This window comes from Clostridium acidisoli DSM 12555, from assembly GCF_900176305.1.
Taxonomy (GTDB): domain Bacteria; phylum Bacillota; class Clostridia; order Clostridiales; family Clostridiaceae; genus Clostridium_I; species Clostridium_I acidisoli.
This window is the reverse complement of record NZ_FWXH01000003.1, coordinates 519041-574415: the sequence shown is the minus strand read 5'-3', so window position 1 is coordinate 574415 and position 55375 is coordinate 519041. Positions and strand designations below refer to the sequence as shown.

Here is a 55375-nt window from a genome sequence, read left to right as displayed (position 1 = left end):
ATTCACTTCTGTTAAATTCGAACACTTTTGTAAGGTACACAGTATTTATCATGAGCTCATTCCAACAAATTCACCAAACTATAATGCTCATATTGAGTCTTTTCATTCACTTCTCTCCAAAGAATGTATAGCTTGGAATGAGATTAGAAATTTTACTCATGGATACTTGCTTATTGATGAATATATAAAATTCTATAATGAGGAAAGAATACATGGAAGCTTAAACTATACGAGTCCAAATGAGTTTATAAGAAAATCTATGAATTAATTAGCATTCGTAAGAAATTGTTGAAAATAAGGGGAGCAATCCGATACTATTAACGATGTAAATAGCAGAATTAAAGCTCCGCAAAAACAAAGTTTAAATATTGATGATACACTGCAAATTCCTGTAATAGATTTATATGCTAAAAAGGATTTTTCTGAATTTGAAAACAGGAGATTATTAAATAGTGGTTTTGAACAGTATGAAATTGCTAAGGCAGTTCAAGATATAAATTTTAATCTTGATAACAGTGGCGCTAAATTGAAATCTGAAGCTGAAATTACTGTGAAGATCACTGCCCGAAATCCAAATATGAATCCTAAAAAACATCTTATATTTAACAAACCATTTTTACTAATGTTAAAACAGCAGGGTAAAACTTATCCTTATTTTGCAATGTGGATTGATAATTCTAATATGTTAAAGTGAATAAAAAGCCTATACTCTAAAATTTTAATACTTCAGTTTTTTTATCATATTTTATCCCTTCCTCAACTTGTACTATAGAATTTAATTGCCTCCTTCAAATGTTCATAATTAAAATCAGGCCAAAAATCTTTAGTAATCCACAACTTTGCATTTGCGGATTGCCACAATAAAAAGTTGCTTATTCTCATTTCCCCACTTGTCCTAATGATTAAATCAACATCTGGTAGTCCTTTAGTAAACATATAGCTACTTATCAAATCTTCTGTTATTTTATTCTCATGTAAAATTCCCGCATCTCTATCACATATTATATTTTTTATAGCATTTATTATTTCATAACGACTGCCATAATTTAATGCAATGTTTAATACCATATCAGAATTATTTTCAGTTAATCTCTCGGTTTTCTTAATTTCATCTATCAATTTATGAGAAAGATTATCTGTAGTGCCTATATGTTTTACTTTTATATTTTTTCCAGCCTTATTCCGTAATTTTACAAAAAATCGAGTGAAAAGTTTCATTAGAAAATCTACTTCTTCATTGTCACGATTCCAGTTTTCAGTTGAAAAAACATAAAAAGTTAGTACCTTAACACCTAACTCCAAACAGCTTTTAGTTATATCTTCTATTGGCCTTGTACCCGCCTTATGTCCAAAAGTTCTAGGAAAGCCTCTCCTTTTAGCCCATCTACCATTTCCGTCACAAATTATAGCGATATGTTTTGGTATTTTAATATTATCGCCTTCTACTATTTTAAAATCAACTTTATCACTCATGTTTATTCTCCATCACTAAATCATAAATTTATTACAGCTTCAAATAATTTTCAATAATACTTTCAACATGGATTTTTGTAGTATTAAGAAAAGGGATACTAAATTCATCCTTTGTGAGAATTAATGGCAACTCTGTGCAGCCAAGAATTACTCCTTCTATTGAATCTTCATCCAGCATTCTTTTAACTATGTTTAGCAGTTCATTTCTTGTTTCATCAAGGAATTGCCCAAGTTCAATTTCAGTCATTAGTTTATTGTGAATATATTCCTGTTCCTCTTCCTTTGGAACAACAATGGTTATGTTACTTTTATCAAACACTTTTTGAAAAAAATTGTTCTTCATTGTAAATTTAGTTCCAAGCAAACCAATCTTTTTCATTCCTAACTTATTAGCACTTTTGCATGTTTCCTCAACTATACTTATTAATGGAATAGGAGATTTTTTGTTAATTCTTTCAAAAACTATATGTGGTGTATTTGATGAAATAAATGCGAAATCAGCACCTGCTTTATATAATGCATCAATACCATTAATTAAACATGCTACAACGTTATCCCATTCACCATTATCCATCATATCTAAGAGTTCCTTCATATTCATACTATTAATTATTATTTCTGGATAGCTGCCATCATTTACTGCTTTACGATATCCTTCAACAATTAATTTGTAATAATCTAAAGTTGATTCCGGACCCAATCCACCAATCATCCCTATTTTTCTCATCTATATATTGGCCTCCTTTTGTCTAGTTTTAATGCTTTAAAACAATATTATTTGAATTTTCATAGTACTTTTTCATATAATTTAAACCAATTCAGCCCGTAATTTCCAAGTCCCAAATCAACTGTATCAATATATTCAAAGCCACATTTTTCATAAAGCTTAATTGCAGGTATATTTTTTTCATAAACATCAAGTCTCACTGATTTAGCATGTGACTTAATGCTATGTTCAAAAGAAAATTCTATTAATGTTTTGCCTACGCCACATTTCAAAAAATTTGGATGAACTACAAATGTATATATAACAAAAACATCTGAATAATCAGAGTCAAATTTCCATTTAGCTTTATAATATGCAGGCTCTGGTTCATGATTTAAAATAAGTGCACCTACAATTTTTCCATTATGTGTTGCTACATGGAGATTACCATGTTTAACTCCGTCAATTGCATTTTGCCTAACAGGATATATACCCTTTATCCATCCAGGATAGTTTACTCCTTTTGCTAAATAATCATTTAAATCATTATACAGCTTTTCTAATTCATCAATATCATTTTCTTCGCCTAATCTAACAACAATATCCATTTACACATCCTCATTCCATATGCTTAAATTACAAAAAATGCTTTAATTAATTGTAATTATATCACATATATAATGTAATACATGATTATTTTCGTAATAAATGCAAACTAAAAAGATATAGGTGGCAAATTCCACCTATATCTCTTTTTCATAATTAAGCACAATATTATAAATCATAATCTAATTTTTTTAACATTTGTTAGCTTTATACACTAGCTCCACTTGAAACATTTGTTACCATATCTAAAACAGCTGGTTTTGGTAATTCTATACCAATTGTTTCTTTTATAACATCTTCAACAGTTTCAACAAGTATAAATTGTAATTCGTCTCTTACATCCTTTGGAATATCCATTAAATCTCTTTCATTGTCCTTAGGTAAAATTATACGTTTTATTCCTGATCGATGTGCTGCAAGTACTTTTTCTTTAATTCCACCTACAGGAAGTACTGCACCTCTTAATGAAATTTCACCAGTCATCGCCATCTTAGGATCTACTCTATGTCCTGTTACTAAAGAAGCAATAGTTGTAAATAATGCTACTCCTGCTGATGGACCATCTTTTGGAATGGCACCTGCTGGCACGTGAATGTGTAGGTCATTTTTATTAAATTCAATGTTTTTTAAGCTTAAAGCTAGCCTTGAACGAATCAAACTTTGAGAAATTCTAGCTGATTCCTTCATTACATCCCCAAGTTGCCCTGTAAGTATTAGTTGTCCACTTCCTGGCATAAGTGCGCCTTCAATAAACAATATGTCTCCACCTACAGGTGTCCATGCAAGTCCTGTAACAACTCCGGGTGCATTACTTTTAGCTGCCATATCATACTCCATAAATTGATTTCCTAAAATGTCAATTAACATATCTTCTTTAACAACGTAAGGTAATTTTACTTCATTAAGCACAATTTTTTCAGCCGCTACTCTTGCTACTTCTGACAATTTACGTTTAACACCTCTAACACCAGCTTCTCTAGTATACTTCTCAATTATTGTTTTTAAAGCTTCATCTTGAATTTGAAGTTGATTACTATTTAATCCGTGCTCTTCCAAAACTAAAGGCAATAAATGTTCTTTTGTAATATGGAATTTTTCATACGTAGTATAGCTGCTAATGTCTATAATTTCCATACGATCTCTTAATGGTCCCGGAATATCTCTTAGTGAATTCGCAGTTGCAATAAATAAAACATCAGATAAATCATAAGGAACCTCTAAGTAGTGATCTGAGAAAGTATTGTTTTGTTCAGGATCTAAAACTTCTAGTAAAGCACTAGCTGGATCCCCATTTCCAGATTCTATTAGCTTATCAATTTCATCTAAAATAAATACTGGATTTTTTTCCCCTGCTCGTTTCATTCCTTGAATAATTCTTCCTGGAAGTGCCCCAATATAAGTTCTCCTATGCCCCCTAATTTCAGCTTCATCTCTAACTCCGCCGAGACTAATTCTAACATATTTACGTTGAAGCGCTTTAGCAATACTTTTACCAAGGCTTGTCTTACCAGTTCCTGGAGGTCCTACTAATAACAAAATTGAACCTTGCTTATTTTGTTTTAATTTCATTACTGTTAAATGTTGAATAATACGATCTTTAACTTTTTCAAGACCATAATGTTCATCATCTAAAATTTTTCTTGCAGCTTTTATGTCTATATCTCTAATTTCACTTTTTCCCCAAGGTAAACTTGTTAACAGATTTAAATAGTTTTCGATAACATTTCCTTCTGAACTATTTGCTCCTTGTCTTTCTAATTTATTCACTTCATCCATTGCAATTTCTTTAACATCTTCAGGCATATTTGCTGCTTCAATTAGTTCTCTGTAGTCTTTTTTCTTTTTTGAAGGAGTACCTTCTACTTCATTTAATTCTTCTTGTATAGATTTAAGCTGCTGTCTTAATATATTTTCTCTATAACTTTTATTAATTTTTTCATTGAATTTTGCTGTCATTTCCATTTGGAATTTTATTGATTCCTTTTGTTCTATTAAAATGTCTAAAAATCTCAAGCTTTTTCTTCTTAATGAACGAATTTCTAGAAATTCTTGTCGTTCCCTAAAAGATAGATTCATAAATGGAAACAAATATGAAATTATATCACTAATGTCGTCTAATCCATTTACATACTCAACATAAACCTCTGCTCCTCTAAAATTTTGGCTGATTTCAGAAACTAAAGTTTTAATGTAGCTAATCATTTCCTTTTGATTTTTAGAGTCCAAATCTATAATATCAGATATAAAATCATACTTTATTTTGTAATCTGTACCATCCTTAATAAACTCTTTTGCCTCAACTCTATCAATTACATCTATAACAAATTGATAATCATTTTTTAGTATTTTTGTATCTTCAATTTTTATTAATGTTCCAACATGATATAAGTCATCTTCTCCATATAAGTCTCCACTAACTCCTTCTTTAAGAGCCAATGCTACTCCATAAAAATCGTCTTGTACTATTTTTTTATAGAATCTGTTTCCAATTTCTTTACTTATTTTTATAGTTACACTTTTTCCAGGTAGCAAAACTGTATCCGGTATAGCTACCAATGACAATTCTCTATTGATATTTAATTTATTCATACAATCATCTCCTAATAAATTGAATTCACATATAAAACATATTAATATTTCAATATAGTTAGTTTTTGTTAACCTAACTATATTTTTAAAAAATTTTGTTTTTATTTTTTTATTTAATTTTAGACAATAGGCTTATGAGTGTCTTAATCTCGTCCTCTTCAAGACTGTCAAGTATCCTATCTACTAACTTTCTAACAGTTAATTCTTCAAATCGTGCAATACATCTGCCTTTTTCTGTTAAATGTAAGTAATACACTCTACCATCTTCATTACATTTTTGCTTATAGATACATTCTAATTTTATAAATTTTTTTATCATTTCTGTAACAGATGGTTTAGATAACTCTAAAATTTTAGCTAATTCACTTGTAGTAACATAATCACATCTGTCAAATTTTTTTATATATTCAATTTGACGGAGAGTTAATTCTGACATGTTAAGCTCATCAATCAACTTACATGAACATTCACCTTTTATTTTTATTAACTCACTATAAGTTTCATATAATTCATCACTTATTTCCAAAAGATCACCTCATTAGTTTGTTAGGTTTTCCCTAACTACATATTAAATCACATTTTATCTGTTGTCAACAAAAATGTAAAATAATTTTATTTATTTCTCTGGTCTGTATCTAACCCCTTAACTTTTATAATATTTTGATAAGATGATATTGATGGTATTCCAAAACCATATGCTGTAACTTCATATTTCCTATTAATTCTCAATGCCCAATATACATCTTCAGAATTAAATTTAAGTTCTACGAAACTATTAGCATCTCTAAATACCTTAACATTACCGTCTTCCATCTGTGTGTAAACTACATACTCATCAATATTATCCATTTTTATTATTCTTTTATTAGCAATAGTCACTACATAGGTATTTCTAAAAAAATGAGGAAAAACTGCAATTATTCCTATTATTACAATGATACCAATCACCACAATTTTAAATTTGAACTTTAAAAATTTGTTATTTCTAAATTTATAAAAACCATATTTTATCATAAAATCTCCTTAATATGCTAAATCTGTCCTATTTAATTCTTATTCCTTTTTATGGAGATTAGTATATAATTTATGTAAATGTTTTTTTAATTTATTTTATGAAAAAAACTTAAGAATTTTACTTCCTAAGCTTTTTTCATAATTCATTAAACATATTTAAATATATAACTACATTGATCTACTTGGCATTATTGCATCTATTACTCCAATAACTAAAGCTGCTATGATTGAGCCTAATATAGACGCATGCATGTTTGGAACTAGAAATTGTGTACAATATATTATTATAACCGCAATTACAAATCCTTTAAAGCCTTTTCCAAAAGGCGATGCATCTACTTTCATTAATGACTCAACTAGATAATCTATAACAGTTATTACTACTGCTGCCAATAAAAATGTCCAGAATCCCCTAATAGAAAAACCTGGTGTCAAATACGAAGTTATTGCTAAAATAATTGCAAAGATCACTAGCCTTCCTATCCAACCAAGTAAACTGTTGTTATTTGAATGTTGTTCTCTATCTGACATTTTCTCATACCTCCTTTTAAACAAACAAATTTTTGTAAACAAATTTAGTATGTTCTATTTCAAAGAAAATATGAGTTAATTATTTTATATTTTAAATTTATTTGTAATCATTTCTATAAATCTTAAAATTGACCACAAACACTTTTAATCATAACAATATAACTATATAATATAAACAGCATGTAATTTAATTTCTTTAGGAGGATTTCTTTTTATGAATGAAGCAATTAAAAATCGTAGAAGTATAAGAAAATACAACAATAAGCCTGTTGAAGATGAAAAAATCATAGATATTATTGAAAGTGCTAGACTCGCTCCATCTGGAGATAACACCCAACCTTGGCACTTCATTGTTGTAAAATGCGATGAAACTAGGCAGAAGTTGGCTACTGTTTCTCACAATCAAAAATGGATGCTTTCAGCTCCGGTTTTTATTGTGTGTATTGCAGATGCACGTTCAAGATTTGATGGCAATGTAGATATAGTTGTGAATGAATATAGTCCAGAACAAGAAATCAAACAAATAATAAGAGACACATCTATTGGAATAGAACATCTTGTTCTTGAAGCAACTAGATTAGGTCTTGGTACTTGCTGGGTTGCTTGGTTTACTCAAGAAGACATAAGACCAGTTTTAAATATTCCATCTGATAAATACGTAGTAAGTATCATTACACTTGGATATACTGATGAGAATCCAAAAGCACGTCCACGAAAAAACTTTGATGAAATCGCACATTTTGAAAAATGGTAATATAAGGAGTACACTAATGGCTAAACAAAATGAATTCAAAACAACTAAACAAATCTCATCTGCTGAATTATATGATTTTACAATTACCCGGTTATTCCTTACGTGGTTAAAAATTGGCTTTACATCATTTGGTGGTGGTGCTACTACTCAATATCTTATTCAAGAAAATTTTATTTATAAATATAAATGGATAACTTCTGAAGAGTATGCTAGCATCATAGGTATGTGTCAGATTACACCAGGTATGAACATTATTGCATACACCATACTTATAGGGAAAAGACTTGCCAGCTTCTTAGGTATATTTGTCTCCTTACTTGGACTTATTCTGCCTAGTGCCACCATTACAGTTATAATATCTTCCGTTTACATTAATATTAGTAAATCGTCAATTGTTCATTCTGCACTCCATACAGTATTTGCCGCTATTTTTGGCATTGCTTTAGCTACTAATTGGCGAAATGTACAGCCTATCCTTGTAAAGAATCACAAACGTGGACTATTACCTTTTGTTATAACAGTTGGGATAATGATAGGCAGTGCAATTATTTACATATTTCTTAATCCGCCTGTAATTGTGCTATATCTTTTAGGTGGATTATGCGGTGCAGTTACCTATTTCTATATATCCACCAAAAAACAGGAGGTTTAGCGCATGTATTGGATTGTATTCTTTTGGGTTGTACTTAAATCAATTTTGTTCTCCACAGGAGGCTTTGGGCCTTTACCTAGTTTGCACACTGATTTTATACATAACGGCTGGGCAACTGGAAAACAATTTACTGAATCCCTGTCAATCGGACAAATTACTCCTGGTCCTAATGGACTTTGGATTGTTAGTCTATGCTATTTAGTTGCTGGATTAAAAGGTGCATTACTTTCATGTATTGCACTGCTTTTACCACCACTATTAATTTTGATTGTTCAACGCTGTTATACCCGCATTGCAAATCACCCTGCAACACAAGGTTTGCTTGATGGTGTTGTCCTTGTCATAGCTAGCTTTAGTGTAATAGTTTTAGCGACAATGTTTCGAAGTAATGGTATAAATATAGTTATGATTGTAATTGCCTTAGCAAGCACTTTGCTAGCAATATCAAGACGTGTATCTACCAATGTTATATTAATATTTGCTGCTTTAATCGGTGTAATATTAAATAGATTAGGAGTGTTAATTTGAAAAATAAAATAGCTTTTTTTGATATAGACGGAACACTTATTGGCTTTAATGGAATTGATTTAATTATGCCTGAAAGCACTAAAATGTCTATTAAAAAATTTAGAGAAGCCGGGAATCTTGCTTTTATTTGTAGTGGCAGACAAATAAGATTTATTCTTGAAAGATTTGGCCAAGATATGTTTGATGGCTACATCTCTTGTAATGGGACTCATATAATGTTTCAAGGAAAAACTATTTATGAAAAATTTATTTCTAAGGACATGCTCCTTTTATTAAAAAACTCTTTTGATAAATTTGGTGTGTCTTGTTGTTTCAACAATGGCTATAAAGGTTATTCTCATAATATGGACAGCGATAGAATAAAAAAATATAACGCTCAATTCAAAGGTGAACCCTACTTAATAGCGGACTGGAGTATAGATGAAATAATCGTGAATTCATTAGACATTTTTTATAAAAATGAAGCTGTTTTAGCTAAATGTATAGAACATTTTAAAGAAAGTTTAATTTTTAATTTCCATAATGATGATCTGTCTGCAGATGTTTCTCTTAAGAGTTTTGGAAAAGCTGATGCCATTGAATATATTGTTGATTATTTAAATATTCCTATCCAAAACACATATGCTTTTGGAGATGGTTATAATGATATTGAGATGATAAAAAGAGTAAATACTGGCATAGCAATGGGTAATGCCGTTGAGAATTTAAAAAAAGTAGCTGATTATATAACCTCAAATATATTTGAAGATGGCATAGAAAAAGCAATGAAAGCCTATAATTTGATATAATATTATAGGTGTTTTTTGTCACCAACTCCTATATACAATGATGATGTTTTGGGTTCAATTGAAACACCCTTCCATCTGTTACCCATACCAATATCTTTTGGAGTTACATTTTGATAATGCCCTTTCATACCATCAATTTGAACATTCATATTCTCATCAATTTTAACTATAACATGCAATGGCTCCTCATAAAGAATCAAATCCTTCAGATAAGGGTATTTTTTATGTATTTCATTGCTGTAATTAAATGTATCCTTTATTCCATGCCAAATATAAGACATAGAATTTAATGTATAATAATGAATTCCATTAATAATTTTCACATCGTCTCCATGATCATGACCATTCATGCAAAACAATACTTTCTTTCCATTGCTATTTCTTTGTTCCAGAATTGCTCTAACTTCTTTACGATTAAATATTCCTCTCTTCATAAAATCATTTGAAAGACTTTGATGTGAAAAAATTACATAATACATTTGTTCGTCCTTTATTTCATTTCTTAGCCACACTATTTCTTCCCGTGGAACATACGGATAGTCATTCATTGTTTTATCATAGTTACGTCTACAATATGGCTCACTTCCATTTGAAGTTTTTATATAATTTCCATCAAGCACGATAAATTTGACATTTCCAAATACAAATGAATAAATAACTATTTTCCATGCCAAGAAATTTAAGCACAATATCCACTGGATAGCCATCTGAATTGTGATTTCCCACATTAAAGAAACATGGAATACCCAATTCTTTCAATTGAGTGATTATATGCTTATTGCCATCTGTTGGATAACATAAATCTCCCAATTCAATAACAAAATCTACTTTCTCTTTTTTTACTGACTTAATAAATTCACGTATTCGTCTATCCCCATCATGAATGGCATCATAATGTAAATCTGTAAAAATTGCAAATTTCAATTTGTAATCCCCCATTCATACGTAAATAACTTTTACCATTACGATTTGTATTACATTATTATACTAAATAAGTAAATATGATACAATGAATTTTACTCAATGCCTTTAATTTCTAATGTTAATCTATCGAAATATTCTTTCATAAATTCAATTCGCTTTTTACCGATTTCTCTTGCCTTTTCTGTATATAATTTGTCAGGAATTTTTTTAAACTTTACCTCATATTCAATAAAAGGTGTATGTTTTGAAACATCCTTAAGCCTTCCATTTTGAACAGTATTATTATCTAAATAGTCATTAAGTGATTCATTTACTGTTAATCTTTGCCCAAATTGTCCTGCTAGCATAAAAGTTCGAGCAATTCCACTTGCTCCAATAACATCAAGTTTGTCAGCATCAAAAAGTATCTTTGCTTCTATTGTATTTGGCTGATGTCCAGTTCTAAATCTATGCGCTATAATACAGTGTTTTATTTTTTCAATTTTTTCTTCTTCATATTCTAACTTTCTAAGTATTTCACCTGCAATTTCACTACCTAAAACGGCATGATCAATTTCCCCTGTATTATCTTCACTTTCTTCCACTCTTGCAATGTCATGTAACAATGCTGCTGGCGTCAATATCTCTAAATCAACATCTTTCTCATATTTGGAAATTAGTAAGCATAGGTTATACACTCTAAAGACATGATCTAAATTATGAGCTGAACAAGTTAATTTATTTTTAACAATTTCTATGATTTTTTTATGTTTTATCTCTGTGTCCACTATAATATTCACCATCCCTATTATTCAATTACCTTTATAAAAACAATATCAAACATACGTTCTTTTGTCAAATTATTCTTATTTTACTTTATATGTACAACAAAAAAAGATCAGCTCACAAAATTTATCTATGAACCGATCCCTGATTTATGTTTTTCTAAAATTACTTCATTGATTCAATAATACTGTCAGCAATGGCATCTATAGAATCTTTATCATCCTCTTTCATGGCAGAGTTAACTGTCATGCCATTGTCTAAAATAGTCATTTCTTTCATTTCATTTAAAAGTTCACGCATCAATTTATCAGCTTGAGGAGCCCAAGATCCATTCTCTATAAGCGCAAAAGTACGTTTTTGAAGATTTAATGCCTTCATATCCATTATATAATTTAGCATTGGTGGATAAATTTTTAAGTTATATGTTACAGATGCAAGAACCACATGACTATATTTAAATGTCTCAGAAATCAAATAAGACACATGAGTTTTTGAAACATCATACATAACAACATTTGTAATTCCTTTTTCCACTAACTTAGTTGCCAAATTGTTTGCAGCAGCCTCCGTATTACCATACATTGTTCCATAAACAATCATTACTCCATTTTCTTCAGGTTCATATCGACTCCACTTGTCATACTTGTCTAATAAATATCCGAAATCATTACGCCATACAGGTCCATGTAGTGGACAGATAAGTTTGATGTCTATACTACTTGCCTTCTTCAATAGAGCCTGGACATGAGGACCATACTTGCCTACAATATTTGTATAGTATCTTCTAGCTTCATCAATCCAATCACGATCAAAATTCATTTCATCATTAAACAATTTACCATTCAAAGCTCCGAAAGAACCAAATGCATCAGCTGAAAATAGTACACCATTAGTGGTGTCATATGTGACCATAGCCTCTGGCCAATGTACCATTGGTGCAGATACAAATACAACGTTATGTTTTCCAAAGGATAGAGTGTCGCCTTCTTTAACTTCTGTTACTTTTCCATCAATGCGAAAACCAAACTGATACATAAACATAGAAGCTTTACTAGTACATATGATTTTTACATTTGGATATCGAAGAATAATTTCTTCAATACAAGCTCCATGATCAGGCTCCATATGATTAATTACCATATAATCTAAAGTTCTGCCTCCTAAAACCTCTTGAATATTTTCAAGGAACTGTCTACAAATTGACCAATCCACTGTATCAAAGAGTACCGTCTTCTCATCTAAAAGTAGATAAGAATTATAAGAAACACCTTGCATGATGGGATGAATGTTTTCAAACAAAGCAAGTCGTCGGTCATTTCCACCAACCCAATAAAGATCCTCAGTTACTTTTCTAACACAATACATAGTTATAATCCCCCTCTTTACATTAAAAACATATTATTATTTTTATAGTAATTAGACTTCTATAAACATATCTTTTTCTTCACCACAAGAAGGACAAGTCCACTCTTCAGGTATATTTTCAAATAAAGTTCCCGGAAGTACTTCGCCTTCTGGATCACCTATACCAGGATCATATTCATAACCACATCCATTACATACATAATGTTTCCAAGTTGGAGTAACCTTCTTTTGAGCAGCTCTCTTCATTTTTTTCATTGGTGGAGCTTCCTTCTTTGGTTCTCCGTTATCTAACGCGGAAGTAAGTAATGGTAAAATTTCCATTAAATCTCCAACAATACCGTAATCTGCATTCTTAAAAATTTTTGCATTAGGATCGATATTTATAGCAACAATTGTAGTAGCATCCTTTATACCTTTCAAATGCTGCCCTGCACCCGAAATACCACAGGCAATATATAGGTTACCCTTGAATTTTTGACCAGACATGCCTACATAACGATTTAGCGGTACGTATTTTAGAGTTTCAGCCACAGGCCTTGAAGACCCTATAGCTGCACCAGCTTGAACTGCTAAGTCTTCTATAAGCTTCATATTTTCTTTTTTTCCTATGCCTTGACCTACGCTAACTACTCTTTCAGCTTTAGTAATAGGAGTGTCCAAAGGGATTCCAACTTTAAAATCATATCCATCTGCTTCAAGAGCTTTTACAAGTTCATTCACTTTTTCCTCATCAGTTCCTTTGTTAAAGATCACTTTTTTACGATAACCTGTTGCTGGTCCATGCCCTAAAGCTTTACCTACATGTTCAGTTTTTGGCATCTTACCTATGATGTTTGCTGCAATAACTATACGTTGAATTTCATTAGTTCCTTCATATATTGTACAAATCTTAGCATCCCTGTAAGCACGCTCAACTTCCATACCTTTCAAATATCCATTTCCTCCAAATATTTGAAGCGCATCATTTACAATTTCAAGACAAACATCTGAAGCATATTGTTTTGCCATAGCAGCTTCCATATTGTAGTGCTCATGATTTTCCTTAAGCTCTGCTGCACTATAAATAAGTAGTCTAGCTGCTCTAAGTTTTGTTGCCATATCAGCTAACTTAAAGGCTATAATCTGTTGCTGGCATATAGGCTTCCCAAATTGAACTCTTTCTTTTGAGTACTCTAGAGCATGTTCATAAGCACCCTGAGCAATTCCAAGTGCCTGCGCTGCAATACCAATACGGCCACCATCCAAAGTTGCCATAGCAATCTTGAAACCATCGCCTTCTTTACCTAATAGGTTTTCCTTAGGAACTTTTACGTCGTTAAAAATGAGCTGTGCAGTGGCAGATGACCTAATACCCATCTTGTCATAATGGTCGCTGAAGCTAAAACCTTCCATGCCCTTCTCCACAATAAATGCACTGATTCCATGAGTACCTATATCTGGTGTAGTTACTGCAAAAACAACGTAAATATCAGCCTTACCAGCATTAGTAATAAATATTTTTTCACCATTTAAGATGTAATGATCACCTTCAAGTACTGCAGTTGTCTCTGTACCACTGGCATCACTACCTGCATTTTCTTCAGTAAGACCGAAGGCTCCAAGTTTCTCTCCCTTTGCCAGTGGAATCAAATATTTTTGTTTTTGCTCCTCTGTTCCATAGGCAGCAATTGGGTATGTCCCCAAAGAAGTATGCGCTGAGAGAATTACGCCTGTCCCACCATCAACTCTTGACAATTCTTCAACGGCAATTGCATAGCTGATTACGTCTAGACCTGCTCCACCATACTCTTTTGGATACGGTATTCCCATAATACCCATATCAGCCAATTTCTTAATTGCTTCTGAAGGGAATTTGTTTTCCTGATCCAACATAAATGCAATAGGCTTAACTTCCTCTTCAGAAAACTCTCTAATTTTTGTTCTCAAATTTTCATGCTGCTCTGTAGTTTTAAAAAACATAAATACACCTCCATCTTAATTATCACGGTTTCATAAATGCCGTTATGCGAAATCTACAATACCATAGCTTAAATATATACGGAAACCGTATACATTTATAGTATACCTTTTAAGTATACATTTCAAGCCCAACTTTAACCTTTTTTTCGACATAATGTCTTATATAAGTCCTTTACGCCTAACCATTAAAAATAAACTAGGAAAAAGCCATCTCTCTTTAGCTCCTTCCTAGTTATTGCTTATGCAGCTTTCTTAAAGTTATGAAATTTGTTACTGTTGATCGTAAGATACCCAATCGTAATACGCGTTAATTGGTGTTACACCATTATAAGAACCTAACCAAGAGTCTACACCTATTCCAGGCCATAAATTCATCATAATTTTACCAGGATGTGATGGTATATTATTGGTTGCCCTGTACACTTCCTTTCCATCTACCTTCCATGCAATATAAGTTGGCTCCCAGTCATAAGCATAGGTATGATAGCTTTGTGAAGCATCAAAGCCTAAATTGTAAAGGTACTCATGATTGCCTACACCATTTGTATAATAATTGAATTGTACCTTTGTAGTGTCCTTACCTAAAAACTCTATATCTATTTCATCCCAAGGAGTATTATCTGACGGTCCTGTATAGGTAAAAAACGAAGAATCCACACCAGTGTTTTTTGCTGGTTTCATACTTACTTGATAGAGTCCATACCCGTAAGTATTATTTGAGCGATATTCTCCACCAGCATATGGAGTAGATCCTCCTTGCGTATCTTTAGTAATACTAAGATCCATAACGCCATTGCTAAAATTAACATTACTAGCCCTCCAAGTACAATTAAACATGTCCCCATTGGACCATCCATCTGATTTTGACCAAGCTTGTGTATTAGCATAATCAAATCCGTCACTAAAGTGTGCTTTTGTTGCTGCAAAAGTTTGGGTAGGTATTAAAGCCACGGTAAAGAAAGTACCTACTAGCATTGCTAATGCAGCAACTTTAAATTTTATCTTTTTCATATAACCCATCTCCTTATGTAAACGTTTATATTGTTATTATATCACAATTTTATGCTTTGTAAATAATATTTTCAACATTTGTTGCGTTATATTGTTGCTTTAAAGAGACGAATATATTATTATCCTTAATTATCAACTAACTAAGTTCTTTTTTATTACTTCAAATGTCTTTTCAATATATTCTTTAACAAAATCATTTTTTAATGTTAAGTTCAACTTTAACATTATCTGATTTAACCTAGGCAATTCAACTGTAGATATAAATTGAAGATCTTTGTATATCAAAAAACTTTTTTGATTCACATCAAATTCTTTAATAAGTAATTCTTCTCCAATCTGTGAAATGTATAAAAAAAGTGAATTTTTTAATTTAGATTTTTCCTTATATATTAAATTTTTTTCATAAAGCTTTTTTACAACAATATTAGCTGTAGAAGGTGCTAAATATGCAAGCTTACTGAGCTTTACTGAAGTAACCCCAGGAAAAGCATCTACTATCCATAAAATTCTAAGTTGAGGATATGTAAGTTTAAGCGGTACAAGCAAATTTCTGTGATTATTTGCAAGATTTAATACAAAAGTTCTTAAAAGATTATAAAAAAGAATAAGTTTTTTAAGCTTATATTTTTCTTCAAAATTAAAGTCATCAAAATCAACTTTTAATCCCAATTCGTTTAGTTTTTTTATATATTCAAATAAAAATACATTGTTAGAATATAAAGTTATTGATTTTAAAATTTCTATAATAAAATCCAAATCTTCATCATTAATAACTGAAAGCAACCGAATCAATGCAGCTTTGTCCTGCTTTTTCATTTTATTTACTTCGATTAAATTATGACCAGCTCCAGTGAGATTTAAAGTATATAATTTTTTATTTTCAGTTTCTTCACGAACAACTAAATTTTTATCCATTAAAAGTTTGAGTATTTTTGTTACTGTAGGTGGCGACCAACAACCTATTTTAGCAATTTCACCAAGAGATATACCCTCAAAAATTTTTATAATCCATAGAACTCTTAGTTGAGGTAAAGTAATTCCCGTTTTCTTAACAAAATTGTTATAATCCCATTCTATATTTAAAAATAAGTACCTTGATAAGTTATAAAATTCATGAATATCAAATAATTTATTTTTTAAATCCATATATCTGTGTCCTTTCCTAATAAGGAATATTTAAATCATTACCTATTTATAATTTTATCATACCATCAGTTATCAAATCAAATTTTGCATTTAATAGTCGAATTTTGTTGTTTATGTGTATAAAATAATGTATGATTGTAAATGCACTACATTTTAACATTCGAATACTAACTAAATATAAAACATTATAGGAGTGATAACTTGTTAATTCCAAAATCTATTACATGTTTAAAAAATTACACTAAGGAACAATTTATAAAGGACTTTATTTCTGGTATCATAGTCGCAATTATTGCACTGCCACTTTCCATTGCTTTAGCTATCGCATCTGGAGTTTCACCTGAAAAAGGATTGTACACTGCAATCGTTGGTGGATTTATCGTTTCATTGCTTGGTGGAAGCAAAGTACAAATTGGTGGTCCTACAGCCGCTTTTGTAGTTATTGTATACGGAATAATACAAAAGTACGGAATAGAAGGTTTATTTATATCCACTATAATGGCCGGAATTTTTCTTATTATAATGGGATTATTAAAATTTGGCAGTCTAATAAAATACATACCGTCTTCAATAACCACTGGATTTACAAGTGGTATAGCCGTAGTTCTTTTTTCAACGGAAGTAAAAGATTTCTTTGGTCTAAAGATCAAATCTGTACCCTCGCAGTTTTTAGAAAAATTGATATCATATTTTAATAATTTTCATACAATAAATTTTGAAAGTTTGTTTATAGCACTTTTAACACTTGGAATAATCATATTGTGGCCACGGATAAATAAAAAAATACCAGGAACTTTTATAGCAATAATAATAGTAACTGTAATTACAATGATTTTTAAATTAGATATTCCAACTATAGGCAATCAATTCGGGCATATTTCTTCTTCACTGCCATATCCTAGCTTTCCAAAGGTTAGTTTTGCTATGGTAAATGAACTAATGCTTCCAGCACTGACAATTGCTATTCTTGGTTCAGTAGAATCATTGTTATCAGCAGTAGTATCTGATGGAATGATTGGTGGTAATCATCGTTCTAATATGGAGCTGATTGCTCAAGGTTTTGCTAATATCTTTTCAGCAGCTTTTGGAGGTATACCCGTTACAGGAGCTATTGCAAGAACTGCTGCAAATGTTAAAAATGGTGGCAGAACCCCAGTGGCTGGTATGGTTCATGCATTAGTACTTTTAATTATTATGTTATTATTTATGCCTTATGTTAAACTTATACCTATGTCCTCTTTAGCCGCAGTTTTAGTAATGATTGCATATAACATGGGAGACTGGGAAGCTTTTAAACGAATATTTAATGCCCCTAAGAGTGATTCTTTAGTATTTATAGTTACATTTGTTTTGACCATCTTTTTAGATTTAGTTGTAGCTATAAGTGTAGGTGTTGTTCTTGCATCTTTCTTATTCATGAGAAAGATGAGCGACATTACAGAAATCAACTATATCCTAGACGATGAGGAAGATATAGATTCTAATGAATTTATAGAAAACGTAAAAATGCCAGATCATATTTCAATGTATGAAATTAGCGGACCATTTTTCTTTGGAGCTGCCAATAAATTTGTAGCTGCAGTAAGAGAAATGGGCGTGCCTACCAAAGTACTAATAATAAAGATGAGTAAAGTACCTTTTATGGATGCTACAGCATATCACTCTTTTGAAATGTTACATAACGTCTGTAAAAAACATCATACAAAATTAATAATACTTAAAATTCAACAACAACCATTAGATATGCTTACAAAATATGGCTTTGTAGAGATGATTGGAGAAGCTAATTTTTGTCCTTCTGTGGAGGATGCTATTGACAGGGCTAACGTTATATTAAATTGATTGTCAGATAAATATAGCTAGTAAAATTCACTTGATTTTACTAGCTATATTTATAACATACCTGTTACTTTAAATTTCTAATATCTTTTTAACATGTTCTTCCTTCTCAAATAATAAACATCCACCATCATGCTCTCCTAGTAACATTTCATTATCTTTAAGCTTTCTAAATAATGGTGATTTTAAAGCTTTTTCCAAACTGCATTCTTTTAAATTAATATCAGAATATGGTGAAAATGGGCACGGTTCTGCATCTCCACTAGCATTTATATGAAAAAAGCCTCTTCCTGCAGCTAAACATCCACCTGCATATTTCTCATCACCAGGGAATGATAAAAACACCACATTTTCAAATACTTTTTTTAATTCTTCTATCTTTTGTTCTAATATTAACCGTTCTTTATCTGTAGGTGCAAGATTTTTAGTGGCTTTAATTATTGCAACATACTCCACAAATACTAATATTCTTGTTCCTTTACTATAAATATCCTGTACAAATTCTTTACTTGTAACAGTTGTTATATTTTGAGTTGTTACAGTTACAGAACATCCAAATAAAATTCCTTTTTTATTTATATTAGACATTGTAATCATTATTGAATTATAAGTTCCTATTCCCCTCCTGCCATCAGTTTGATCCTTATTACCTTCAATACTTAGCATTGGCACAAGGTTTCTATTTTTATCAAATAATTTTATATAACTTTCATCAAACATAGTTCCATTTGTGAATATTGGAAAAACTATTTCTTTAACAGAAGAAGCTTTTTCAATAACACCTTTTCTCATTAACGGTTCTCCTCCTAATAACAATACAAACGAAATTCCAAGCTCCTTTGCTTCATTAAATATATCTCCCCATCTTTCTTCTGATATCTCACTAGTTTTTAAGTTATTTCCACAGGATTTGTTTGCCCTTGCATAACAACCCTTACAATATAAATTACAATTAGTTGAAATGCTTGCCATTAAAAATGGTGGTATATGCTCACCTTTACTTTCTAACATATTCCTTTTATTTTTCGCACCCTTTAATGCTAACATGTATTTTATTACAAATGTTGCTTCTTTTAGATTCTTTGTAGATGCTTTTAAAACGTCTTTTACTATATTTTCAATACCATTGCTCATATATTCAGATAAATTAAATGCTTGACTCATTATTTTTACCCTCCAAACTCTTTATTTAATAAATAAATTCAGTTGAATATCAATAAGTTTATCTCTTTCTTGTTTATTCATAATATTAATTTTACTAAGCTTTTTAAATTCATCTGCTCTATATAATACTAATTGCATAAATGAAATTAGTTGATAGGAAATAATTTTACACTCTTCATCAGTTTTACTTCCTTGAAAGCATTCTTTAACTAATGGAAGTATTTCAATAACTTGAGTAAATTCTCCCTTTAATAATAGATAAGGCATCATTTGCTTTGTATATTTTTTATAATCAACGATCATATCACTAATACGGACTAAAAAATATCTAAGTTTATCTTTCGGCGATTTCTCACTAACTTCCATATCCTTAAAATAGGTATCAGCAGCCTCTCTTATTAACCTGTTTACTCCAATGTTTATTAATTCATCTTTAGAAGTAAAATGATAATTTATTGTTGATAAATTTGTCTTTGCTCTTTCTGTTATCTTTCTTGATGTTATTTCTGAAACATCGTTACACTCTTGCAATAATTCTATTACTGCTTCTATTAATTGATTTTTGGTATTATTAGATTTATCCACTTTGCCACCTCATTTTAAAACACGTTTGAAACACGTTTGATTATATCTTATTTGGTATAATATTTCAATACTTTATCAAAAAGTTCTTGCATCTTTACTTAATAAAATGATAAAGTATATATGATGTTTTGGTGTTCTGTTTGAGATTAAACTTTGTTTATCTTTCAGATAACCTAATTTAAATTTAAAAAATTATCGTACTGAATTCATGAGGGTTATTCCCTAATGAGAAGGCGAGATTATAGTTGAACTATTTTGAGCTACATAACTTTTTATTATGTTCTCTTAATTGTGCTTTATTAATCTTGTGCCTAAAAGACACAAGATTTTTTTATGGGAGGATTTTATAATAATGGAAACAAGGATTGCACAAATTGGTATTATTATTGAAAACAGAGATGTTACAGATAAGCTTAATGCCATCCTCCATACTTATGGAGATTTTATTATTGGAAGGATGGGACTTCCTTACCCTAAACGACATGTTTGGGTAATTAGTATTATTGTAGATGCCCCAATGGATGTTATCAGTGCACTATCTGGAAAACTTGGAATGCTACCAAATGTTAACACCAAAACAATTTACTCAAAAGTATCTGAAAAATATAAAGATGAGGTGTGAAATTTATGTATAATGTCAAATCAAAAAATGCTACTGAATTTATAAATGATGAAGAAATTCTTGAAACTCTTGCTTATGCAAAGGAAAATAAAAGTAATCGAGAACTAATTGAAAGCCTAATAGAACGTGCAAAAGATTGCAAAGGCTTAACTCATAAAGAAGCTGCTGTTTTGCTTGAATGTGATTTAGAAGATGAAAACGAGAAAATTTTTAAACTATCAAAAAAGATAAAACAAAATTTTTACGGAAATAGAATTGTAATGTTTGCTCCATTATATCTTTCAAATTATTGTGTAAATGGTTGCGTTTATTGTCCATACCATTATAAAAATAAACATATTAGTCGTAAAAAATTATCTCAAGAGGATATTAAACGTGAGGTTATTGCACTTCAAGATATGGGACATAAACGTCTAGCACTTGAAACTGGTGAAGATCCAGTAAATAACCCAATTGAATATGTACTTGAAAGTATTAAAACAATATACAGCATTAAACATAAAAATGGATCTATTAGACGTGTTAATGTAAATATTGCTGCAACAACAGTTGAAAATTATAAAAAATTGAAGGACGCTGGAATTGGTACTTATATTTTATTCCAAGAAACTTACAACAAAAAAAATTATGAAGAACTTCACCCAACAGGACCTAAACATGATTATGCTTATCACACAGAAGCTATGGACAGAGCCATGGATGGTGGAATAGATGACGTTGGTATTGGTGTTTTATTTGGATTAAACTTATATCGTTATGATTTTGTTGGACTCTTAATGCATGCAGAACATTTGGAAGCTGCAAAAGGTGTTGGTCCACATACAATAAGTGTGCCTAGAATTCGTCCAGCAGACGATATTGATCCTGAAACTTTTTCAAACGCCATTTCTGATGATGTTTTTGCAAAAATCGTTGCAGTACTTAGAATTGCTGTACCATACACTGGTATGATTATTTCTACTAGAGAATCTCAATCTACACGTGAGCGTGTTTTAGAACTTGGTGTTTCTCAAGTAAGTGGTGCTTCTTGTACTAGTGTTGGTGGATATTCTGAAAAAGAAGACGAAGAAGATAATTCTGCACAATTTGAAGTAAATGACAACAGAACCTTAGATGAAATTGTTAATTGGCTCATGGAATTAGGTTATATTCCAAGTTTTTGCACAGCTTGCTACCGTGAAGGCCGTACCGGTGATCGTTTTATGAGTTTAGTAAAAGCTGGTCAAATCGCAAACTGCTGTCAACCAAACGCTCTAATGACCTTAAAAGAATATCTAGAAGATTATGCTTCTGAAGATACAATTAAAAAGGGTGAGCTTTTAATTGCTAAAGAGATTGAAAAAATTCCAAGCGAAAGGGTTCGTGAAGTAGTTAAAACACATTTGAAAGAAATGAAAGATGGAAAACGTGATTTCCGTTTCTAATACAAAAAAACCTTGAAAAGGAGATGACATACTAATTTTTTAGTATGTCATCTCCTTTTCATATTGAGTCTATTGTAACTTAATTATAGAAGTAATACATTTCAAAATTCTTCATATACCTTAGGATCTTGATTGTTTATTCGACCATTTTCAATAGTTAGTTTAGAAATAACTTTCATTTCCTCCTCTGATAATTCAAAATCAAATATATCTAAATTATCACACTGATGTTTTATAGATGCAGCTTTAGGAATGGGAATAGCCCCAAGTTGTATATGCCATCGTAAAATTATTTGTGAAACAGATTTTTCATGTGTTTTTGCTATTTGTTGAATTTTTTCATTTGTTAAAAAAGTGCCTCCATTTCCTAGTGGACTCCAAGATTCAGTTACAATACCGTGTGTTTTATGCCAAATACGTTGCTCTTCTTGATTAAAATAAGGATGCAGTTCAATTTGATTAATACTAGGTGTCACACCTGTTTCATCTTTCAATCGTTCAATATGTTCAGGCAAAAAATTACATACACCTATAGATCTTATTAATCCTTGTTTTTTAGCTTCTATTAAAGCCTGCCATGCCTCAACATATAGATTTACTCTAGGATTTGGCCAATGAATAAGATATATATCATAATAATCTAATCCACCTCTATATAGTGACTCTTGAATTGTTTTAAATGCTTCAGCATAAGCATGATGACGTCCTGGTAGCTTGGAAGTAATAATAAGCTGTTCTCTTGGCACTGAGCTTTGCCTAACAGCTTCACCTACAGCGCCTTCATTTTCATAATTAAATGCAGTATCAATCAATCGATAGCCTGCATCAATTGCATTTTTTATGACTTGTACGCCTTCCGCACCATTTAAACTATAGCTTCCAAAACCAATAGACGGTATTTTAAGCCCATCGTTTAATAAAGTTTCCGAAAAATTTTTCACCATAACAATCATTCTCCCTTACTAATATTTACTTAACATTACATTTCCAAATTCTTCTGGTAATCTAATTACTTTGAAAAGTACATATAGATATTATATTTCATTTATATGTATAAATGTAGTATGCACTTTGATGTAATATAGTAACTTAAAAGATAGTAATCAAACGGATAACATCCCTGTGTCATAAAAAAATCCGTAAATGAAACACAGCACCACATGCATTTCATTCACGGATTTTCTTTAAATATACTACTCTAGTGCAAGTTTAACTTTATTGACTTCACACCTTAAACTTCTGTACCATATCAGTTAGTTTTTGTGCAAGTTCAGCCTGACTTTGTGCAGATTTTGCAACATCATTAATAGCTAAGGTTATTTCATTAACACTACCTAATATCTCTTCAGAACTTGATGCCGATTCTTCTGCTGTTGCGGATACGTTTTGCATAGCAGTACTTACTTGCTCAACCACTTCGTTCATTTGTTTTGAGGAAGATGAAATCTCATTTATAATATCATTAACAAATTTGGCATCTTTTCCATATTGAATACCTGTACTCATAAGAAGTTCATAACTTGGTTTTACATTTTTCGACATATATTCAAGTACTTCTTGTCCGCTTTGCGAAAGTTTAACAAATGCATCGTCTACTTGCTCAACCATGCTCTGGATGTTCAAAACTGCCTGTGAAGATTGCTCTGCAAGATTTCTTACTTCATCAGCAACTACTGAAAATCCTTTACCTTGTTCACCAGCCCTTGCCGCCTCTATTGCTGCATTTAAAGCTAATAAATTTGTCTGCTCTGCAATATTTCCAATAGAGTCCGCCATGATTTTAACTTCCTGTACGACTTTAGCCTCTTCGATAGCTTTTAAGATATTAGATTGCTTTTCATTGTATATTAAGTTACCTTCTTCTATATTTTTTGATGCTTTTTCTTTTATATCAAACGCACGTTTTTTTATCTCGCTTACAGATGTATCTGCATCATTTGCCCTTTGGGAAAGTTCATTTGTATTTGAACTTATTTCCTCTGTTGATGCACCTACTTCTTCAGTAGTGGCACTTAGATCTTGGATACCCTTAGATATTTGTTCTGTTGATGCATTTACTACTTCCATTTTAGATGAGACTTCTTCAGCAGTAGCTGATAATTCCTCACTGGTTGCACTTATATCACTGGCACTAGTCATTATCTCAGTTATTAGCTTTCTTACATTTTTGCTGCCTTGATTTAGCGCTTTAGCAAGATTTCCTATTTCATCCTTTGTGTCAATGTCTATTGATTGAGTTAAATCTCCATTTCCAATTGCTTCAGCAGATTTCAAAACTTTATTAAGCTGTTTTGAAATCCATCTTGATATTAAAATTCCTAATGTAATTGCAATAAACAAACCTAAAAGAGTTACTATAATTACTTTATAAAAGGAAGTTTTATACGTTAAGTTATTTTCCTTATAAGCGTTATCAGCCTGATTTGTATTTATCTTTATTAAATTACCTAAAGCATCATATATATTTTTCCTTATTGATGCTAATTTTGAATAATTGGCGTCAGCATCAGTATAATTATTTTCATTTGAAAATTTTATTACTAATTCATATGTTTCTTTATATATTTCTAATTCACTTTTTAACTGTGTAAAGGCTGGTTTTTCCTCATTCGATAATATTGATTTTTCATAATTTGATATAATAGTGTTGTTGGCATTATATAATTGGTTAACTTCCTTTTCGAGTCCATCATTTTGATTATTCATATTCCTTTGATAATCAATCTTTAACACATCAAAACGTATATCGGATATATTTTGTCTTATAGTAGTTAGCTGCTTTATGGATTCAAAGTTATAGTTATGCATTGACGTAGCATTGGAGTTAATTACATTCATATCTGTAATTCCATTAAATCCAACTAATGCTATAAATAACGATACCACAACAAATGCAGATATTAATTTTTGTATAGTTTTTAAATTTTCAAACCATTTCACAATAGTTACCTCCTGCGATTTTCTTATTTTTGATATTTTTCTACATTTATCTATATTATCGTTAGATATTATTTAAACTTGATATGATTTTTATTATATATTTAAAAAACCCATAAAAAATTATACCATAATATGGTATAATTTTTTATGGGTTTTTTAAAATCTATTTATTTTACCCAATACTTTGGTGGAGCCAGCCTAATTGGTAGCTTTGTATTTGAATCGCCCTTAGCTGCACTAATCTGGGCCTCAGTAAGAAATATGCTATTTACAAGATTAGCTCCACTAATATCTGCATCTCGCAAATCAGATCCTATGAGATCAGCTCCACTTAAATCTACTCCTTTAAGGTTCGCTGCAATAAGACAGGCTCCTCTCAGATCTGCGCCTATAAGATTAGCTTTTCTAAGATCGGCACCGAAATAATCTAATCTGCGAGAACTTCCATTCTTATTTTTTAAAAAAGCACCCTTTTTACCGTTTGCTTTAGCTTTAGTACGCACCAATTCACTTGTATTCTTAAGTAGTACATTAACCTTAGTTCTATGCTCTTCCACATCCAGTGCTAACAAAGCATCAGCATCAAGAAGTGTGAGTCTTTCAGTGTTGTCTAGAAGCGAACTTATCTTTTCTTGCATATTGTGCTCTGTTTGAAGAGTGAATGCTTCAGTAAGATACCATAACATTTCATGAAGCTGCCTCATAATCAGAAATGCATCAAACATTTGCTTAGAAGATTCGGGGAATTGTTGCCAATCACGTCCACCATAAGTAACTTGAGATACCTTTTGTCCGGCACCAAAACAGTCATAAGCAATACATCCCTTAAGTCCCTTATTTCTAAGCTCATTATGAACAGAACATGTAAAATCTGCTTGTAAGTTTATGCAGGGTTTACCTGCCTCCTTATTCGTTGGAAAACCTTCTGATGCCGAAAAATACAATGCCGTGCAGCATAGCCCAAAACATTTTTTGCATTCAACCTTCAATTCTTTATTAAGCTTATCTTCATTTGCATATATCATATTTATTTATACCTCATAATATTTATTTTATTTTTTAATAAAGTTAATCTTGTATAAGCTGTTGTAATTTATTTTTTGTATTGTCATCTACGGGCATTTGAATAGTGATATTTAAGCCCTCTATTTCTGTGGATTTAAATGAAATATAACTTAGATATAAGTTTCCTACAATGGGATGATGTAAAAGCTTTTGACCCTCTGGTATTCCCATTATACTTCCGTTATTCCACCATTTATTAAAAAGCGAATTTTTTGTGTTTAGTTCATTTATAATCTCATTTATTTTATTATCATTTTCATAATAACTGTAGTTTGCTCTCAACTGTTCAACCCGTAACTTAGAATGTCCCTCCCAATTGTCCAATAATTCCTTTATATAATTATCATTAAAAGCTCTCCAGATAGAATTTCTTTCTTTTTCATTCATTTCTTTGTAGTTACCATAAACCTTTAGTGCCACTTTATTCCATCCAATTATCGTAAATTTGCTATCAGTAACATAAGCTATATTGGGATTTTGATTATCTAAAAATTTTTGTAATGTATCAGAAATAGTAATAGTATTGGTAACTTCAACAGGTACTTTTTTATCCGATAAATTAAACAAGTATCTTTTTTCTTCATTATTTAACTGTAACACTCTGCTTAAAGAATTTAATACATCTATTGATGGATTAACATCTTGTCCTTGTTCAATTCGAACATACCAATCAATACTCACCCCTGCTAAATCCGCAACTTCTTCTCTTTTTAAGCCTTCAACTCTCCTTCTTTTATTTGATTCAAATCCAAATTGATCAGGACTTAGTGTGGCTCTCTTCTTTTTTAAAAACAATCCAAGTTCTTTGCTCTTAGACATTGCTATCCTCCAATTTATAATTTAATTATTAATAACCTTTCAAGTTATTTACGTAGTTGTACTGAACATATGATTATTTATCCTAGGATAAATTGATCTCTATTTAAATGGATAATTTAATTATATACTAACCTCATAACTTATAGAAAGGATAATGTGAAAATGAATAAACAATTAAAAACTAAAAATTTTTCAAAACAATTATTAATAATATTGACTATTATATGTTCAATTGCAGTAGCTAACTTGTATTATGATCAAGTTTTACTAACTAATATATCTAAAGATTTTTCTGTATCTGCCTCATTGTCTGGTGTGTTGATTACAGCTATACAGATAGGTTACACACTAGGGCTATTATTTATAGTACCATTAGGAGATAGGTATAGTAGAAAAATACTAATAATTTTAAGTATTATTGGTTCAGCCGTATTGTTATATTTAATGACTTTAGCGTCTTCATTTAATTTAATAATAGTTATAGGGTTTCTAATGGGTCTTTCAACTGTTTCAGCACAGCTTATAATCCCATTTGTGTCATCAAATATGCCATCTGAAAAACGAGGTGCAATAGTTGGGCATTTGCTAACAGGAGTATTCCTCGGAGTTCTATTAGGTAGAGTATTTGGTGGAGTTATTGGACAATTATTGGGTTGGAGAGCAGTTCACGAAGTCGCAGCAATAATTTTATTAGTTTTAGCAGTATATTTATACTATGCACTGCCAAATGATAATATAAAGAAGGAAAGTTCATATAAAAATATTATATTATCTTTACCACCATTGTTAAAAAAAGAGAAAGTATTAAGAGAAACAATAGTTTTCGGTGCTGCTGCATTTTGTGCATTCAATATCTTTTGGGTTTCATTGTCTTTCATTTTAGGAAATCACCCATATCATTATGGTAGTGCCATGGTTGGGATGTTTGGATTTTTAGGTGTGGCTGGTGCATTAGCCGCTGGATTTACTGGGAAATTAGTCAATAGTAAAAAAGTAGGTCTGTGGAACATCTTTGCTTTAACCATCATGTTTGTATCTTTTTTACTTCTAGGTATAGGGTGGGCTAACTTTGCAATTCTCATTATTGTAACATTTACTCTAGATGTTGGTTCAAGAATGAATATGTCCTTAAATCAAGGTAGAATTTATAAACTTAATCCACAAAATCATAGCAGATTAAATTCACTTTACATGGTTGGCTATTATTTAGGCGGATCACTTGGCTCCTGGCTAGGTACATCCGTATATCACTCATTTGGTGTTGTAGGAATTACGATTGTAAGTTGTGTTGTGCTTCTACTAGCATATACATATTATTTAATTACTAATAAATTTTTAAAAAGGGAAGGAGAATAAAAATGAATTTAACAAATGTAGATCAAAATAAATGTGTTAAGTGTGGACTTTGTGTAAATGAATGTCCAGAACAAGTATTTAGACTTAGTGAAAATGGTCCTGAAGAAGTTTATCCTGAAAACTGTATTGCTTGTGGGCATTGTGTAGCTGTTTGCCCAAGAGAAGCTATGGACAACAGGAAAACACCACTATTAAATCAAATCAGCTCAACAAAATTTCCGAAATTAAGTCCTGAGGAAGCAGAGAACTTTCTTCGTTCAAGACGTTCCATTCGCTCTTATAAAAATACTCCAGTTCCAAGAGAAAAATTAATAAGCCTTGTTAATATTGCCCATTTTGCTCCTAGTGGACATAATTTGCAAGGAATATCTTATGTTATTATAGATGATAGGAAAATACTCGATAAAGCTGTTAAACTTGCTGTTGAAGCATTTGAACATGATAATTTATCAATTGACTTCACAAAACCTTATAGGGAAAAAGGAATTGATACTATTTTGCGAGGAGCACCATGTCTTGTCCTAGCAACTGCTGATGTAGATTTTATAAGAGGAAGAGAAAATTCTATTTTTTCACTAGAATATATGGAGTTATATGCACCATCACTAGGATTGGGTTCATGTTGGGCTGGAATGTTTGAAAGAATTGCCCTGAAAGACAATTCTCCATTACTTAAATTATTTAATATTCCTAAAAGCAAAAAAATTACAGGTGCTGTTATGGTAGGATACCCTAAATATGCTTATCCAAGGCTAGTAGATAGAAATCCGTTAGAATTTACTTTTATGAATATGTAATAAATAAAACAATCCCCCTAGATAATTTTGTTGTTAATACAAGATTATCTAGAGGTTAATAATTAATTACTTTATATTTTCTTGACAATATAATCAATAAATCCTTGCCTAATTTTTTCACCTTCATATATTCTTTCTAAAACCCTGTCCTCTTTGTATAATATCTCCATATCCTCAAAATACTTTTCTAGTTCCCATTCCTCAAAATATGAATGTATTACAGGAATATCATCATCCATTTGCTCATATTGATTTTCACCAATATCTACACCTTGTCCACACCGAAAATCACTTGTAGTAAGAAAATTCACAAAAAATAATCCATCTTTCTTTAATACTCGCTTCATTTCATTTATAGACTTTGAAACATCTTCTTTTGTCATATGAAATACTGAATTGTATGAATAAACAAAACTAAACGACTCATCCTCAAATTTTAATTTTCTCATATCTCCCTGCTCGATATTTAAATTTTGATTTTTTTTATTTGCATATTTATTAGCTTCTTCTAATTGATTAGTGTTAAATTCTATTCCATGTGTTAAGTATCCATATTCCGAGAATAAGCTTAATGGTGGACAATCACCCCCTGCTCCACAATCTAATACTGTCTTATTCATAGCTGTTTCATTACAGAACATGATAAACCTGTATAGTGGTATTTGTTTAAATACTTCATTCATAAATTATCTCTCCTCATATTTATATAATCAGTATAGTGCAACCGTATTGGAATTTTATATGTTGTAAAGTGTGCTCATTTAATGTATATGTTTGGTCTACCGAATGGCTTTTCAGGCAAACCATCTATAACATCTTGTATATTTTCTGCAAATCTAAGCATCTCCATGGTGGGTAAATCTGGTTTTGGAAATATTCCGTCAAAAAAATATTCGTCATATTGAGGCCTATTTTCAAAAGCCAAAATAGGTGTGTCCATAGAAAACTGTGCGTTTTTACCTTTTGTATTTCCTCTTGCATCAACTTTTATCCACTTGTTCTCTAGCATAATCGCATTATAACAATGCAAGCAATATCCTTCAGTGTCGTCATCCATCAAGGTTAAATGTTGAAAACAAAATCCTGTTGGTATACCCTGCGAGCGAAGAAGAGCGGCAAGTAAATTTGCTTTTGCGTGGCATATACCCGTTTTGTATTTTAACACATCAGAAGCGGTTGCAGTTATAATCGAAGTACTGCAATCAAAGGAGTGTGGTATCTCATCTCGTACAAATAGATAGGCAGTTTGTGCCTTTTCAACATTTGTCATATTATTGTTAAAAAGCCGTTGTGCTTTAGAAATTATCAAATCTGATTCATAATCAATGTATTCACTTTTTTCTAAAAATTCATTAAGCAAATCTAATTTCATATAAATTGAAGTATCCATTGGACTATTATTATATGATTCAATTTCGTAAAATCCAAATTTCCTATATAAATGTATAGCCCCTTCTAAGAAAGGTAGTGTATCTAAAAGCATACTTTTATAACCAATTCTTTTAGCATCCTCAATAATTATTTCCACCAGCTTATTTGCAATTTTATGTCCGCGGAATGCAGATCTAACATACAATCTCTTCATTTCACAGTTTTCACAATCTATTTTCCTTAAGGCAATACATCCAGCAACTTCATTATTAACCTTTACTATATACAACCTACCATCTGATAATCCATATTTATCTGCTAAATGTTCAAGTTCAGAATCATAATTTTGTAATTGCAAGTATTTTGCAAAACTCGAATCATTTTTAACTAGCATTTCTGTATATTCCAAAAACAATTCTTTAATTTCTCTATTATTATCATAAGCAAGCTTAATTTCTAATTCCATATTATAAGCTCCTTTCAAACTCAAGCTCAGTCAATACATACTAATTGCTTTAGTCAACTTTATTTAACATTTAAAACTATACATTAAATCATTCTTCTCATTGTGATTTCATCACGATATGTTCCATCCTTAAGTTTAAATGCATTCTTAGTAGTACCCCAAATTTCAAAACCATACTTTTTATATAAGTTTTTTGCTTTATCATTATCAGAAAACACACCAAGTTCAATCTGTTCGTACCCCATTTGTTTTGCTTGTTCAAGCATTTCTCTAATCAATTCATTTCCTATACCATTATTCCAGTATTTTTCTTTTATAGAAATTCCAAACCCTGCCCGATGTTCAAGTTTAATATGGTCTCTTATGCAACTAATACCTGCATTACCTGCAAGTTCGTTATTAACAAATGCTGCAATCATAATATTTTTATTACTATTCAGACTATCTTTAAGAATCTCTATTTCTTTATCAATAGTAATATTAATTTCTTCAGGATATCTAACCATAAAATGCGTTTCTTCTGATGTCATTTTCAAATATTCAATCATTTTCTCTGCGTCCTGCTCATTTGGGCTTCTTAAAATACACGTTGTGCCATTTTTTAACCTTACTTGTTTTTCTTCAAATTTCATTACAATTACCTCACAAATTAAAATTTTTTACTTAATTCTTTTAAACATTGGATGATCTTCATTAAACTCAACTAAGTCCCATAAGTTACCATATAAATCTTTAAATACCGCCACTGTTCCATAATCCTGTTCTTTAGGTTCTCTAACAAATTCTATTCCTATTTTTATCATTTCATTATAATCACGCCAGAAATCATCAGTTCCTAAGAAAAGAAAAACTCGTCCGCCTGCTTGGTTTCCTATAAAACTCTCTTGTTTAGGCTTAGCTGCTCTTGCGAGTAATATTGTTGTTCCATTTGAACCTGGTGGAGATACTACTACCCATCTTTTCTCTTGCTCAGGTTGATATGTATCTTCTACCAATGTAAAATGAAGTTTTTTTGTGTAAAAGTCAATTGCTTCATCATAATCTTTTACTACTAAGGCAATATGTACAACTGATTGAATCATGTTTTTTCCCCCTTATTCTATTAAAATTAATACCGTAATTAACTAATAAATAAAATACCTTTGTCACTATATAAATTATATTATAAAAGTCAGTACAAGCCTATCTTTTTACATTGGACATCTATAACGAACTTTGCCGACACTGTTTTTTCCATACTCAATGGCTCCCATGGGGCATTTGCAGATACATGCCATGCAATGAGTACATTCCTTTCCCCAGACAGGTTTGTTTCCTTTTAGACGAATATTATTAAGTGGACATTCTTTCATGCATAAACCACATCCTATACATTTATCGTCTGCTGTAAACTTATCTGCTTTTACAATGAATGAATAAAACGCTGTATTTACAATAGAACTATTGAGATAATCAATAATATTACTCTGCACATCAGGAAATACCTTTTCTTTATGAATCATTTCTGCAATCTTGCTAATTACAGGATTTGCATTCTCAATAATCTTCCTCGAAGTAGATTCCTCGGGTGCATCATACATGGCTATATAATTCTCTGGCATGACAATACAACTTACACCCATATATTGAAAGCTTTTTCTTTTGCAGATTTGTTTTATATATTTTTTTGCATTTCCAATGCTTGTACCACAATCCATAACAAAATAGGCATTTTCAGCACCTTGGAATCTGGTTTTGGCAATCCATTCTTCAACTATTTTTGGAATTCTCCATGCATAGGTTGGCACGACGAAAACTAATCTGCCGTCTGCATTTATTTCTGATGCATCATTGGCCTTAATTCTTTCATTCATTGAAACAAGGCTATCCCCAGTAAGTTCTGCTATTCGTTTAGCAATATATTCACTATTTCCTGTTCCTGTAAAATATAAAATCATTGAAATCTACCTTTCTTCGTCTTTTATTCTTCCTGCATATCAAGAATTGGTGACTGAAATAAACCTTTCTTTATTGGAAGATTTTTATATGCAAGCAAACTGAAATATGCACCAAGACTACATGCAAATAAATTTATAGCGTATCTATACACTTATAGATAAATCCAATATCTTTGTTTTACTTTTCCATCCTCGACAACTTCATTTTCCAAATCCCCACCGTTTTTAATAATAGTGTTAGCTGATGCAACATTACTTTTAAAACAAGTAATCAAAACCTTTAAGATCCCTAGTTTTTTACATTCTTCCAACGCTAAAGCAAGCATTTTTGTTGCATATCCTTTTTGACGTTCACTTGGTCTAATTCCATATCCAATATTACCACCGTATTCTGCTAAATATTCATTTAGATAATGCCTAATATCTATTGAACCTATTAAATATTTTGAATCATCATCAACTAAGAAGTATATGTCATAAGGAACTATTCCATTTGGCAAATTTATACCTTTTGAGTTATTATTAGTTTCAATTAAAAATTCCTCAAAAGTATTAGCATTACCTTTCATTGCTAGAGGAGTTAATTTTTCTTCATTTTCTTTAAACTCACTAATAAAGCTTTCCCATTCACATTTATAATTACTGGTTAATTTAATAAGCTTCATTTCCACTACTCCTTTTCTATTTTCATCATTTTAATGCAAATTAGGATTGTCCCTAAACCATACCCAAACGGCGCTAAATACCATATATTTTCATTTATAAATACCGTCCCTAAAAAACCAATTAAATAAAGAGTGCCACATACAATGACTATTATCTTCATCATTGAATTCTGTTTATTGTCATGATTGATTGCAACACCTACAGATAGAAATGCTAATCCCATGAAAAATCCCCATGCTAAATAATCTGCTATTAACTTTTTCGTTACTGTTATATTAATTATATGTGCAAGTCCCGTTAATGAACAAGTACACGACATAAGTACAAGCTTGGGATTTATTAAACTTCTTATTATCCTCATTTTATGATTGTCTATTTACTCATAAAGTCCTTCAATTGGTTTCCCGCTTTTCCCGCTTGTTCCAATGACTCGTGGCCATTTATTAGTTTCTATTATCGTTGTAGCGTTTATATTACCTAAATGAGCATAAAAATGTGCAATAATTCATCTCTTGAAAGCGTTTTTTCGCTTTCAATGTCTAAAGAATTTAAGTTTGGTTCATGAAAATCAGGTTCTGTGTACTCGTTTGGATTGATGTACCATTGATCGCAGGAATGTAACATATGATTTTTATGGAATTTATTAATTGGTATCCCATAATTGCACCTCCGTAAAATATAAATAATCTGAACTATAAATTACTATTTGTTATTTACTTTATAACAATCTTCATAGATTCTATCCACTATTTCATTTAAACTTAATTCTTTGTGCAAGCATACTTCTGGAATGATACCTAATAAATCTTGTTCATTCCACCATTCTCTCAGTTCCTTTTCTCCAAATTCATGTGCATTAGGCTTTTGTTTATGGCGATTTAAAGTTTCTTCAAAAGGTATATCAAAGTAATATGCAAAAATTTCATTGTTGAATTCGTCTAGTAAATTTTCAAATAAATTTTTATACCACTTTGAATTTAAAATGCCTTCTAAAATTACAATATTACAATGGCTTTTTCCGTATAGCGCAAGTTCAAATAATAACTTACTTGCTTCTGGCTTGGGTCCATCTTTCACAAATAACATTTCTCTTCTAACGGCATCTTGTGAAATTAGCATTGTACCATGTCCAAATTTTCTTTGTAAAGCTTTGCCTGTAGTGGTCTTACCACTTCCAGAATTACCTCTTAGTATTATTAAATTTGTCACTTCATTCACCTAATAACTCCCCTTCTGAATTAACTAAAGTACCATTTATAATAATCAACCTTAAATCACTATTTATACTACTCAATCTTAAATCGGAATTTATTAAACTTCTTATTTAATTCATATAACATTCAACAATTTATGCAGGTTCATATTTATCAGTAATGTACCAATTAGAACCTGTCCTTTTTACAGTAAGTGTTATAGGAACATCTTTCGAACCTCCTACACTTTTACCAGTAGCATCTTTTATCATAACAGAATAAGTCATCTTAACATAAACTATGTCTTTTTTCACACTTTGTGAATCTTCTTTTAAACTAAAATCTACCTTAAAAGGTTTTTATAACAAACACATCCTTTAGCTTTGAAATTTGTTACACTGCATTATTTTCTTCATAGCGCTTAATTCCCCACCAGTTTGGAAGTAACTCTTCTAATCTAATAGTTTCTCTCTTTTTGTAATCAACCATAATCTCTATGTCTTTATTCTTAAATGAAAGTTGCATCAAAAATTCTCTACAAGCTCCACATGGCATTCCACCTACACCTGATGTATGTGCATATCCAAATGCAGATTCATAATAGTTTATAATTGTACTCAGTGCAGTTCCATGTGTCCCTATAACTATCTTTTTTCCATAAAATTTCTTTAAAACCTTTTTCAGTGCTTTTATGTTTCGTTCTTGTACCTCATTCAAACTTTCTCCATCTGATAGCTTAAAATTAAAGTCTTCCCACTGCCTTTGAGAAAATCCATGAAAATCTTCTGTCCAACAACTATCAACTTTTCTTTCTCTAAAATCTTCAACTAATTCAACCTTCATATTGTTTGTTTCAACAAATGGTTTTATTGTATCTATTGCTCTTCTGTATGGGCTTGACAATGCAGCCTCTATTCCCTTATCTGTTAACGATCTACTTGCATCATCATGAACAGAATAATCTGGTTCAGCATGTCTAATAAAGTATACTACTGTTTTCATATATCCTCCTAAATTTTAAAAGAACTATCTGTACTTTATACATGATATATTGGTAAATCTTCACCTTCAAATCACTATTTATAATACTCAATCTTAAATTGGAATTCACTTGGAGGTACTTATCCGGAACATAACATAAATTAGGATTATCACTTAGAGCTGCCGCACGATACATATCTTCCTCCAAAAATACTTTACTTACATATCTTATTGCAATTGTGCATTGTTTGACTGCTGCGAGACAGATGTCCATTGTATGCATTTTTTAGAAATAAATTTCAGTGCCGAACCATTTGATTTTACAGCAGCCATGCAGTGTTCTGGAGCTAAATCAACATTTTCAATATAATAATATGCATTTATGTTCAAAAGTCTAATTATCTCTTTTTCTGAAAGGTTTTTTGAAATTTTAATAAGTCGTTCCTCTGACACTATTTCACCACTTTCTTAAAGTTAATTCAATTATACATTCCTCTAAATTAATATTTATCCATTAAATATAACTAATTCCTAATTAATCTTTTTCAATAAAAATTAATGATATAATATAATCTCTTTGAAAATTATGTGCATTTTGACCTTCTTGCCATTCCTTAAATTTGCCATTTTTATATTTTCTATAAGCCTCTAATCTATCTTTTGGATCTCCGCCACAAGCAAGATGTATTTTATACTTTTTATAGTCTAGCTCATTTATATTTAAAATTTCATTTAATTTCATACTATGTAAACACTCCAATCATGTAAATTACTATTTGTAATATTCATTATATACAGCTTAAAAGAATGCATATTAATTTACTGGCCTATATCCCGTTTATTTTATTTCTATTCAAAAAGCAAAAATCACAGCAATTATTCCCTGTCCCCAATGTCCCTGTGCGAATAAACTTTATTTTTTTCATTGAGCCATAAATCACATGGTCTACATCACAAAATATTTTGCAAAGTTCAGGGCAGTTATTCTCTACGCAGGCATCATACCAGAGACATTTAGTTATATTATATTTTACTGATATGCTGTCATTTTTTATCACTTCAGTTACCCAATTATCACTCTTACTAATTACATTAAGCATTATCTTTCTAAACATATAAAAGAAACCAGGTATGAATTTCAGCATTGAATACTGTTTGTTCAATTTTGGTCCAACAATAGTAAGCATGTACTTTTCAACCGTATCATATGCTTTTTTCTGTTCACCTAACTCCTCTTTCAATACCTTATATAATGCAATCCTTGGAAGGATTGTTTTGTTCAATGTTATCATCTGATTATTACTTTTTCCTGTCGTCAGTTCCAGTATTGTTTGTAATTTTTTCTGTTGTATATCATAAATTTTATTTCCTAAACTCTGACCAAATTCATTTATCAAAAATTGTTGCATAATGTTTCTTCCTTCTTTCACAATAATGTAAATAATCCGTATTACAAATTGGAAGTTATATAGTATAATTAACATCTATTCGAAAAGAAATCCAGAATAGAGACTTCTTTTTTTATCAAATAATTTCAAATCCCTCTTTCAATATCTCCTCTTTTTAGCTTTTCAGAAATGTTTTGTAGCGTTAATATTAATACAAAACTTTCATCCCATTGTTTCTTCAAGTGATGAATAATTATTGCATGCTTATCTTTTCTTTATATTCCGATGAATCATTAGGAACTTGAAAATTTATATTATTACTAGTAGCGACAACACATAAAAACCCATCTTCTGTGAATTTCATCCAAACTATATCATACTCATCTTTGAGAATATTTTTTTCTTTGATTTCTTTATATAAATTATTTTCAAAAGATTCTCTTTCTATGGTCGAATTCATCTATAGTAATCCTAAACACTCATTAGTTTAATCAATAATCTCTTAAATTTTTTTAGCCTTTAATTCTGCTTGTTCCTCTGCTTTATCAAACCTAGTGTGCTTATCATAATGGACAGAGCTATATGCTCCAATTGGTCTTGAAGTCTCAAGAAGAAATTCCATTGCTTTTTCCACTTTATATTATCCTCCTCCACAAATTTTGATTTGTACATTTCATTGTTTGAAAATTTTTTTCATAATTTAATAATAATCAACCCGATAAATTGCTATTTATATTACTCAACCTTAAATTAGAATTCCCTTAAGTGACATCACATAAATCTGACATGGATTCTATTTATCCCAAAGTGTGGGAAAACACTCAAACTCTTTAAATCCAAGCTTCTTATAGAAGGCTATTTTTCTATCTTATTCCTCATAACAACCGTCTTTTCTTGCATATATAAATAGCCATGTTCTTTAGCATAATCATAACAATGTTGAAACAGATTCTTGCCAATTTTTTTCTATGTAATTCTTTAATACAGCAAATCCTCTTGCGAGTTCATCTTTTACATCAGCCCAGAAGTGCAGATCTTTACTTTGCTGAATATATTTCTTAGTACTTTCTGGCAATCCAAACCAATCTGGTAAATTATTTAGTATTTCTTTTGCTATTTTTTCTTCTTGGCTCAACTAAAAACATTTTACCAAAACTTAAATCAATTTTCTCTTTGCCTTAACTTTATTTTCTATGGTAACTTATGGTGATTTATGATATGTAAATTGAATTTTTCAATAATCGTAACCTCGATAAATTTATCATTATGTTCATTTTTCCCATTTAATAACGTACTCTATTTCATCAGTATTTTCATCCACTTGCTCTGTAGAAATTTTAAAGAGTTTTAGTAAAATAATAGCGTTTCCCCGTGACAGGATAGTTTTCTAATTCAAACACTTCCTTGTATCCATGCTTTTTGTAAAATTCAGGTGCTTGAAAACTAAAAGTATCTAAAAATGAATACTTGCAACCACGCTCTTTCGCAGTTTTTTCTGCCTGGTTTAAAATATTACTTCCAATGTTATGTCCCCTTAATTCTTCACTTACCCATAGAAATTTTATAAATAACCAATTACCATGTGTATTTCCAATTAGACCAGCAAATTTTTTGCCTGTTTCATCTCGTAAATAAACACCTAAATCCTTGGGTTTTTTATCTTCAATTCTGGCTAAATTATATTCTAATAAACCTTGAAAAATAACATCTTCATCTTGTTTTTTTATTTCATCAGTAATCTCAATTTCCATTTTAACTCTATGCCTCCTTTGTTGCCATTCAAATACAGATAAATTACTATTTATGTTATTCAATCTTAAAATTAGGATTTATTAAACTTCTTATTATCCTCATTTTATGATTGTCTATTTACTCATAAAGTCCTTCAGTTGGTTTCCCGCTTATTCCAATGACTCGCGGCCATTTATTAGTTTCTATTATCGTTGTAGCGTTTATATTACCTAAATGAGCATAAAAATGGCGAATTTGCGAAATAATCAAACCTAATCGGTTGGATTTACAGCCCAATGGAATGTCATATAACATTTCATCCGTTAATGTATCTAGATAGTTCATGATTTTCGTCTTAATGCTGCCAAGATATTGCAATAATTCATCTCTTGAAAGCGTTTTTTCGCTTTCAATGTCTAAAGAATTTAAGTTTGGTTCGTGAAAATCAGGTTCTGTGTACTCGTTTGGATTGATGTACCATTGATCGCAGGAATGTAACATATGATATACATGTTTCCATATAGGCATATCACAAAGAATAAAATCAAGATTACACGTTTTCAACATAATATTTGCATTTGTAAACAAAACCTCTGTATTAAGTTTTATGGCATTTATTAATTCGGATCCCATAATTGCACCTCCGTAAAATATAAATAATCTGAACTACAAATTTGAATTTGCATATACGCTATAGTATCTTTGAAAAAAGGTACGCTCTTTTTTCGAAGCCAATTGATTCATAGAATTTATGAGCACCTTCTCTTTGAAAACCTGAATCCAGTTCAAACCTTTTGCAACCTAACTCTTTAGCTATTTGACAAGGTTTATCGATTAAACCTTGTCCTATCCCTTTTCCTCTATTTTTCTCATCTACAATCATTCCATAATCATATGCAATAATTCCTTCTTTCCAAAAGTTATTTGCAATATAAAATGCTGAAAATCCAATTACATATAAATTCCCTCAAAATCATTAATACAACTTGTTCTTATCTCCATCATACTTCCTCCTAAAATCCCTATTTTTTCTCTACTACAATTAGATTTTTGAATTTGAAAATCATCCATACAATCGAGTAGACTTACACCTCACAATATAAGCCCCTCACAGAATCCGTACGTGCGGCTTTCCCGCATACGGTTCCTCATAATAACATTCACAGTTAAAACAATTTACAATATATCTTTGGTTTCGCTAAAGAATAATATTTCAACATTTCTGTATATCCACCCCAGTTGTAGCTTTTCATATCGCTTCGTCTATTAAGTGTCTTACATAAAAATTGCTTTACTCTATGAAGAAAGTTTGTTATACTCTTGCCATTGAAAGATACACCATAGTACCTATAATGTCCAACCAGTTTGAGATTTAATACCTTTATCATATTCTTAACTGGCACAGTTCTATTCTCGTAAAGCCACTTTTTGATATCTTTTAGCTTTTGTCTAAATTTCTTACTGCTTGTTTGTAGCATGACACACGGATACCCTCTACGACTTTTTCCGCAGTAAAACGTAAAGCCTAGGAAATCATCTGTTTTTCTTGTATTTGCTGATATTTCTGCTATTCTTTCTAATTTTGTTTCAATCAATTCATCTGTCCATGAGTACAGATGATGCGTCCTCAGAAAGATTGTTATTCTGTAGTACCCTTCCCTCCACTGGCATTACCCAATCTCAGCGGTACTACGAGACTATCCGACTGCCTGTCGTTCTTTGACATTCTCCGTTTTATTGTTGTTTGTCATACCTATTACTAAGAAACAACAGGCTCTCCCAAGTTGATAATTAACCATCATGTAAAGCATGATTGGCCCTTTGACCCCGCAGTGCCACATAGTTCTTGCCATTACGACCTACGTGATGTTGCTTTCCGCACCAATTAAGACGTCAGCCCACTGATATACAAAATTTGGAGGCTCAATAGCATTTCAACCCTACTTTCTCGCTGTCTACGTTTAGCTGGGCGCACAATTGGAATTTGCAAACATAAGGATTATGCTCATGCAATATATTATATAAATTAATTATGATATTCAAATTCAATTTGACAATAATCGTAACCTCTCTTAACTATTCTTTTTTGAGTAGTAAATTTAAATCCATTCCTTTTATAAAATCTTATTGCACTATCATTTGATTCTAATACCCATAAAATAATTTTACAATTGCTGTATTCTTTTTTTATAAAGTTAATTGCTTGGGTACCATACCCATTCTCTCTATATTCTTTAAGAAAATATATGCTTTCAATTTCACACATATTTTTAGGTTCCAAGGATATTTTAATAATTCCAATAGCGACATTTTGTACCAGAATCAAATAATATCTACTTCTCTTATTTTCAAGTGCCTCTATGCATTCTTGTTTACGTTTTTCTGGAGTGTCTTGATTTATATACTCAGCTGAAAATACGTCTCTATAGGCATCTTTCCATGCTGTTGAATGTACCTTACCAACTATATCAGCATGAGAATCATTTACCTCAATAATTTTCACAATAACTTCTCCTTGTCTTTTTTATAGTATGGTATATAAGTGATCTTAGATATAAATTACTATTTATATTACTCAAAACCTTAAGTTGAAATTTATCGTTGCATAAGAAAATGTACTACCCTAACATTTCCATCCATATCTGTGTCATCTACTATAAAACCACACTTTTTTGTATAAAAATTTATATTTTCCTCTTTGTCTGCTGGTGTTATAAGTGTTATTTTATTCCAGTCTGTATAATAATCCATCATATATTTAATTGATTGTGTTCCAATACCTTTACCTTGATACTGTGGAATCACACAAAGACATCCGAGATAATATTCTCCTTCCCCTCTATTGGCAACTGAAATAACTCCAACGGGAATATCATCACAACAAATAATAAGTTTAGGAAATTTTTCAATAGATACTCTCATGCTTTTTCTTGTCCTCCCATAAGCAGGGCATTCTCCGTATCTAATATAATCATCATAGAATGATGCATTATAAATTTCTATTAACATGTCTGCATCTTCTTTTTTTGCTTTAATATATTTTAAGTTCAAAACTCTCTATTCCTCCATTTATTCTTTTTTATAATTTTTCTTGAAGCTATATTATCTATGTTATAACAGATAAATTACTATTACTTATTATTGTTTATGAAGTAAATATCACACCCTTAGCCTCTAATTTCCTCTTTGTTTTTTTGAACTTACTATAATTTCCTATGCCAATAAGTGATTCATTAAATAAAATTTTATATTGATTAGTTATTCCTTCAATAGCTGAAGCTCTTACGCAATAATTACCATCTACGCCGACTAACTCAAGTTCACTTGCCTTTATCTTTTGCAAATACTCCAATAACTTTTTATTAGAAAAACAACTTGCACTTCTTTTTTCAAACACGTTATTAGATATAACAGAGAGTCCCTTAACTAGCCTTTTAGGCTTTCCTACAATTTCCCAAAAGAATCTATTTACAATATAAATCACAGATTCATTAGGATATTCCAAAATTTTATCGTTGATGCAATGTATCAGTTCCTTAGCCTTATAAGGATACATTTTTATATTTCGAGAATCTCCTACATAATCTTCCTGCATATCAATAACTAATAAACATTTCATTAAATCGCCTCTTCAAATCACTATTTATGATATTCAATCTTAAATCGAAATTTATTAAACTTTTTATTTAATTCATAAAAATTAAATTTGCATAAACACTGTTTTCTGGTTCACCATTTTTTATGTATTCTGCTGAAACAGTTTTTCTATAAAACTGCTCTGCTTCACTAACCCATCCTATAATAGCATATCCATATCCATATTCCCTCATAGCTTCTAATGTCCGTAATAATAATAAAGTACCTATATTTTTGCCTCTATCTGAAGTGAGCACACCTATTGGCCCAAAGAATCCTTTTGCTGAAGCATCATAACATGCAAATCCTAATAATTTTCCTTCTTTTGTTGCAATAAAACATTTTCCAGGACTCTGCATCAAGGATTGCTCAACCTCATAAGCCCAATTTGCTTGAAAATTTTCATGAACAAAATTTAATATCTCCTCTTTAAATTTGCTCATTGACTAATACCCCCATTACTTGTATTTTTTATTATATCATTTACGCTTCTCACTAAATTACTATTTATATTACTCAACTTTAAATTGGAATTTAGCATGCTATTATTTAGGAGTTAGATTCTATATCTATCCAACTTTGTAATTCTATAATATTACCTTCAGGGTCTTGTGCATAGATAAATACTGCTTCCTGTCCGTTCGGATACGCGGCAGTAACCAATTCTCCGATTCTAGCTCCACCCGCATTTATAATTTCTTTTAAAGTTGTTTCAACATCGTCTACTTCAAAAGCTATATGAGCAATACCAGGACGGTTAATCTCTGGAACTAATGCTTCTTTCAGCACATCATATGAAAATATTTCAAGCGTTGGGTGATCCTCACCATAACCGGGCAAAAGAAGATGCTCTCCTGAAATATGTGCTTTGTTTATTCCTGTAAGTCTGTCTAACCACACCCCTCGAAGATCACGTGTCTCATTGATGCTTTTACATTTAACTACAGTCTTATAAAATTCAATCAGTTTTCTTGCATCTTTTGCAATAATATTTGTATGTACATATCGAAACATGTTTAATCACTCCTCACTTTCTTACTGTTCACAAATTGCTATTTATAATACTTAACATTAAATTGAATACGTAAACTTAGTTATAATAAATGATAATGCGGGATAATATCTTGATAACTTCCGTCTTTCATTAAAAATCCCCCAGGAATTGTTCCTAACTTGACAAAGCCCAATTTATCATATAAGCGCAGTGCAAAATAATTATTACTAACCACCGCATTAAACTGTAATATCCTAAATCCCATTTTTTTTGCCTCTGTCATACAATCTTTTACCAAAAGTTCTCCTATATGATTGCCTCGTTCATCACTTTTTACCGCATAACTAGCATTACAAATATGGACACATCTTCCTACATTATTAGGATGCATGATATATAATCCACAAATTTTATTAGTATCATTGTTTATAGCTATTCCTGTATAAGATTGATTTGAAAAGAATTTTTTTCCTGTTTCCACATCAAGCTTCTCTAATTGTGGGAACGCAACGCCGTCTTCAACCACTTCATTCCATATTTCTATTGCCGCTTCAATATCATCATCAGAAAATTTTCTAATAATATTTGCCATTTTGCTCCTCCTAAATTATTATTTGTTATTTACTTTATAACAATCTTGATAGATTCTATCCACTATTTCATTCAACAATTTATGCAGCTTCATATTTATCAGTAATGTACCAATTAGTACCTGTGATTTTTACAGTGAATGTTATAGGAATATCTCTTGAACCCCCTATACTTTTACCGGTAGCATCTTTTATCATAACCGAATAAGTCATCTTAACATAAACTATGTCTTTTTTCACACTTTGTGAATCTTCTTTTAAACTAAAATCTACCTTAAAAGGTTTTTTATATTGAGGATCATTTACAGCATATACATTATATATATTGGTATATTTGAATACCCTCTCTGAAACATGCTTTGATAATTCTTCAGAATATCCTTTATCAGTTAAAAAAGTCTCTTTAACTACATTGTCTATATTAACTACTTTAGTCGAAGTATTATTGCTTGTCCCACATGATGTTAATATAGATAGAAAGAATATAAAAAGTACTAAGCAAATTCCTTTATTTTTTATAATAAACACATCCTTTAGCTTTGAATTTTATTACACTGCATTATTTTCTTCATAGCGCTTCATTCCCCACCAGTTTGAAAGTAGCTCTTCTAACACCTGATGGCGGTTCGTGGCGAAAGGCAATTAATAAATGGTGATACATCAGTAGGATAATACTGATCTTTAGCCTTATTGTACAATTCTTTCCATATATCCATAGTTGTCCCTCCTAGATTACTATTTGTTATTTACTTTATAACAATATTTATAAAATCATATGTCTATATTCTCAATTTTAATACATTTTGTTTCGTTAAAGTCAAATTTTACTACCTATGGCATAAGTAGCCTTATTTCATTAAAATCTTTATATCCAAATGCAGATTCATAATAGTTTATAATTGTACTCAATGCAGTTCCATGTGTCCCTATAACTATCTTTTTTCCATAAAATTTCTTTAAAACCTTTTTCAATGCTTTTATATTTCGTTCTTGTACCTCATTCAAACATTCTCCATCTGATAGTTTAAAATTAAAGTCTTCCCACTGCCTTTGAGAAAATCCATGAAAATCATCTATCCAACAACTATCAACTTTTCTTTCTCTAAAATCTTCAACTAATTCAACCTTCATATTGCTTGTTTCAACAAATGGTTTTATTGTATCTATTGCTCTTCTGTATGGACTTGACAATGCAACCTCTATCTCCTTATCTTTAAAATAAGTTGCAACCTTTAAAGCATCCTTTTTACCCTTATCTGTTAACGGTCTACTTGCATCATCATGAACAGAATAATCTGGTTCGGCATGTCTAATAAAGTATACTACTGTTTTCATATATCCTCCTAAATTTTAAAAGAACTATCTGTACTTTTTATATGATATATAGGTAAATGCTCACCTACAAATTTCTATTTATTTCACTCAATCTTAAATTGGAATTCACTTGATGGACATAACATAAATTTGACATGGATTCCATTTATCCCAAAGTGTAGGGAAACACTCAAATTCTTTAAATCCAAGCTTCTTATAAAATGCTATTGTTCTATCGTATTCATCATAACAACCTTCTTTTACTGTCTTTACTTGCATATATAAGTAGCCCTGTTCTTTAGCATAATCATAACAATATTGAAACAGATTCTTACCAATTTTTTTTCTATGTAATTCTTTTAATACTCCTATAACATAAAGTTCAACAGTATATGGACTTGTTTCTTTTAATACAGCAAATCCTCTTGCAAGTTCATCTTCTACATCAGCCCAAAAGTGCAAATCTTTACTTTGCTGTATATATTTTTTCGTACTTTCTGGCAATCCAAACCAATCTGGTAAATTAGTTAATATTTCTTTGGCTATTTTTTCTTTTTGTTCTTTATCATCTATAATACATATCATTATATTTCTCCATTCAACTTAGAACTTATCATCTCACGATTGTGCTCATAATCATAGCAATATTTGGATTATTTCATTTAATGCTCGCTTAGCCTCTGGAATAAACGGCATCATAGGATAACAATGACACATGCCATTTCCTATATGCATATGGTATGTAACACCATGTTTTTTACAAGCCCTTTCAAAATAATCCGCTTCAGCATATAGTACTTCATCTGTTCCATAGTAAAAATGTATTTCCGGCATATCGGTAAAATCGCCTCGAGCTCCCGAAAGCATATATTTAGGAATATCTTTTCCGTGAGTCATGATGTCCTTCATGTGCAACATAAACCCAGCATCAACAATAATATCTTTTTCAGATAAATTTCGCATCTTTGCCGTTTCTTCTTCACTTAGTGGGACACACCCCGGTGAACATGCAATGATTTGTTTAGGTATTGGCAAGAAATTGTTTTGCTCATGATTGTATTGACAAAGCCCTATGCTTAATGCAGCTCCTGAGGAAAAGCCAAGGAAAGATATGTTTTCAGCATCATATTCTTTCAGCATTCTTTTGTAAACTTCAAATAACATATTATAGAGCATATCAATACTGTTTTCTATGCATAAAGGGTAATAAGGAAACCATATGTCCGATTTACTTCGTTTCCCCACTCTCGCCGCAAATTTGATATTGCTACCATGGGGGCTTAAAATCATACCCCCGCCATAAAGAAAAAGAATTGCCTTTTGTGATTTTTCCGTATTTTCACTAATTTTGAGACAATGAAAACGGTCAAGAAATACAATATCTTTATATTGATACTGTTTGCCATTTGGAATTTTAAAGCTACGCCTATGATTTATCTTTTGTACTTTCAACAGGAGTTCTTTTGTCGGTAATGACAATATCTTCTTTATACCGCTTTCTTTCAGAATAATTTTAAATACCTTATAACGAATACTTATTTTTCACACCTTCTTTGAGTCAACACCACTTATTATTTAAGAATAATGTGTATTTTAGTTGGCTATTAATGTAATACTATACTTGTATAGATTTTCATTTTCCTCTTCATCAAAAATTGTTCCAAGTAGTTTACCATTGTTCTTTTCTATAATTTTTCTTGAAGCTATATTATCTATGTTACAAGTAACTATTGCTTCTTTTATGCCTATTTCTTCTGCCTTATCTAATGCCAATTTTAGAATTTGAGTACCATAACCCTTATTTCTATAACTTGGTGATATATCATATCCTATGTGTCCATCCGTACTTACATCTTCATGTCTAACTCGTACGACCCCTACAACTTCATCATTATCTATTAGCCAAAATGTTGATGTTCTTACCCATCCTTCAGGTATTTCTATGCCTCGAGAAAGATTATTCAGGTAATTTAAATAACCATGAAAATCCTCCAATCCTTTTTTGTACATATGCAGATAATGTATATCATTTTTTCTTTTATATGCCAAAACATAATTTTCAAAGCTCTTTTGATATTCTCTTCTGGGTTCAACTAAGAATAAATTATTCATAAATCTTTCTCCATTCTTGTATACTCATTTTGTTTAATGAGATAAATTAAAATCTATCGATATCTACGATAATAAAAGTAACTGTCACTTTCCATATTAGGTTGTTTATGTCCAATTGGAATTCTTTTCTCAAATAATTTAAACTGTGCCTTTTCTGCAACTTTACATGAGGCAGTATTTTCACAATCGATAGTAAGAATCATATATGAAATATCTGATACACTTATGCACCATTCATATAGAGCCTTTAGTGCTTCTGTTGCATATCCATTACCCACATGATCTTCATCTATAAAATATGCCATTTCCACTTCATTTAACGTGTCCTCCAAACCCATTCCAACCATACCAATTAGCTCATCTGTTTCTTTTGGTACAACAGCATATCTTTTGTTTTCATAAATATTTTTTGATTCCTTTTGTGTCTGAAGCCACTTAATATACCCTAAAAGTCTTCCTTCGACAATGCTATTTTCAGACCAATCTCTCATAAATCGTATTACATTTTTTTGCCATATAATCTTCATTAAATTTTCCTTATCTTTAAGTTGAAAATCACGAATAATTAATCTTTCTGTTTCTATTAGCATATTTTTTCCTCTCTGTATCAGTTAATTTTATCTAATGTGAATTAAGCTTTTGTTAATCCCATTGTCCTGGAAATCTTAATTTTTGTAGTTTAGAAAATTTTTTATTATATTCTTCTACTTCTTCCTTTGGAAGATTATCAAAAACTTTGGATTCGTAAAATTTTCCTTTTATGTATTTCATGCTATCTTTTCCTAATTCAATTCCCATAAATGCGTCAAAATTTTTACCGTCAGCCGTTGTAATATTGAAATTGTCACATGTTTTAAATCCTACTCTAGGGTAATAATCTGGCTCTCCAAAAATTACAATCCCTTTATACCCTTTATCTGCAGCTAATTTCATTGTTTCCCTTAATAACAGTTCACCAACTCCACATCCTTGCCATTTAGGATCTACACAAAGAGGTCCAAATGTTATAATTTCATGTATATCTGACGCATCAACAACTCTTGCCTTTGAATACATTATACATCCTATTACTTCTCCATCCTTTACAGCTATTCTGCTTAGTTCTGGAAGATAGTCTTTATCTTGACGCATTTTATGCACAAGGTAGTGTTCGTCACATCCAAGATGATGTTTATTCCAAAATGCATGCTGTGTCATTAATTCTACCTTGTACCAATCATCCGGTGTTTCCATTCTAACCTCTATTTCATCGTTATTAAATTTTTTCTTTTCTTTTAATAACCATCCAAATTCTAGCTTTACTTCTTTTCTTTGTGAATCATTATTCTTGTAGCAACAAGTGTCTATACCAATCAAGCTAAAGCCTTCATGCTGATAAAAGTCTACTGCATTAACATTACAAGATTGTGTTTCTAGTATAATAACACGACGACGTTCCCTTCTTGCTTGTTCCTTGGCTATTTCAATTAGTTCATGACCTATTCCTTGCTTTTGATATTCTTCTGCTACCCAAAGTTCTATAATTCTTAGACGATTAGGCCCTAATTCTTGATTAGTTTCAATTGCAGCAACTAATTCAAAATTAACTACCACACCCCAAGCATAAACATTCTCCCTGAAATTTTCATATAATCTATCTTTCAAATCATATTCTTCTAGAGTATAAGTTACTGGCTCTGTAAAGTTTTTCTTTTCTATATCGATAGCAAATCCTTTATCTGTTTTATTTACTATAACATCATAATACTTATCTGTTGTATATTTTATTGGAATTACAGTTCCTTTCCATTTCTCTTTTATTAAGTGTATAATTTCGTATTTCATAGCTTTTAACCCTTCTTCATTTATTATCTTAGCATTGTCTAGTTCTGCTAACTTTATATTTAACATGCTACTATCTACAAAATTAATATTTAAATTATCATTAAAATAAATTACTCAAAATTTTGTTGAATAAATTCGATATATCCCTTTTTTACAAATTCGTGAGGATGGCATTTAAACCATTGGTAAGACTCTTTTAATCCTTCAAATAAATTCTTTTGCTCTGGTAATAATTCGTTTTGTTTTGAGACATCTAAGATATATTCATAATTATAAAAACTAAAATAATCTCTTTGATTATCATGGTTAGTTACATATATTTTTTCTAACGGAGTCCCTACCACTTTATAACATAGTTCAACAAATGTATTTATATCTACCACTTCTGTATTTCCAACATTTAATATATGTTCCTTAGGGTGGTTTTCTAGAATTTTTTCAATAACTTTACACAAATCATCTACATGAAAAAATTGTAATTTCATCTTCCCATCGTTAGGAATATAAAATTTCCTGTTTTTTAAAGCGCATTCAAATACAAATGGCTCTCTATATACGTTTTGCATTGGTCCATATAGATATGGAGGTCTTAAAATATATGAATTCGGAACTCTTGAAAGTAGATATTCTTCCGCTTCTATCTTATCAGTTCCATATTTGCCCCAGATAGAATTCAAACCAAGCTTTTGATTTTCAGAAAATGGCTGCTCATTTGTTTCAGGATAAACGGCAGAAGAACTAATAAATATATAATCCTTAAATTGACCTAATCCATCTAATATATTTCTAATATCCTTCTGATTATATCCACATACGTCGATTACGGCATCAAAAGAATATTTTAGTAAAGAATCTTCCAAATTATTTCTATCTGCACATATAAAATTGACATTCTCCAATTGCTGTTTTGTGCCCCTATTTAAAACATAAACTTCATAATTTTTTGTCTCAAAATATCTTGCTACATATTTACTAACAAATACAGTTCCACCTGTAACTAATATACGTTTCATAAAGTCCTCCTTTAATTTTTTTGTTTTATCATTTAAAATACCTCTCTTTTCACTTCCAAGGACGTTGTTTACCTGTCCACCCTTTTTTATTCCAATATACCTTATCCGCCTCATTCCAACTACTTTTCTGCATCATTCGCATAATGAAAAAGAAGCCAATTGTCTTAATTCCAGGCTTGACTTTCCCATTTCTTTTATTTATTTTATTTGCCATTATCGTCGTTTTTCGCTCTATCTTCTTTTTTGTCTTATCATCAATCTTCTCATAAGAAGTTGCCCGAACTGCAACACCATATTTATAAATCTTTGGAATACCCCAGAAGAACAAACTATCCGCCATATCCTTATTTGTGGATTTCATACCTGCGCCTGCTGCTGTTGAAATGCATACCGCCTGTTTTGAAAACATTTTTTCCTCCGGTCGATGCACCATATAGCGGTATCCATAATGATCAAGTAACGTCTTCATGGGTCCTGTAGCATGGAATACATATACTGGACTTGCAAAAATCAACACATCTGCATTATCTATAGCCTTCGTTATTGGAAGCAATTTTTCATAATGTGGACAAAGTGACTCTTGCTTTATAATACAATTAGTACACCCAACACAAAATTGATCAAAATCCCTTGGAAGGAAAAATTCCTTAATATCTCCAGTGAGTTTCTTCGCCAGCATCCTTCCTATATTATAAGTAGAGCCTTTATGATTCTGCCCATAAATAAGAACAATTTTCATATCATCATTCTCCTCACTTAATATTAATTCCTAAAGTTGTAATATATCTTTTTACTTATATAATGAATCTATCTTATTTTTATTCTTGTATGATGTTCTTTTTCATCAGAATGATGTAAATAAGCCTGGTTATTCAGTTGTACTTTTAATGAAGCAGGATTGTCGATATGAACACTCAAATAAATTTCATCTTCCTTTATAATATCTTTTGCCTTTACTATTGCTAATGTCAATCCTTTAGTAGCATACCCTTTACCTCGATAGCTTTTATGAATACCATATCCAATATGTCCCGCACCATTTCTTAAAGAATCTGTTAACCAGTGCCTTATCTTGAATAAACCAACAATATTATTGTCATCCCATAAAAAATATAACGTCTGTGGTACATAACCATTAGGTAAACCTATACCTTTAGAATATTTTATAATTCCTGGCAATGCTCGATTAATAAAATCTTCATAGGAAAATTCATTATATTTGTTTTCAAAACCATTTTCATATGCAGGTGTATCTTTAAGAAATTGATACTCTTTTTCAACATCTTCTACATTTGCTTCTTTCAAATAAATCATATTACCACCTCTTAAATTTGAATTTATCTAATTAATTCTAATAATTCATTTAGGGATTTAATCTCAATAAAATTTTTGTTATTAATATCAGTATCATATTTACGGTTTATAAAAACTGGTGTAAAGCCAAAATTCTCAGACCCTAGAACATCAGCTTCAAAGTTATCCCCAATGAAGTAAACTTGCTCCATTTCAATGCTAGTATCATACTTCTTAATATCATCAAATACAATTTTAAATAAATCTTTATGCGGCTTTCTTATCTTATAATCCGCACTAAAGTGTATATTAATAAAATATTTTTCTAAATCATATTGGTTAATGAATTTTTTCATTACATTCTTTTTAAATATGGAATTACTTAATAAGTAAACTGGAATTTCTAACAACTTAAGTTGCTCTAAGGTAGAAATAGTGTCATTAAACAATTCAGTAGTATTTATTTCAAGTGCACAATTATACAAAATTTCTTCTAACGGGTAATTCACTTTAAAACCATATTTATTTTTAAAATCTAAAAGTTCATCTTCAAATGCCAATTCTGTATTATCTTCGCTTCTTTTATCATAGAGTTCTTTCCAATATGTAACTGCATAATTTAGGAATTGAACTTTATCAGTATTTTTTGATAAAATATTTTCATGTAGATAAGATAAACCCGAATCAAAATCGAATTTAATATCATGGAGCAATGTCTCAAATAAATCAAATACAATGACTCTAACTTTTGCCATAAAACCTCTCCTACAAATTACTATCTATAATACTTAACATTAAATTAGAAATTTATCGTTATTTAAATGCATTGTAAGTAGCCTCAGCCACTAACGACATTTCATTTAAAAACTTCTCTCTAAAATCCTTCTCCAAAAAATGTATTTCAGTAGCATGTGCCTTACATAAAAATAAAGTATACCCTTTAAAACGTTGATAATCCCCTAATACGACATACCCAGTTTTTAACTTCTTAACAAAATATCTGTTTTTCCCTTCAAGCGTTTCTTGAATTCTATCGCATACTCCACACATACATATCTCCCATTAAAAAATTGAAACTTATCTCTTTTTAAAATAATATGATGAATATTCCGTCCCATCATGTCCAACCAACTTTTCTTCAGTAGGTATAAAACCTAATTCCTTTAAAGCTATTATTCTTTCACTTCCAATAGAAAATGCCTTTGTTGCTATCATGTCACATCCAAACAATGGATAAGTTTTATCGATAATCAATTTTAAAATATCTATTATATTGTCCTTGATTTCATAATCACTTCTCAAATCTAAACGAAGAAGGCCGCAATTATTAAAATAATCTTTAGAATCTCTATGAAATAATTCTATTGTTCCAATTAAAACGTTATATTTTTTATCTACAATAGACCATCTTACAAAACCTTTCTGCTCATATTCCAATTTCCAATAATCAAGAGCCTGCTTCATTCTTTCACGCGTATTATAGTAAAAATCATCTCCACCACAATTATCACTATTAAATAAAGGAACTGCTTTTTTATCAGAATATACTTTTAGCAAGTCATCGCAATCATCTATTGAAATAAATCTTAATTTGAATCGTTTATCTTCAAATTGGGGGCAAGTTACATATACACTATCCATATTTATTCTTATTCTCCACTTCAAATTAGAATTTTGTTTATCAATTACACTACAAAGTCTTCTGACTTAAGATTGCTATAATATCTACCTCTAAGAACAGTAAATTTCATGACACAATAGTCTAAATCTGTTACCCCTTCTTTATAGTACATAGTGTCACCCTCTCTCCATATTCTTTCTTTGGCTTCCGATGTTTCTAAAACCTCAATTGTACCAACCAAACTTACTCCACGAAAGAATCTTTTATCAACAAAATAAATGCTTGCCTTAGGGTTGTCTCTAAAAAACTTAACTTTATTAGAAGATGTATTGGTTGAAAGCCAAAATGTTTTAATGCCCTCTCTCTCTCTTGGCTTCAACATGGCTTTTGTTATTGGGTATCCTTCTTCATCAATATAACTAATAAAGGTTAGTGTTGATTTATCAATTAGATTTCCAATTGTTTGCTCTGGATTTTTCATCATAGTAATATCCTCCCATAATTTTTCTTTTATTATATTACTCAACCTTAAATTCAATTCATTTCTAAAGCCTATAATTCTCGTGAATAAAGAATACCTTTCTTAATTGCTTCTGCTAATCCCTTTGGATTTTCCCAAGCCATAGCGTGTCCTGCTGATTTTACAATTTCGGTATTTATCATGTGTCTCTCTAGCTCAATTTTATTATTATCTGGTAAAGAGTTTTCACCAAAAATGAATGTACTTTTGCATCTCAATGAATATAATATTTCACGCCATGACGGATCTGCTCCATCAACTGCTGACCTTGAAATTCTACTAATTGCGGTAGAAGAGCAAACCGATAATGTGGCTATCCACATAGAACTTTCACTAGAATTTTCATTGACAATTTCATCAAATATCCCATTTATAAAATCTTCCTCTGGATAGGTCCCAAATTCATAACTTGATGAACCTTGACTACTTTTATCTAAATTAGCTTCACTAAGAATAATTGTTTCGATATTCTCTTTACATTTATTAGCAAGTTCAAGTGCAATTGCTCCACCTAAACTATGTGCAAAAATAATAATCTTATCAAGCTTTAAGTCTTGTACAAAATTATACAAATAATTTGCATGCTCTTTTACGGTATATAAATAGTTGTCTGGTTTATCACTAAATCCACTACCAAGCAAGTCTATTAATATTCGCCTGTGATTTATTAAATCAGTTTGTGCTGCTACTTCAGGATAATCAAATGAACCAGCACAGCCTAAGCCATGAATAAATAATATTGGCGTATCTTCACCAGGTAAATCATGATATCTCATCTTATTGTTAATGTTATCTACTATGTATTCTTTCATAAAAACAATCATTCCTTTCGCTGTGCTAAAGGCACAAAAAAACATGAAAATGTGTTAATTTTTATTTACTTCTTTTACATACTGCCATGTTATTCCGTTATCTTTTGATTGGTACAAAGCTTTACTATTTCCATTATAATCTCCATCAGATCCTTCTCCAACTAGCACATTAAGGCTGCCATCTTTTTTATAAGGCATACCGGGTAAATCAAAAGGATTATAGGATTCTCCACTTTTTAATGCTACTTTTATTTCTGGAAAATTAACCATCTTATACGTTACACCTCCATCTTCTGTACGATATAATTGTCCATTTGTTCCTCCACTATAAGATAAACATAAAAATCCAAGTTTATCATTTAAAAAGGTTATTCCTGCTGCAACTCCAATCTTCCCAGAGAATGGATCTGCATTTATTGTATTCCATGTGGTTCCGCCATCTCTAGTTCCAGTTAATGAATAAGATCTACTTCCAGCTGCAGCCGCCGTTA

The 55375-nt window shown here is 30.8% G+C and carries 72 protein-coding genes and 1 pseudogene (1 of these 73 only partly in view); 10 read left to right on the top strand and 63 right to left on the bottom strand.

All coding sequences use genetic code 11. From position 1 onward, the window contains the following. The coding region (locus B8978_RS07940; RefSeq protein ID WP_139795999.1) for an integrase core domain-containing protein at positions 1-268 on the top strand (268 nt) is incomplete at its 5' end. A gap of 488 nt (positions 269-756) precedes the next feature. Here B8978_RS07940 and uppS read toward each other — a convergent pair. From uppS to B8978_RS07905, 7 genes are all read right to left on the bottom strand, one after another. Next, complete coding sequence (gene uppS, locus B8978_RS07935) at positions 757-1473, bottom strand: polyprenyl diphosphate synthase (RefSeq protein ID WP_084115094.1); 717 nt, start codon at positions 1471-1473, stop codon at positions 757-759. Between the two features lie 31 nt (positions 1474-1504). Further along, a complete protein-coding gene (locus B8978_RS07930; protein WP_084115093.1) occupies positions 1505-2200 on the bottom strand; it encodes an aspartate/glutamate racemase family protein in 696 nt (231 codons plus the stop codon). Between the two features lie 59 nt (positions 2201-2259). After that, entirely contained in the window at positions 2260-2787 is a 528-nt protein-coding gene (locus B8978_RS07925; protein WP_084115092.1) for a GNAT family N-acetyltransferase, read from the bottom strand. Between the two features lie 205 nt (positions 2788-2992). Continuing rightward, positions 2993-5374 carry an endopeptidase La gene (lon, locus tag B8978_RS07920; protein ID WP_084115091.1) on the bottom strand — a complete coding sequence of 794 codons (2382 nt, stop codon included), beginning with the start codon at positions 5372-5374 and terminating at the stop codon, positions 2993-2995. Between the two features lie 109 nt (positions 5375-5483). Then, positions 5484-5900, bottom strand: coding sequence for a MarR family winged helix-turn-helix transcriptional regulator (locus B8978_RS07915; RefSeq protein ID WP_084115090.1), 417 nt, complete (start codon positions 5898-5900; stop codon positions 5484-5486). 86 nt (positions 5901-5986) lie between these two features. Then, entirely contained in the window at positions 5987-6388 is a 402-nt protein-coding gene (locus B8978_RS07910) for a DUF1523 domain-containing protein (RefSeq protein WP_084115089.1), read from the bottom strand. A 168-nt stretch (positions 6389-6556) separates the two neighbouring features. Further along, a complete protein-coding gene (locus B8978_RS07905) occupies positions 6557-6919 on the bottom strand; it encodes a phage holin family protein (protein WP_084115088.1) in 363 nt (120 codons plus the stop codon). A gap of 214 nt (positions 6920-7133) precedes the next feature. On the opposite strand from B8978_RS07905, the gene B8978_RS07900 reads away from it, so the two are divergent. Genes B8978_RS07900 through B8978_RS07885 form a run of 4 tightly spaced genes read left to right on the top strand, consistent with a single transcriptional unit; the run spans position 7134 to position 9641 of the window. After that, entirely contained in the window at positions 7134-7673 is a 540-nt protein-coding gene (locus B8978_RS07900; protein ID WP_084115087.1) for a nitroreductase family protein, read from the top strand. Positions 7674-7689: 16 nt separating this feature from the next. Then, the gene (locus B8978_RS07895; protein ID WP_084115086.1) at positions 7690-8325 is read left to right on the top strand and encodes a chromate transporter; all 636 of its coding nucleotides are present in this window, start codon (positions 7690-7692) and stop codon (positions 8323-8325) included. Between the two features lie 3 nt (positions 8326-8328). Continuing rightward, positions 8329-8853, top strand: a complete 525-nt coding sequence (locus tag B8978_RS07890) for a chromate transporter (protein WP_084115085.1) — start codon at positions 8329-8331, stop codon at positions 8851-8853. Continuing rightward, positions 8850-9641: a Cof-type HAD-IIB family hydrolase gene (locus B8978_RS07885; RefSeq protein ID WP_084115084.1), complete on the top strand. Its 792-nt coding sequence runs from the start codon at positions 8850-8852 to the stop codon at positions 9639-9641. The genes B8978_RS07890 and B8978_RS07885 overlap by 4 nt, the downstream gene beginning before the upstream one ends. A gap of 2 nt (positions 9642-9643) precedes the next feature. Here the strand turns inward: B8978_RS07885 and B8978_RS07880 are convergent, their stop codons facing one another. The 7 genes from B8978_RS07880 to B8978_RS07855 all read right to left on the bottom strand — a co-directional run bounded on the left by B8978_RS07880 (position 9644) and on the right by B8978_RS07855 (position 16811). Next, positions 9644-10315 (bottom strand): metallophosphoesterase family protein, encoded by a 672-nt coding sequence (locus tag B8978_RS07880; protein ID WP_139795998.1) that lies wholly within the window; start codon positions 10313-10315, stop codon positions 9644-9646. Beyond that, complete coding sequence (locus tag B8978_RS19490) at positions 10254-10565, bottom strand: metallophosphoesterase family protein (RefSeq protein WP_242950510.1); 312 nt, start codon at positions 10563-10565, stop codon at positions 10254-10256. The genes B8978_RS07880 and B8978_RS19490 overlap by 62 nt, the downstream gene beginning before the upstream one ends. A 92-nt stretch (positions 10566-10657) precedes the next feature. Next, positions 10658-11347, bottom strand: coding sequence for an HD domain-containing protein (locus tag B8978_RS07875; RefSeq protein WP_423236709.1), 690 nt, complete (start codon positions 11345-11347; stop codon positions 10658-10660). Between the two features lie 148 nt (positions 11348-11495). Beyond that, positions 11496-12695, bottom strand: a complete 1200-nt coding sequence (locus tag B8978_RS07870) for an FprA family A-type flavoprotein (RefSeq protein ID WP_084115082.1) — start codon at positions 12693-12695, stop codon at positions 11496-11498. 51 nt (positions 12696-12746) lie between these two features. Then, positions 12747-14654, bottom strand: coding sequence for an acyl-CoA dehydrogenase family protein (locus tag B8978_RS07865; RefSeq protein ID WP_084115081.1), 1908 nt, complete (start codon positions 14652-14654; stop codon positions 12747-12749). A gap of 270 nt (positions 14655-14924) precedes the next feature. Beyond that, a complete protein-coding gene (bglS, locus tag B8978_RS07860; protein ID WP_084115080.1) occupies positions 14925-15665 on the bottom strand; it encodes a beta-glucanase in 741 nt (246 codons plus the stop codon). A gap of 132 nt (positions 15666-15797) precedes the next feature. Next, the gene (locus tag B8978_RS07855; protein ID WP_084115079.1) at positions 15798-16811 is read right to left on the bottom strand and encodes a MarR family transcriptional regulator; all 1014 of its coding nucleotides are present in this window, start codon (positions 16809-16811) and stop codon (positions 15798-15800) included. Between the two features lie 201 nt (positions 16812-17012). On the opposite strand from B8978_RS07855, the gene B8978_RS07850 reads away from it, so the two are divergent. Further along, a complete protein-coding gene (locus B8978_RS07850; RefSeq protein WP_084115078.1) occupies positions 17013-18653 on the top strand; it encodes a SulP family inorganic anion transporter in 1641 nt (546 codons plus the stop codon). A 69-nt stretch (positions 18654-18722) separates the two neighbouring features. Here the strand turns inward: B8978_RS07850 and B8978_RS07845 are convergent, their stop codons facing one another. Both B8978_RS07845 and B8978_RS07840 read right to left on the bottom strand, forming a co-directional pair. Further along, the gene (locus tag B8978_RS07845; protein WP_084115077.1) at positions 18723-19814 is read right to left on the bottom strand and encodes a radical SAM/SPASM domain-containing protein; all 1092 of its coding nucleotides are present in this window, start codon (positions 19812-19814) and stop codon (positions 18723-18725) included. A gap of 21 nt (positions 19815-19835) precedes the next feature. Continuing rightward, positions 19836-20399: a TetR/AcrR family transcriptional regulator gene (locus tag B8978_RS07840; RefSeq protein WP_084115076.1), complete on the bottom strand. Its 564-nt coding sequence runs from the start codon at positions 20397-20399 to the stop codon at positions 19836-19838. 352 nt (positions 20400-20751) lie between these two features. On the opposite strand from B8978_RS07840, the gene B8978_RS07835 reads away from it, so the two are divergent. Together B8978_RS07835 and hydG are read left to right on the top strand one after the other, a co-directional pair. After that, entirely contained in the window at positions 20752-21021 is a 270-nt protein-coding gene (locus B8978_RS07835) for a TM1266 family iron-only hydrogenase system putative regulator (protein ID WP_084115075.1), read from the top strand. A 5-nt stretch (positions 21022-21026) separates the two neighbouring features. Continuing rightward, positions 21027-22445: a [FeFe] hydrogenase H-cluster radical SAM maturase HydG gene (hydG, locus tag B8978_RS07830; RefSeq protein WP_084115074.1), complete on the top strand. Its 1419-nt coding sequence runs from the start codon at positions 21027-21029 to the stop codon at positions 22443-22445. Positions 22446-22546: 101 nt separating this feature from the next. Here hydG and B8978_RS07825 read toward each other — a convergent pair whose 3' ends face one another. From B8978_RS07825 to B8978_RS07810, 4 genes are all read right to left on the bottom strand, one after another. Then, a complete protein-coding gene (locus B8978_RS07825) occupies positions 22547-23389 on the bottom strand; it encodes an aldo/keto reductase (RefSeq protein ID WP_084115073.1) in 843 nt (280 codons plus the stop codon). A 280-nt stretch (positions 23390-23669) separates the two neighbouring features. Next, positions 23670-25385 carry a methyl-accepting chemotaxis protein gene (locus B8978_RS07820; RefSeq protein ID WP_084115072.1) on the bottom strand — a complete coding sequence of 572 codons (1716 nt, stop codon included), beginning with the start codon at positions 25383-25385 and terminating at the stop codon, positions 23670-23672. A 167-nt stretch (positions 25386-25552) separates the two neighbouring features. Further along, a complete protein-coding gene (locus B8978_RS07815) occupies positions 25553-26410 on the bottom strand; it encodes a pentapeptide repeat-containing protein (protein ID WP_084115071.1) in 858 nt (285 codons plus the stop codon). Between the two features lie 43 nt (positions 26411-26453). Further along, a complete protein-coding gene (locus B8978_RS07810) occupies positions 26454-27269 on the bottom strand; it encodes a helix-turn-helix domain-containing protein (protein WP_084115070.1) in 816 nt (271 codons plus the stop codon). A gap of 162 nt (positions 27270-27431) precedes the next feature. Here B8978_RS07810 and B8978_RS07805 point away from each other — a divergent pair, with 162 nt between their 5' ends. Together B8978_RS07805 and B8978_RS07800 are read left to right on the top strand one after the other, a co-directional pair. Then, the gene (locus tag B8978_RS07805) at positions 27432-28625 is read left to right on the top strand and encodes an MFS transporter (protein ID WP_084115069.1); all 1194 of its coding nucleotides are present in this window, start codon (positions 27432-27434) and stop codon (positions 28623-28625) included. Positions 28626-28627: 2 nt separating this feature from the next. Next, on the top strand, positions 28628-29422 hold the full coding sequence (locus B8978_RS07800; RefSeq protein ID WP_084115068.1) for a nitroreductase family protein: 795 nt from the start codon (positions 28628-28630) through the stop codon (positions 29420-29422). Positions 29423-29493: 71 nt separating this feature from the next. Here B8978_RS07800 and B8978_RS07795 read toward each other — a convergent pair whose 3' ends face one another. From B8978_RS07795 to B8978_RS07590, 43 genes and pseudogenes are all read right to left on the bottom strand, one after another. Then, entirely contained in the window at positions 29494-30105 is a 612-nt protein-coding gene (locus B8978_RS07795; protein WP_084115067.1) for a class I SAM-dependent methyltransferase, read from the bottom strand. Positions 30106-30179: 74 nt separating this feature from the next. Continuing rightward, entirely contained in the window at positions 30180-31259 is a 1080-nt protein-coding gene (locus B8978_RS20460; RefSeq protein WP_084115066.1) for a GNAT family N-acetyltransferase, read from the bottom strand. An 83-nt stretch (positions 31260-31342) separates the two neighbouring features. Next, a complete protein-coding gene (locus B8978_RS07785; protein ID WP_084115065.1) occupies positions 31343-31891 on the bottom strand; it encodes a GNAT family N-acetyltransferase in 549 nt (182 codons plus the stop codon). Between the two features lie 27 nt (positions 31892-31918). Continuing rightward, positions 31919-32341 carry a VOC family protein gene (locus B8978_RS07780; protein ID WP_084115064.1) on the bottom strand — a complete coding sequence of 141 codons (423 nt, stop codon included), beginning with the start codon at positions 32339-32341 and terminating at the stop codon, positions 31919-31921. A 108-nt stretch (positions 32342-32449) separates the two neighbouring features. Continuing rightward, complete coding sequence (locus tag B8978_RS07775; RefSeq protein WP_084115063.1) at positions 32450-33196, bottom strand: EFR1 family ferrodoxin; 747 nt, start codon at positions 33194-33196, stop codon at positions 32450-32452. Between the two features lie 32 nt (positions 33197-33228). Then, a pseudogene (locus B8978_RS20200) lies at positions 33229-33333 on the bottom strand (alpha/beta hydrolase); the annotation flags it as partial. A 15-nt stretch (positions 33334-33348) separates the two neighbouring features. Next, on the bottom strand, positions 33349-33861 hold the full coding sequence (locus B8978_RS07765) for a GNAT family N-acetyltransferase (protein ID WP_084115062.1): 513 nt from the start codon (positions 33859-33861) through the stop codon (positions 33349-33351). Positions 33862-33866: 5 nt separating this feature from the next. Continuing rightward, complete coding sequence (locus B8978_RS07760) at positions 33867-34223, bottom strand: hypothetical protein (RefSeq protein ID WP_176212641.1); 357 nt, start codon at positions 34221-34223, stop codon at positions 33867-33869. A 341-nt stretch (positions 34224-34564) separates the two neighbouring features. After that, positions 34565-35080, bottom strand: coding sequence for a kinase (locus tag B8978_RS07755; RefSeq protein ID WP_242950509.1), 516 nt, complete (start codon positions 35078-35080; stop codon positions 34565-34567). A 130-nt stretch (positions 35081-35210) separates the two neighbouring features. Further along, complete coding sequence (locus tag B8978_RS19795; protein WP_176212618.1) at positions 35211-35369, bottom strand: hypothetical protein; 159 nt, start codon at positions 35367-35369, stop codon at positions 35211-35213. Between the two features lie 79 nt (positions 35370-35448). Beyond that, the gene (locus tag B8978_RS07750; protein ID WP_084115060.1) at positions 35449-36057 is read right to left on the bottom strand and encodes a histidine phosphatase family protein; all 609 of its coding nucleotides are present in this window, start codon (positions 36055-36057) and stop codon (positions 35449-35451) included. Between the two features lie 207 nt (positions 36058-36264). Continuing rightward, entirely contained in the window at positions 36265-36489 is a 225-nt protein-coding gene (locus tag B8978_RS07740; protein WP_084115058.1) for a hypothetical protein, read from the bottom strand. Positions 36490-36571: 82 nt separating this feature from the next. Then, positions 36572-36778, bottom strand: coding sequence for a hypothetical protein (locus tag B8978_RS07735; RefSeq protein WP_084115057.1), 207 nt, complete (start codon positions 36776-36778; stop codon positions 36572-36574). A gap of 85 nt (positions 36779-36863) precedes the next feature. After that, positions 36864-37445 carry an L-2-amino-thiazoline-4-carboxylic acid hydrolase gene (locus B8978_RS07730; protein WP_176212640.1) on the bottom strand — a complete coding sequence of 194 codons (582 nt, stop codon included), beginning with the start codon at positions 37443-37445 and terminating at the stop codon, positions 36864-36866. Between the two features lie 232 nt (positions 37446-37677). Beyond that, positions 37678-37884 (bottom strand): hypothetical protein, encoded by a 207-nt coding sequence (locus tag B8978_RS07725; RefSeq protein ID WP_084115055.1) that lies wholly within the window; start codon positions 37882-37884, stop codon positions 37678-37680. Positions 37885-37926: 42 nt separating this feature from the next. Then, complete coding sequence (locus B8978_RS20390) at positions 37927-38058, bottom strand: hypothetical protein (RefSeq protein ID WP_278326833.1); 132 nt, start codon at positions 38056-38058, stop codon at positions 37927-37929. Between the two features lie 294 nt (positions 38059-38352). Next, positions 38353-38559: a hypothetical protein gene (locus B8978_RS20195; RefSeq protein WP_242950508.1), complete on the bottom strand. Its 207-nt coding sequence runs from the start codon at positions 38557-38559 to the stop codon at positions 38353-38355. Between the two features lie 202 nt (positions 38560-38761). Then, positions 38762-39175, bottom strand: coding sequence for a GNAT family N-acetyltransferase (locus B8978_RS07715; RefSeq protein WP_084115054.1), 414 nt, complete (start codon positions 39173-39175; stop codon positions 38762-38764). 118 nt (positions 39176-39293) lie between these two features. Beyond that, complete coding sequence (locus tag B8978_RS07710; RefSeq protein ID WP_084115053.1) at positions 39294-39788, bottom strand: hypothetical protein; 495 nt, start codon at positions 39786-39788, stop codon at positions 39294-39296. Between the two features lie 58 nt (positions 39789-39846). Then, entirely contained in the window at positions 39847-40056 is a 210-nt protein-coding gene (locus tag B8978_RS07705) for a GNAT family N-acetyltransferase (RefSeq protein WP_242950520.1), read from the bottom strand. Between the two features lie 265 nt (positions 40057-40321). Further along, entirely contained in the window at positions 40322-40750 is a 429-nt protein-coding gene (locus tag B8978_RS07700; RefSeq protein ID WP_242950507.1) for a group II intron maturase-specific domain-containing protein, read from the bottom strand. A 431-nt stretch (positions 40751-41181) separates the two neighbouring features. Continuing rightward, entirely contained in the window at positions 41182-41658 is a 477-nt protein-coding gene (locus tag B8978_RS07695; RefSeq protein WP_176212639.1) for a GNAT family N-acetyltransferase, read from the bottom strand. A gap of 92 nt (positions 41659-41750) precedes the next feature. Next, positions 41751-42206, bottom strand: a complete 456-nt coding sequence (locus tag B8978_RS07690; protein ID WP_084115050.1) for a GNAT family N-acetyltransferase — start codon at positions 42204-42206, stop codon at positions 41751-41753. Positions 42207-42300: 94 nt separating this feature from the next. Continuing rightward, positions 42301-42774, bottom strand: coding sequence for a cysteine hydrolase family protein (locus B8978_RS07685; protein ID WP_084115049.1), 474 nt, complete (start codon positions 42772-42774; stop codon positions 42301-42303). A gap of 67 nt (positions 42775-42841) precedes the next feature. Further along, positions 42842-43234 (bottom strand): GNAT family N-acetyltransferase, encoded by a 393-nt coding sequence (locus B8978_RS07680; protein ID WP_084115048.1) that lies wholly within the window; start codon positions 43232-43234, stop codon positions 42842-42844. A 106-nt stretch (positions 43235-43340) separates the two neighbouring features. Continuing rightward, complete coding sequence (locus B8978_RS07675; protein WP_084115047.1) at positions 43341-43805, bottom strand: VOC family protein; 465 nt, start codon at positions 43803-43805, stop codon at positions 43341-43343. Between the two features lie 80 nt (positions 43806-43885). Next, the gene (locus tag B8978_RS07670; protein ID WP_084115046.1) at positions 43886-44377 is read right to left on the bottom strand and encodes a GNAT family N-acetyltransferase; all 492 of its coding nucleotides are present in this window, start codon (positions 44375-44377) and stop codon (positions 43886-43888) included. Positions 44378-44456: 79 nt separating this feature from the next. Next, entirely contained in the window at positions 44457-44903 is a 447-nt protein-coding gene (locus tag B8978_RS07665; RefSeq protein ID WP_084115045.1) for a hypothetical protein, read from the bottom strand. Between the two features lie 303 nt (positions 44904-45206). Further along, entirely contained in the window at positions 45207-45710 is a 504-nt protein-coding gene (locus B8978_RS07660; protein WP_084115044.1) for a histidine phosphatase family protein, read from the bottom strand. A 105-nt stretch (positions 45711-45815) separates the two neighbouring features. Continuing rightward, entirely contained in the window at positions 45816-46274 is a 459-nt protein-coding gene (locus B8978_RS07655) for a GNAT family N-acetyltransferase (RefSeq protein WP_084115043.1), read from the bottom strand. 51 nt (positions 46275-46325) lie between these two features. Next, entirely contained in the window at positions 46326-47168 is an 843-nt protein-coding gene (locus B8978_RS07650) for an alpha/beta hydrolase (protein WP_207651876.1), read from the bottom strand. 114 nt (positions 47169-47282) lie between these two features. Next, positions 47283-47801 (bottom strand): GNAT family N-acetyltransferase, encoded by a 519-nt coding sequence (locus tag B8978_RS07645; RefSeq protein WP_084115042.1) that lies wholly within the window; start codon positions 47799-47801, stop codon positions 47283-47285. 53 nt (positions 47802-47854) lie between these two features. Further along, positions 47855-48391, bottom strand: a complete 537-nt coding sequence (locus tag B8978_RS07640; protein WP_084115041.1) for a GNAT family N-acetyltransferase — start codon at positions 48389-48391, stop codon at positions 47855-47857. Between the two features lie 52 nt (positions 48392-48443). Next, on the bottom strand, positions 48444-49691 hold the full coding sequence (locus tag B8978_RS07635) for a GNAT family N-acetyltransferase (RefSeq protein WP_084115040.1): 1248 nt from the start codon (positions 49689-49691) through the stop codon (positions 48444-48446). 44 nt (positions 49692-49735) lie between these two features. Next, positions 49736-50638, bottom strand: coding sequence for an NAD-dependent epimerase/dehydratase family protein (locus tag B8978_RS07630; protein WP_084115039.1), 903 nt, complete (start codon positions 50636-50638; stop codon positions 49736-49738). A gap of 49 nt (positions 50639-50687) precedes the next feature. Next, complete coding sequence (locus B8978_RS07625) at positions 50688-51377, bottom strand: NAD(P)H-dependent oxidoreductase (RefSeq protein WP_084115038.1); 690 nt, start codon at positions 51375-51377, stop codon at positions 50688-50690. Positions 51378-51445: 68 nt separating this feature from the next. Further along, the gene (locus B8978_RS07620) at positions 51446-51952 is read right to left on the bottom strand and encodes a GNAT family N-acetyltransferase (protein ID WP_084115037.1); all 507 of its coding nucleotides are present in this window, start codon (positions 51950-51952) and stop codon (positions 51446-51448) included. Positions 51953-51975: 23 nt separating this feature from the next. Next, complete coding sequence (locus tag B8978_RS07615) at positions 51976-52686, bottom strand: HAD family hydrolase (protein ID WP_084115036.1); 711 nt, start codon at positions 52684-52686, stop codon at positions 51976-51978. Positions 52687-52744: 58 nt separating this feature from the next. Beyond that, positions 52745-52981, bottom strand: coding sequence for a hypothetical protein (locus B8978_RS07610; protein ID WP_176212638.1), 237 nt, complete (start codon positions 52979-52981; stop codon positions 52745-52747). 27 nt (positions 52982-53008) lie between these two features. Next, positions 53009-53572, bottom strand: a complete 564-nt coding sequence (locus tag B8978_RS07605) for a GNAT family N-acetyltransferase (protein WP_084115035.1) — start codon at positions 53570-53572, stop codon at positions 53009-53011. A gap of 44 nt (positions 53573-53616) precedes the next feature. Further along, positions 53617-54033, bottom strand: coding sequence for a pyridoxamine 5'-phosphate oxidase family protein (locus B8978_RS07600; RefSeq protein ID WP_084115117.1), 417 nt, complete (start codon positions 54031-54033; stop codon positions 53617-53619). A 71-nt stretch (positions 54034-54104) separates the two neighbouring features. Further along, positions 54105-54884: an alpha/beta fold hydrolase gene (locus tag B8978_RS07595; RefSeq protein ID WP_084115034.1), complete on the bottom strand. Its 780-nt coding sequence runs from the start codon at positions 54882-54884 to the stop codon at positions 54105-54107. 54 nt (positions 54885-54938) lie between these two features. Next, positions 54939-55375, bottom strand: partial view of a hypothetical protein gene (locus B8978_RS07590; protein ID WP_084115033.1) — the 3' portion only. 1060 nt of this gene lie beyond the right edge of the window; the window shows 437 of its 1497 coding nt (coding positions 1061-1497); its start codon lies off the right edge, out of view; its stop codon occupies positions 54939-54941.

Bases quoted from the DNA above. Each gene is read 5' to 3' on its own strand.
- uppS (WP_084115094.1), bottom strand. From the start codon at position 1,473: ATGAGTGATAAAGTTGATTTTAAAATAGTAGAAGGCGATAATATTAAA.
- B8978_RS07930 (WP_084115093.1), bottom strand. From the start codon at position 2,200: ATGAGAAAAATAGGGATGATTGGTGGATTGGGTCCGGAATCAACTTTA.
- B8978_RS07925 (WP_084115092.1), bottom strand. From the start codon at position 2,787: ATGGATATTGTTGTTAGATTAGGCGAAGAAAATGATATTGATGAATTA.
- lon (WP_084115091.1), bottom strand. From the start codon at position 5,374: ATGAATAAATTAAATATCAATAGAGAATTGTCATTGGTAGCTATACCG.
- B8978_RS07910 (WP_084115089.1), bottom strand. From the start codon at position 6,388: ATGATAAAATATGGTTTTTATAAATTTAGAAATAACAAATTTTTAAAG.
- B8978_RS07905 (WP_084115088.1), bottom strand. From the start codon at position 6,919: ATGTCAGATAGAGAACAACATTCAAATAACAACAGTTTACTTGGTTGG.
- B8978_RS07900 (WP_084115087.1), top strand. From the start codon at position 7,134: ATGAATGAAGCAATTAAAAATCGTAGAAGTATAAGAAAATACAACAAT.
- B8978_RS07895 (WP_084115086.1), top strand. From the start codon at position 7,690: ATGGCTAAACAAAATGAATTCAAAACAACTAAACAAATCTCATCTGCT.
- B8978_RS07890 (WP_084115085.1), top strand. From the start codon at position 8,329: ATGTATTGGATTGTATTCTTTTGGGTTGTACTTAAATCAATTTTGTTC.
- B8978_RS07875 (WP_423236709.1), bottom strand. From the start codon at position 11,347: ATGGTGAATATTATAGTGGACACAGAGATAAAACATAAAAAAATCATA.
- B8978_RS07870 (WP_084115082.1), bottom strand. From the start codon at position 12,695: ATGTATTGTGTTAGAAAAGTAACTGAGGATCTTTATTGGGTTGGTGGA.
- B8978_RS07865 (WP_084115081.1), bottom strand. From the start codon at position 14,654: ATGTTTTTTAAAACTACAGAGCAGCATGAAAATTTGAGAACAAAAATT.
- bglS (WP_084115080.1), bottom strand. From the start codon at position 15,665: ATGAAAAAGATAAAATTTAAAGTTGCTGCATTAGCAATGCTAGTAGGT.
- B8978_RS07855 (WP_084115079.1), bottom strand. From the start codon at position 16,811: ATGGATTTAAAAAATAAATTATTTGATATTCATGAATTTTATAACTTA.
- B8978_RS07845 (WP_084115077.1), bottom strand. From the start codon at position 19,814: ATGAGTCAAGCATTTAATTTATCTGAATATATGAGCAATGGTATTGAA.
- B8978_RS07835 (WP_084115075.1), top strand. From the start codon at position 20,752: ATGGAAACAAGGATTGCACAAATTGGTATTATTATTGAAAACAGAGAT.
- hydG (WP_084115074.1), top strand. From the start codon at position 21,027: ATGTATAATGTCAAATCAAAAAATGCTACTGAATTTATAAATGATGAA.
- B8978_RS07825 (WP_084115073.1), bottom strand. From the start codon at position 23,389: ATGGTGAAAAATTTTTCGGAAACTTTATTAAACGATGGGCTTAAAATA.
- B8978_RS07815 (WP_084115071.1), bottom strand. From the start codon at position 26,410: ATGATATATGCAAATGAAGATAAGCTTAATAAAGAATTGAAGGTTGAA.
- B8978_RS07810 (WP_084115070.1), bottom strand. From the start codon at position 27,269: ATGTCTAAGAGCAAAGAACTTGGATTGTTTTTAAAAAAGAAGAGAGCC.
- B8978_RS07805 (WP_084115069.1), top strand. From the start codon at position 27,432: ATGAATAAACAATTAAAAACTAAAAATTTTTCAAAACAATTATTAATA.
- B8978_RS07800 (WP_084115068.1), top strand. From the start codon at position 28,628: ATGAATTTAACAAATGTAGATCAAAATAAATGTGTTAAGTGTGGACTT.
- B8978_RS07795 (WP_084115067.1), bottom strand. From the start codon at position 30,105: ATGAATGAAGTATTTAAACAAATACCACTATACAGGTTTATCATGTTC.
- B8978_RS20460 (WP_084115066.1), bottom strand. From the start codon at position 31,259: ATGGAATTAGAAATTAAGCTTGCTTATGATAATAATAGAGAAATTAAA.
- B8978_RS07785 (WP_084115065.1), bottom strand. From the start codon at position 31,891: ATGAAATTTGAAGAAAAACAAGTAAGGTTAAAAAATGGCACAACGTGT.
- B8978_RS07780 (WP_084115064.1), bottom strand. From the start codon at position 32,341: ATGATTCAATCAGTTGTACATATTGCCTTAGTAGTAAAAGATTATGAT.
- B8978_RS07775 (WP_084115063.1), bottom strand. From the start codon at position 33,196: ATGATTTTATATTTTACAGGAACAGGAAATAGTGAATATATTGCTAAA.
- B8978_RS07765 (WP_084115062.1), bottom strand. From the start codon at position 33,861: ATGAAGCTTATTAAATTAACCAGTAATTATAAATGTGAATGGGAAAGC.
- B8978_RS07760 (WP_176212641.1), bottom strand. From the start codon at position 34,223: ATGAGGATAATAAGAAGTTTAATAAATCCCAAGCTTGTACTTATGTCG.
- B8978_RS07750 (WP_084115060.1), bottom strand. From the start codon at position 36,057: ATGAAAACAGTAGTATACTTTATTAGACATGCTGAACCAGATTATTCT.
- B8978_RS07735 (WP_084115057.1), bottom strand. From the start codon at position 36,778: ATGAAATTAAATGAAATTTTAAATATAAATGAGCTAGACTATAAAAAG.
- B8978_RS07730 (WP_176212640.1), bottom strand. From the start codon at position 37,445: ATGCAACAATTTTTGATAAATGAATTTGGTCAGAGTTTAGGAAATAAA.
- B8978_RS07725 (WP_084115055.1), bottom strand. From the start codon at position 37,884: ATGAATTCGACCATAGAAAGAGAATCTTTTGAAAATAATTTATATAAA.
- B8978_RS07715 (WP_084115054.1), bottom strand. From the start codon at position 39,175: ATGGAAATTGAGATTACTGATGAAATAAAAAAACAAGATGAAGATGTT.
- B8978_RS07710 (WP_084115053.1), bottom strand. From the start codon at position 39,788: ATGGGATCCGAATTAATAAATGCCATAAAACTTAATACAGAGGTTTTG.
- B8978_RS07685 (WP_084115049.1), bottom strand. From the start codon at position 42,774: ATGAAATGTTTATTAGTTATTGATATGCAGGAAGATTATGTAGGAGAT.
- B8978_RS07680 (WP_084115048.1), bottom strand. From the start codon at position 43,234: ATGAGCAAATTTAAAGAGGAGATATTAAATTTTGTTCATGAAAATTTT.
- B8978_RS07675 (WP_084115047.1), bottom strand. From the start codon at position 43,805: ATGTTTCGATATGTACATACAAATATTATTGCAAAAGATGCAAGAAAA.
- B8978_RS07670 (WP_084115046.1), bottom strand. From the start codon at position 44,377: ATGGCAAATATTATTAGAAAATTTTCTGATGATGATATTGAAGCGGCA.
- B8978_RS07660 (WP_084115044.1), bottom strand. From the start codon at position 45,710: ATGAAAACAGTAGTATACTTTATTAGACATGCCGAACCAGATTATTCT.
- B8978_RS07655 (WP_084115043.1), bottom strand. From the start codon at position 46,274: ATGATATGTATTATAGATGATAAAGAACAAAAAGAAAAAATAGCCAAA.
- B8978_RS07645 (WP_084115042.1), bottom strand. From the start codon at position 47,801: ATGAATAATTTATTCTTAGTTGAACCCAGAAGAGAATATCAAAAGAGC.
- B8978_RS07640 (WP_084115041.1), bottom strand. From the start codon at position 48,391: ATGCTAATAGAAACAGAAAGATTAATTATTCGTGATTTTCAACTTAAA.
- B8978_RS07635 (WP_084115040.1), bottom strand. From the start codon at position 49,691: ATGTTAAATATAAAGTTAGCAGAACTAGACAATGCTAAGATAATAAAT.
- B8978_RS07630 (WP_084115039.1), bottom strand. From the start codon at position 50,638: ATGAAACGTATATTAGTTACAGGTGGAACTGTATTTGTTAGTAAATAT.
- B8978_RS07625 (WP_084115038.1), bottom strand. From the start codon at position 51,377: ATGAAAATTGTTCTTATTTATGGGCAGAATCATAAAGGCTCTACTTAT.
- B8978_RS07620 (WP_084115037.1), bottom strand. From the start codon at position 51,952: ATGATTTATTTGAAAGAAGCAAATGTAGAAGATGTTGAAAAAGAGTAT.
- B8978_RS07615 (WP_084115036.1), bottom strand. From the start codon at position 52,686: ATGGCAAAAGTTAGAGTCATTGTATTTGATTTATTTGAGACATTGCTC.
- B8978_RS07610 (WP_176212638.1), bottom strand. From the start codon at position 52,981: ATGTGTGGAGTATGCGATAGAATTCAAGAAACGCTTGAAGGGAAAAAC.
- B8978_RS07605 (WP_084115035.1), bottom strand. From the start codon at position 53,572: ATGGATAGTGTATATGTAACTTGCCCCCAATTTGAAGATAAACGATTC.
- B8978_RS07600 (WP_084115117.1), bottom strand. From the start codon at position 54,033: ATGAAAAATCCAGAGCAAACAATTGGAAATCTAATTGATAAATCAACA.
- B8978_RS07595 (WP_084115034.1), bottom strand. From the start codon at position 54,884: ATGAAAGAATACATAGTAGATAACATTAACAATAAGATGAGATATCAT.